This is a genomic window from Caballeronia arationis (genome assembly GCF_001544975.2).
Lineage (GTDB): Bacteria > Pseudomonadota > Gammaproteobacteria > Burkholderiales > Burkholderiaceae > Caballeronia > Caballeronia arationis.
The window spans coordinates 1-41,977 of record NZ_FCOG02000056.1 but is presented as its reverse complement, the minus strand read 5'-3'; the positions used below and the strand labels follow the sequence as shown (position 1 = coordinate 41,977).

40 protein-coding genes and 2 pseudogenes are annotated in these 41,977 nt (G+C 64.7%); 13 read left to right on the top strand and 29 right to left on the bottom strand.

Going from position 1 to position 41,977, the window contains the following annotated elements; translation table 11 throughout:
• Positions 1–77: 4Fe-4S dicluster domain-containing protein (locus tag AWB81_RS48835; RefSeq protein WP_133168007.1), on the top strand; the 77-nt coding region annotated here is incomplete at its 5' end.
• Between the two features lie 22 nt (positions 78–99).
• Here AWB81_RS48835 and AWB81_RS26350 read toward each other — a convergent pair.
• The 7 genes from AWB81_RS26350 to AWB81_RS26320 all read right to left on the bottom strand — a co-directional run bounded on the left by AWB81_RS26350 (position 100) and on the right by AWB81_RS26320 (position 6,805).
• Positions 100–1,347 carry an enolase C-terminal domain-like protein gene (locus AWB81_RS26350; protein WP_062639476.1) on the bottom strand — a complete coding sequence of 416 codons (1,248 nt, stop codon included), beginning with the start codon at positions 1,345–1,347 and terminating at the stop codon, positions 100–102.
• Positions 1,348–1,392: 45 nt separating this feature from the next.
• The gene (locus AWB81_RS26345) at positions 1,393–2,685 is read right to left on the bottom strand and encodes an MFS transporter (protein WP_062639475.1); all 1,293 of its coding nucleotides are present in this window, start codon (positions 2,683–2,685) and stop codon (positions 1,393–1,395) included.
• An 83-nt stretch (positions 2,686–2,768) separates the two neighbouring features.
• Positions 2,769–3,536 carry an SDR family oxidoreductase gene (locus tag AWB81_RS26340; RefSeq protein WP_062639474.1) on the bottom strand — a complete coding sequence of 256 codons (768 nt, stop codon included), beginning with the start codon at positions 3,534–3,536 and terminating at the stop codon, positions 2,769–2,771.
• A 102-nt stretch (positions 3,537–3,638) separates the two neighbouring features.
• Positions 3,639–4,358 carry a FadR/GntR family transcriptional regulator gene (locus tag AWB81_RS26335; RefSeq protein WP_062639473.1) on the bottom strand — a complete coding sequence of 240 codons (720 nt, stop codon included), beginning with the start codon at positions 4,356–4,358 and terminating at the stop codon, positions 3,639–3,641.
• A gap of 213 nt (positions 4,359–4,571) precedes the next feature.
• A complete protein-coding gene (uraH, locus tag AWB81_RS26330) occupies positions 4,572–4,910 on the bottom strand; it encodes a hydroxyisourate hydrolase (RefSeq protein ID WP_062639472.1) in 339 nt (112 codons plus the stop codon).
• Between the two features lie 16 nt (positions 4,911–4,926).
• Positions 4,927–5,451, bottom strand: a complete 525-nt coding sequence (locus AWB81_RS26325) for a hydroxyisourate hydrolase (RefSeq protein WP_062639471.1) — start codon at positions 5,449–5,451, stop codon at positions 4,927–4,929.
• A 1-nt stretch (position 5,452) separates the two neighbouring features.
• Entirely contained in the window at positions 5,453–6,805 is a 1,353-nt protein-coding gene (locus AWB81_RS26320; protein WP_062639470.1) for an MFS transporter, read from the bottom strand.
• A 385-nt stretch (positions 6,806–7,190) separates the two neighbouring features.
• On the opposite strand from AWB81_RS26320, the gene AWB81_RS26315 reads away from it, so the two are divergent.
• Together AWB81_RS26315 and uraD are read left to right on the top strand one after the other, a co-directional pair.
• Positions 7,191–8,138: a LysR family transcriptional regulator gene (locus AWB81_RS26315; protein WP_062639469.1), complete on the top strand. Its 948-nt coding sequence runs from the start codon at positions 7,191–7,193 to the stop codon at positions 8,136–8,138.
• Between the two features lie 143 nt (positions 8,139–8,281).
• Positions 8,282–8,851 (top strand): 2-oxo-4-hydroxy-4-carboxy-5-ureidoimidazoline decarboxylase, encoded by a 570-nt coding sequence (gene uraD / locus AWB81_RS26310; protein WP_062639468.1) that lies wholly within the window; start codon positions 8,282–8,284, stop codon positions 8,849–8,851.
• Between the two features lie 4 nt (positions 8,852–8,855).
• Here uraD and AWB81_RS26305 read toward each other — a convergent pair whose 3' ends face one another.
• The 6 genes from AWB81_RS26305 to AWB81_RS26280 form a co-directional block, all read right to left on the bottom strand.
• A complete protein-coding gene (locus AWB81_RS26305; protein ID WP_062639467.1) occupies positions 8,856–10,238 on the bottom strand; it encodes an LLM class flavin-dependent oxidoreductase in 1,383 nt (460 codons plus the stop codon).
• 42 nt (positions 10,239–10,280) lie between these two features.
• On the bottom strand, positions 10,281–11,120 hold the full coding sequence (locus AWB81_RS26300; protein WP_087135208.1) for an ABC transporter ATP-binding protein: 840 nt from the start codon (positions 11,118–11,120) through the stop codon (positions 10,281–10,283).
• Positions 11,092–11,910 carry an ABC transporter permease gene (locus AWB81_RS26295; RefSeq protein ID WP_062639466.1) on the bottom strand — a complete coding sequence of 273 codons (819 nt, stop codon included), beginning with the start codon at positions 11,908–11,910 and terminating at the stop codon, positions 11,092–11,094. The genes AWB81_RS26300 and AWB81_RS26295 overlap by 29 nt, the downstream gene beginning before the upstream one ends.
• Before the next feature lie 10 nt (positions 11,911–11,920).
• Positions 11,921–12,685, bottom strand: a complete 765-nt coding sequence (locus AWB81_RS26290) for an ABC transporter permease (protein WP_062639479.1) — start codon at positions 12,683–12,685, stop codon at positions 11,921–11,923.
• A 101-nt stretch (positions 12,686–12,786) separates the two neighbouring features.
• Positions 12,787–13,854, bottom strand: coding sequence for an ABC transporter substrate-binding protein (locus AWB81_RS26285; RefSeq protein WP_062639465.1), 1,068 nt, complete (start codon positions 13,852–13,854; stop codon positions 12,787–12,789).
• Positions 13,855–13,906: 52 nt separating this feature from the next.
• Positions 13,907–14,842, bottom strand: a complete 936-nt coding sequence (locus AWB81_RS26280) for a TauD/TfdA dioxygenase family protein (protein ID WP_062639464.1) — start codon at positions 14,840–14,842, stop codon at positions 13,907–13,909.
• A 504-nt stretch (positions 14,843–15,346) separates the two neighbouring features.
• Here AWB81_RS26280 and AWB81_RS26275 point away from each other — a divergent pair.
• The 7 genes from AWB81_RS26275 (at position 15,347) to AWB81_RS26245 (ending at position 24,790) form a co-directional block, all read left to right on the top strand.
• Complete coding sequence (locus tag AWB81_RS26275; protein ID WP_062639463.1) at positions 15,347–18,091, top strand: ATP-binding protein; 2,745 nt, start codon at positions 15,347–15,349, stop codon at positions 18,089–18,091.
• Positions 18,088–19,908 carry a sigma-54-dependent Fis family transcriptional regulator gene (locus AWB81_RS26270; protein WP_062639462.1) on the top strand — a complete coding sequence of 607 codons (1,821 nt, stop codon included), beginning with the start codon at positions 18,088–18,090 and terminating at the stop codon, positions 19,906–19,908. Before AWB81_RS26275 ends, AWB81_RS26270 begins: the two co-directional genes overlap by 4 nt.
• Before the next feature lie 248 nt (positions 19,909–20,156).
• Entirely contained in the window at positions 20,157–20,558 is a 402-nt protein-coding gene (locus AWB81_RS26265; protein ID WP_062639461.1) for a COG4315 family predicted lipoprotein, read from the top strand.
• Between the two features lie 167 nt (positions 20,559–20,725).
• Positions 20,726–21,457, top strand: a complete 732-nt coding sequence (locus AWB81_RS26260) for an oxygen-binding di-iron domain-containing protein (protein ID WP_062639478.1) — start codon at positions 20,726–20,728, stop codon at positions 21,455–21,457.
• Positions 21,458–21,460: 3 nt separating this feature from the next.
• Positions 21,461–23,224 (top strand): MOSC and FAD-binding oxidoreductase domain-containing protein, encoded by a 1,764-nt coding sequence (locus AWB81_RS26255; protein ID WP_062639460.1) that lies wholly within the window; start codon positions 21,461–21,463, stop codon positions 23,222–23,224.
• A gap of 517 nt (positions 23,225–23,741) precedes the next feature.
• Entirely contained in the window at positions 23,742–23,879 is a 138-nt protein-coding gene (locus AWB81_RS26250; RefSeq protein WP_087135207.1) for a DUF3563 family protein, read from the top strand.
• A 101-nt stretch (positions 23,880–23,980) separates the two neighbouring features.
• Positions 23,981–24,790 carry an alpha/beta fold hydrolase gene (locus AWB81_RS26245; protein WP_062639459.1) on the top strand — a complete coding sequence of 270 codons (810 nt, stop codon included), beginning with the start codon at positions 23,981–23,983 and terminating at the stop codon, positions 24,788–24,790.
• Between the two features lie 87 nt (positions 24,791–24,877).
• On the opposite strand, the gene kdgT is transcribed toward AWB81_RS26245, so the two are convergent.
• The 16 genes and pseudogenes from kdgT to AWB81_RS26165 form a co-directional block, all read right to left on the bottom strand.
• Positions 24,878–25,894: a 2-keto-3-deoxygluconate transporter gene (gene kdgT, locus AWB81_RS26240; protein WP_062639458.1), complete on the bottom strand. Its 1,017-nt coding sequence runs from the start codon at positions 25,892–25,894 to the stop codon at positions 24,878–24,880.
• A 212-nt stretch (positions 25,895–26,106) separates the two neighbouring features.
• Positions 26,107–27,531 carry an amidohydrolase family protein gene (locus tag AWB81_RS26235; RefSeq protein WP_062639457.1) on the bottom strand — a complete coding sequence of 475 codons (1,425 nt, stop codon included), beginning with the start codon at positions 27,529–27,531 and terminating at the stop codon, positions 26,107–26,109.
• A 10-nt stretch (positions 27,532–27,541) separates the two neighbouring features.
• The gene (locus AWB81_RS26230) at positions 27,542–28,360 is read right to left on the bottom strand and encodes an ABC transporter permease (RefSeq protein ID WP_062639477.1); all 819 of its coding nucleotides are present in this window, start codon (positions 28,358–28,360) and stop codon (positions 27,542–27,544) included.
• Positions 28,361–28,389: 29 nt separating this feature from the next.
• Positions 28,390–29,202, bottom strand: coding sequence for an ABC transporter ATP-binding protein (locus AWB81_RS26225; protein WP_062639456.1), 813 nt, complete (start codon positions 29,200–29,202; stop codon positions 28,390–28,392).
• Positions 29,203–29,206: 4 nt separating this feature from the next.
• Positions 29,207–30,244 carry an aromatic ring-hydroxylating dioxygenase subunit alpha gene (locus tag AWB81_RS26220; RefSeq protein WP_062639455.1) on the bottom strand — a complete coding sequence of 346 codons (1,038 nt, stop codon included), beginning with the start codon at positions 30,242–30,244 and terminating at the stop codon, positions 29,207–29,209.
• 30 nt (positions 30,245–30,274) lie between these two features.
• Positions 30,275–31,255 carry an ABC transporter substrate-binding protein gene (locus AWB81_RS26215; RefSeq protein WP_062639454.1) on the bottom strand — a complete coding sequence of 327 codons (981 nt, stop codon included), beginning with the start codon at positions 31,253–31,255 and terminating at the stop codon, positions 30,275–30,277.
• A 468-nt stretch (positions 31,256–31,723) separates the two neighbouring features.
• Complete coding sequence (locus tag AWB81_RS26210) at positions 31,724–32,122, bottom strand: DUF3564 family protein (RefSeq protein WP_062639453.1); 399 nt, start codon at positions 32,120–32,122, stop codon at positions 31,724–31,726.
• Positions 32,123–32,216: 94 nt separating this feature from the next.
• Positions 32,217–32,876 (bottom strand): nitroreductase family protein, encoded by a 660-nt coding sequence (locus AWB81_RS26205; RefSeq protein ID WP_062639452.1) that lies wholly within the window; start codon positions 32,874–32,876, stop codon positions 32,217–32,219.
• A gap of 25 nt (positions 32,877–32,901) precedes the next feature.
• Positions 32,902–33,678, bottom strand: a complete 777-nt coding sequence (gene fnr, locus AWB81_RS26200) for a fumarate/nitrate reduction transcriptional regulator Fnr (RefSeq protein ID WP_062639451.1) — start codon at positions 33,676–33,678, stop codon at positions 32,902–32,904.
• A gap of 16 nt (positions 33,679–33,694) precedes the next feature.
• Positions 33,695–34,108: a response regulator gene (locus tag AWB81_RS26195; protein WP_062639450.1), complete on the bottom strand. Its 414-nt coding sequence runs from the start codon at positions 34,106–34,108 to the stop codon at positions 33,695–33,697.
• 107 nt (positions 34,109–34,215) lie between these two features.
• Positions 34,216–34,869: a response regulator gene (locus AWB81_RS26190; RefSeq protein WP_062639449.1), complete on the bottom strand. Its 654-nt coding sequence runs from the start codon at positions 34,867–34,869 to the stop codon at positions 34,216–34,218.
• Positions 34,866–36,071: pseudogene (locus AWB81_RS26185) on the bottom strand (PAS domain-containing sensor histidine kinase); the annotation flags it as partial. The gene AWB81_RS26190 and the pseudogene AWB81_RS26185, both read right to left, overlap by 4 nt.
• A gap of 126 nt (positions 36,072–36,197) precedes the next feature.
• Positions 36,198–37,403, bottom strand: a complete 1,206-nt coding sequence (locus AWB81_RS26180; protein ID WP_062639447.1) for an oxygen-independent coproporphyrinogen III oxidase — start codon at positions 37,401–37,403, stop codon at positions 36,198–36,200.
• 92 nt (positions 37,404–37,495) lie between these two features.
• Positions 37,496–38,323 (bottom strand): universal stress protein, encoded by an 828-nt coding sequence (locus tag AWB81_RS26175; protein WP_062639446.1) that lies wholly within the window; start codon positions 38,321–38,323, stop codon positions 37,496–37,498.
• Positions 38,320–38,826, bottom strand: coding sequence for a universal stress protein (locus AWB81_RS26170; protein WP_062639445.1), 507 nt, complete (start codon positions 38,824–38,826; stop codon positions 38,320–38,322). Before AWB81_RS26170 ends, AWB81_RS26175 begins: the two co-directional genes overlap by 4 nt.
• Positions 38,827–38,860: 34 nt before the next feature.
• Positions 38,861–39,700, bottom strand: coding sequence for a universal stress protein (locus AWB81_RS26165; RefSeq protein WP_062639444.1), 840 nt, complete (start codon positions 39,698–39,700; stop codon positions 38,861–38,863).
• 214 nt (positions 39,701–39,914) lie between these two features.
• Between AWB81_RS26165 and AWB81_RS26160 the strand changes: the two genes are divergently transcribed.
• The 3 genes and pseudogenes from AWB81_RS26160 to AWB81_RS26150 all read left to right on the top strand — a co-directional run bounded on the left by AWB81_RS26160 (position 39,915) and on the right by AWB81_RS26150 (position 41,930).
• A complete protein-coding gene (locus tag AWB81_RS26160; RefSeq protein WP_062639443.1) occupies positions 39,915–40,955 on the top strand; it encodes a zinc-dependent alcohol dehydrogenase family protein in 1,041 nt (346 codons plus the stop codon).
• A gap of 27 nt (positions 40,956–40,982) precedes the next feature.
• Positions 40,983–41,639, top strand: a pseudogene (locus AWB81_RS26155) (BON domain-containing protein).
• Positions 41,640–41,675: 36 nt separating this feature from the next.
• Positions 41,676–41,930, top strand: a complete 255-nt coding sequence (locus AWB81_RS26150) for a universal stress protein (protein WP_087135206.1) — start codon at positions 41,676–41,678, stop codon at positions 41,928–41,930.
• Positions 41,931–41,977: the final 47 nt, after the last annotated feature.

Genomic DNA, 41,977 nt, shown 5'->3' with positions numbered 1-41,977 from the left:
ATATCAAGGACCCGACGCAGAACATCGTCTGGGTCACGCCCGAAGGCGGCGGCGGGCCGAACTATCCGAACATGTGAGCCGCGCCTCCTCTCGGCGCGCTCACGGAGTCTGCAACGTACCGTCTTTCAGCCTGGTCTGCGTCCAGGTCGTGACCGTGTTCTCGCACGGATATTTTGCCGCTTCGGCTTCGTCGATATCCACGCCAAGTCCGGGTTTGTCGTTCGCATAGACGTAGCCGTTCCGGAACTCGGGCAGGCCGGGGAACACATCGAGCAACGCCGCTCGCGGCCCCTTGAGTTCCTGGATCACGAAGTTCGGCGGCTCGGTCCCCGACCATTCCTGCACGCCGAAATTGCGCGACGCGAGATCGATGTGGATGTTCGCGGCATGCGCGAGCGGCGACATGTCGCCGGGTCCGTGCCACGCGGTTCTCACGCCGAACTGCTCGGCGAAGATCTGCAGCTTGCGCCCGGCCGTGATGCCTCCGATCTGGCTCAGATGCACGCGAATGAAATCGATCAGTCGCTCGGTGATCAGAAAGCGCCACTCGGATGGATTGTTGAAAAGCTCGCCCTGCGCAAGCGGCGTGGTCGTCTTCGCGCGCAACTGGCGCATCCATTCGCCTTCTTCGAGCGCGATCGCGTCTTCGAGAAAGAAGAGGTCGTAGGGTTCGAGTTCGCACGCGAACCGGATCGCCTCGACGGGCTTCAAACGCTCATGCACGTCGTGACACAGCGCGACATCGAAGTCGAGCTTGCTGCGCAGGCCGTCGAAGAGCTTGAGCGTGTCGCGCATGTACCTGCGGCTGTCCAGATAGACGCCGTCCGACGCGCCTTGCGGCGCGCTCGCAGGCGCGCGGCCGAAGCCGCCGCCGCCATAACCGCCGCTCTGGCAGCGGATATGCGTGATGCCTTGCTCGCGATATTTCTGGATGTTCTCGCACAATTCGCTCAGGTCGCGTCCATCCGCGTGCCGGTAGATCGGCACGCCATCGCGGCACTTGCCGCCGAATAACTGATAGAGCGGCATGTTCGCCAGCTTGCCCTTGATATCCCATAGCGCCATGTCGATGCCGGATATAGCGTTGTTTTCTATCGGGCCGTTGCGCCAGTACGCGTTCTGATGCATCAACTGCCAGAGCTCCTCGATCGCGTCGGCGTCGCGCCCGATCAGCAATGGCCGCAGATATTCCTCGATCAGGCACTTCACCGCGACGTGTCGGTACGCGAATGTCGCGCAGCCGAGTCCGTAGAGGCCGGGCTGATTCGTCTCCACTTTCACGACGATCAGATTGATGCCTTCCGGCGCGGTCAGGATGACCTTTACATCGGTAATGAGGGTTGCCATGTGATGCCTGCAAAATAGATGAGTAGATCCCGCAACTGGCGACGCTTACGTGCGGCCCACGGCGAGCCGTGCATCGTCCTTGGAGCGTTCGTCCGAACGCTCGGGCACGGTGATCATCAGGATGACCGACAGCAGGAGGGCGCCCGCCATGAACATGTACGAAGCGGCCGGGCTGCCCGTCGCGCCGTTCAGATAGCCGACGACCCATGAGCCGCAGAATGCACCCAGCGCACCGCACGCATTGATGAGGCCGATCGCGCCGCCGAGCACGTTGCTCGGGATCAGTTCGGGCACGAGCGCGAAGAACGGTCCGTAAGGCGCATACATCGAAGCACCGGCGATGACCAGCAGCGCGAACGAGATCCAGAAGTGCGATCCGCCGACCAGGTACGAGCCGACGAACGCGATGGTGCCGACGAGCAGCAGCGGCCACACGAAGAGCTTGCGGTTGCGTGTCTTGTCGGAGAGCCACGAGGCGAGCAGCATCAGGATGATCGCGCCAAGGTAGGGGACGGCCGCGAGCCAGCCGATCGAAACGATGTCGATCGTGGACGCCTGCTTGAGGATCGACGGCAACCACATGATGAAGCCGTACACGCCGATGCTCCAGAGCGCATGGATCGCGCAGCACTTGATCACGATCGACGAGCGGAACGCCGACTTGTAGTCGCGCACAGGCGCGATGTGCGCTTGCTCGGCCTTCAGGCGCGCGTCGAGTTCGACTTTTTCGGCTTCGCTCATCCAGGGTGCGTCGGCGGGGCGATCCTTCACCGTGAACCACCACACGATCGCCCATGCGATCGCCGGCAGACCTTCGATCACGAACATCTCGCGCCAGCCGAAGCTGTGCACCAGATAGCCCGACACGACCGACATCCACAGCACCGTCACCGGATTGCCGAGAATCAGGAACGTGTTGGCACGCGAGCGTTCGCTGCGTGTGAACCAGCGGCTGATGTACATCAGCATCGACGGCATCACGGCTGCTTCCACCACGCCGAGCACGAAGCGCAGCACCATCAGCATCGGAATGTTGCTGACCATGCCGGTTGCAGCCGCGCACAGTCCCCAAAGGATCAGGCTGAAGAAAATCAGCTTCTTCACGCTGTTGCGCTGAGCGTAGATCGCGCCGGGCACCTGAAAGAGGCAGTAGCCGAGAAAGAACAGCGAGCCGATCAGCGACGACATGCCGTGCGTGATGCCGAGATCCTTGTCGATGCCGGCGGCAGCGGCGAAGCCATAGTTCGCGCGATCGAGATAGGCGAGGCTGTAGGTGATGAAGATGATCGGCATCAGATACCACCATCTCTGGGGTGCTACGGGTTTGACGCTTTCCATGATGTCTCCGGATCGTTGCTGCGGTTGCTGCGCACAAAGGGTTGGGCGCGGGGTGTTGTTCTTGTGCCCGCGAAGTCTTGAGTTCAGAGCACGGCGAGCCAGCCGCCGTCCACGTAGATGATCTGGCCGTTCACATAGCTCGATGCCTGCGACGACAGGTACACCGCCGTGCCTACGAGTTCTTCCGGCTTGCCCCAGCGTTGCGAGGGATTGCTGCTCTTGACCCACGCATCGAAGGCGGCGTTGTCGACGAGCGCCTGGTTCATGTCGGTGAGGATGTAGCCCGGGCCGATCGCGTTCGCCTGAATGTTCGACGACGCCCATTCGGCGCTCATCGCGCGGGTGAGCATCTTGATGCCGCCCTTGGCCGCCGTATATGCGCCAACGGTGGCGCGGGCGGACTCGCTCGTGAGCGAACCGATGTTGACGATCTTGCCGCCCGTGCCGCGCGCGATCATGCGCCGTGCGGCCTCTTTCGCGACGATGAACGCGCTCGTCAGGTTGGTGTCGATCACGCGCTGCCAGTCAGCGAGTTCGAGTTCGATAAGCGGCTTGCGGAACTGGATGCCCGCGTTGTTGACGACGATGTCGACCTGCACGCCGTCCTTGTCCCATTGCGCGAACGCGTCGGCGACGGCGTGTTCGTCGGTGACGTCGAACGCGCGGCCTTGCGACTTCAGGCCGCGACTCTCCAGACGGCCGGCCGCTTCGGCGACGGTGTCGGCGCGCGTGCCGTTCAGGATCACGCTCGCGCCTGCGGTGGCGAGACCTTCGGCCAGTGCGAAACCGATGCCTCTTGCCGAACCGGTGACGAGTGCCGTACGGCCGCTCAGATCGAATAACTGTGTCATGTGTCGTTCCTTTGCCGTGTTCTTCTGAATCCGGGCGCGAATGCGCCCCTCGCGGCCGCGGGAGCGGTCGCGATGTCGTGATGCGGGTTACGCGCTATGCGCTCAGACTGGCTTTTCGTTGACGGTTCGATCGACCGCGGCGCGGTCCTCGAAGTCCTTCTCGGCGCGCCGGATCAGCGTGAGGACCGCTTCCTCGGCCGCGACCGGATCGCCTTGCTCGATCGCGACGCACAGCGCCTCGTGCATCGGCAGCGAGCGCGCCGGACCGCCTTCGATCTCGGAGCTGAGTTCGAAACTCGTGCGCAGGATCGCGGAGAGCGCGTTCTGCATCTGCTGCACGAACTGGTTGTGACACGCGGTGAGGATCGCGCCATGGAAGGCGAGGTCGGCGGGAACGTATTCGCCGTGGCCCGCGACGGCGCGCTCCATCGCCTTGAACGCGCGCCGCACGGCGATGCGGTCTTCGTCGGTCGCGCGCTTCGCCGCGAGCCGCGCCGCGCTCGGCTCGATGATCAGGCGCAGCTCCATCAGGTCTTCGATGAGGCCCGGGTCCAGCGTGCCGGCCCGCGCCCGCCAGGTGATCACGTCCGGATCGAAGAGTTGCCACTGCGAGCGCGGCAGCACGACCGTGCCGTAGCGGCGCCGGACTTCGAGCATGCCCTTCGCCGACAGCGATTTCATCGTCTCGCGGATCGTGATGCGGCTGACCTGCATTTGCTCGGCGAGCACAGGCTCGGCCGGAAGAATGTCGCCCGGCGCGAATTTTCCCGAGCAAATCTGCTCGCCCATCTGGTTGAGAACCTGTCGATGCAATGTGGCCACGGTTTTTCTCTCTAGGTCATACGTATGATGTAGAAAGATAAACGTGCACTTCGAGCCACGCAATACGGGATGACCCGCATGTGCGTCAGGGAAGGGCGAGGAAGTCAAGCTGAGGAATAAAATGAAACGGGCCCGATTGGGCCCGTGACGTCAGCGCGCGGTAAGAGAAGGGCGTCAGCTGTGTGCGTCCGGGAATGACGCCCGGTCGAAGGTTCAGCTTCCCCGATAGGTCCCGAAGCTCCAGGGCGAGCACAACAGCGGCACGTGGTAGTGCTGTGCCGCATCCGCGACCGTGAAGCGGACCGGTACGACATCGGCGAAAACGTCCGGCGTGCGAAAGTAGTCCGCCACCCAGAACCGCAGTTCAAAGTCGCCTGCGCGAGCCTGCGCGGCGGGCAGGATGGGGGTGTCGGTACGTCCGTCGCGATTGGCCCGGGTGCGCGTGATGAGCGTCGGGGGCTGGGTGCTCATGTCGAACAGTTCGATCTGCATGCCGGCAGCGGGCTTGCCGAGCGATACGTCGAGCACATGGGTGGTGATGCCTGCGGCCATCGTGTGTCTCCTGTTTTCAGCTACCGCGGTAGTAGTTATAACTCCAGGGCCCGAACAACACGGGCAGGTGGATGCGCTGGGTGACGTCGGTTACGCGAAAGCGCAGCGGAATCTTCGACAGGAACAACGGCTGGGGCAGTTCGGCCTTGCGTGCGGCGAAGTATTCGTCGACGTGCAGCAGCAGTTCATAGGTGCCGGCACGGTAGGCGTCGCCGATCAGGAGCGGCGGCTCGCTGCGGCCGCTCGCGGCCAGCTTCACGGTCTGCATGTGCTTCGCCTGCCCATCTTCGATACGGAACATGTCCACACGCATGCCGGCTGCGGGGGTGCCGTGCCAGGTATCGAGCGCGTGCATGGTCAGGCGCGGGTCGAGGCCGTCCTGCTGCACCGGGCCCGAAGTCTGGTTCGGGGCGGGTGCGGCTTCCGTTCCGGCCGCCCGCGCAGTACCGGCGAGCAGGACGCTGCCTCCCAGCGCCACGGATTGCAGCGCAAAGCGGCGACGGCGGGCGTCGAAAACGGGGAGAGTCTGGTTGTCGCTCATGTCAGGCCTCCTGCTTATTGCCGAGCTTGCGGATGCCGGCGAGCACCAGCACGGCGGCCAGCACCTCGATGATCGCCACCAGGTACAGGCCGGTCGTGACCTTGCCGGTGGTGTTCTTGATCAGCCCCATCACGTACGGCGCGCCGAAGCCTGCGAGGTTGGAGACGGAATTGATCAGGGCCACGCCCACCGCGGCGGCACTGCCGGCCAGGTAGCGGTTCGGCAACTGCCAGAACACGGGGATGGCGCTCATCGTGCCCACCAGCGCCACGGTCATCGCGACGAGCGAAACGACGGACGGCAGCCCCTGCACGCCCATCACCACAGCCAGCGCGGCCATCGATATGCCGCCTGCGATCGCCGGCCCGCTGAAGTGCCAGCGGACTTCGTTGCGGCGGTCTGAGCGCGCGCCGTTGACGATCATGCCGATGGCGCCGCAGAGATAGGCGACCGCCGCGATCCAGCCTACGGACATCGGCGTGGTGAAGCCCACGTCCTTGATGATGGTCGGGATCCAGAAGGTCAGCGTGGAATTGGCGCACAGCAGGCAGAAGAAAATGGCGATCAGGAGCCATACCTTGCGGCTGGTGAGAAGCGAGCGCCAGTCGTGACCGCGCTCGCCCATCGCGGCGTTGTCGCGTTGCAGGGCGTCGAGCACCACGCGCTTTTCATCGGCGGTGAGCCAGCGGGCCTGCTCCGGCTTGTCGGTCATGTAGAACCACGCGAAGATGCCGGCCAGCACGGACGGAATGCCTTCCAGGATGAACAGCCACTGCCAGCCGTGCATGCCGTGAAAGCCGCCCATGGAGGTCATGATCCAGCCCGCGAGCGGCCCGCCGAGCACGCCGGCGATCGCTGATGCCGACATGAAGGTGCCGAAGGCCTTGGCGCGCCGCTGCGTCGGATACCAGTAGGTGAGGTAGAGGATCACGCCGGGGTAGAAACCCGCCTCGAAGGCGCCGAGCAGGAAGCGCAGGAGGTAGAACTGCGTCGGCGTGGAGACGGTGGTCTGCAGCATGCAGATCACGCCCCAGCAGATGGTGATGCGCATGATGGTCTTCTTGGCGCCGATCTTCTGCAGCAGCATGTTCGACGGCACTTCGAAGAAGAAGTAGCCGAGAAAGAAGATGCCGGCGCCGAGGCCGTAGACCGCCTCGGAGAAGTGCAGCGAGTCCAGCATTTGCAGCTTGGCGAAGCCGATGTTCACGCGGTCCAGCCAGGCCAGTACCCACAGCACGCCAAGGAACGGCAGCAGGCGCCAGGAGACCTTGCGATAGGCGCTTGCCTCTGCGCTGGCTTGCCCGCCGTTCGCCACGTCGGCGAACGCCGGCATGGCCTGTTTGATGATCGACATGGTGTGTCCTCTACGGTCGGTTGACGGCGCCTGGCCGGGGCGCCGGGAAGAGTGCGGCGGCGGCCGTGCGTTCGATTGGAGGCAAGTATAGAAATGCAAAAACAATTGGGAACGGTGGGGGGTTGAATAGGGCCGATAGCAACCTGCATATGGGTTGCAAAGCCTTGTGCCGTGTGGCTTTGCGGACATGCGTCGAGCGCGTTTTCCGACTTATGGATTACCCTTGGGCGATCCGTTCAGGTCGTGGCTGCACCGTCGCCGTGCAGAAATCCGCAAGCCCGGTCCGGATTCGACCCGTTGCCCTGCTGTCTCCAACACGTTACAACGTCAAAATTGGCAGGCGGCGCCGGCTACGCTGGCGCTCCATACGTACCGGGGACCCACCATGAATCGCGCCGACGATCCATTCGATACCTACCTCTTGCGCGTGCTGTGCACGCTGATCGCCGAGCGCAGCGTGTCGCGCACGGCGATTCGCATGAACCAGTCGCAGCCGGCCATCAGCAGCGCGCTCAAGCGTCTGCGAGACATCTTCAACGACCCGCTGCTCACCCGCGAAAAGAACGTGATGGTGCCGACCGAGCGCGCGCTGCAACTGGCGCAGAGCGCACAGGCCGCGCTCGGTGCGCTGGACAACCTGCTGGTCTCGGACGACCGTTTCGATCCCGCCAACACCGAGCAGACCTTCACGGTGGGAATGCCCGACTATCTGGCGCCGCCGTTCTTCGCTCATGTGGTGCGCGAGTTCCGCCGCGCGGCGCCGCGCGCTCGGCTGGTCGCCGTGCCGCTGTCCGCAAGCTTCAACTACGAACAGGCGCTGTCGGAAGGGTCGCCCGATATTGTCATCGGCAACTGGCCAAACCCGCCGGAGCATTTGCATCTGTCGGTGCTGCTGGAGGACGACGTGGTCTGCGTCGTGGCGGAGGACAGCGTTCACGCGCAGCCGGGCAAGCTCACCGCGGAAGCCTATCTGAGCGCGTCGCACATCGTGCCGACGCCCTATTCGCGGGACCAGCGCGGCGTCGTGGATACCGGGCTCAGCACCATGCGCGTGCATCGCGACAACCGCGTGAGCTGCCCGTACTTCAACCTCGCGCCGAGCCTGATCCCGGGTACGGACCTGATCCTCACGACCGGCCGCCACTTTGCCAACTACCACGCGCGATATCTGCCGGTGGCGGTGCTCGATCCGCCCATCGACTTCCCGTTCATGCGCTTCTACCAGTTGTGGCATCCGTCGCGCCACCGCTCGGCCTCGCACGTCTGGCTGCGCGGCATGCTGACGGCGGCGGCGCAGGAGTTGCGCGACCTGCGCGACATGAAAGGGAAATAGCCCTCGGCGGATGGCGGTATCGGGTTCTGCTATGCGGCTTATAAGATCGGGGTCCTCGCCTCCGCCGCACGTGCTTCCTATACTCGGCCCGTAATCGTCATCCATGCCTTGCCCGATGCGGCAGGCCTTACGGGGAGCACTCCATGTCACAGTCGATCGATCTTGCGCCGGTCAATGCGCTCGACCATGCAACGTTTCTCGGCACGTTCGAAAGCGTGTTCGAGCACTTTCCGCAAGCGGCCCGCGGCGCGTGGGAACAGCGTCCGTTTGCGTCGGCGCTCGCCTTGCATGACGCGATGATGGATGTGATTCGCGGTCTCGATGCAAAGGGACAGTGCGATTTCCTGAACCTGCACCCGCTGCTTTCCGGCTCCAACATCCGCGCGGGCACGATGACAGCAGATTCGGATGCGGAGCAAAAGAGCGCCGGACTGGACGCAATGACGGCCCAGCAGGAAGCCGCGCTCGACCGCTTGAACACGGCCTATCTCGCGCGGCATGGCTTCCCGTTCATCATCTGCGTGCGGCACTACACGCGCGAAGGGATCTTCGCGGCGCTTGAGCGGCGCATCGGGCGCGGCACGCAGCAGGAGATGGATGAAGCGTTGGCGCAGATCGCGGCGATCACGCGCGGTCGGCTCGACGAGCGCCTGAAAGCGATGGGCCGGTCGGCGGTCGGTGAGCGGGACCGCGCGCCCGCTCGATCGGCATGAGGCTTCAGCGCCCGGCGACCGCGCGCGCCTGACTCGCGACAGCGTGACGATTCACGGGTCGCGGCAGGCCGAGATTCTCGCGCAGCGTGGAGCCTTCGTATTCGGTGCGGAACAGTCCGCGCCGCTGAAGTTCCGGCACGACGAGACTGGCGAACTCGGTCAGTCCTCCGGGAAGCCACGGCGACATGATGTTGAAGCCGTCGGCCCCTTCTTCCTCGAACCACTGCTGCAACTGGTCGGCGATGCTCTCTGGCGTGCCGACCACCTGCTGATGACCGCGCGCCCCCGCAATGCGCAGATACAAGTCGCGTATGGTCAGGTTCTCGCGCCGCGCGAGGTCGAAGAGAAGCCGCTGCCGGCTCTTGCCGCCGTTGGTTTCCGGCAAGTCGGGCAACGGCCCGTCGACGGGATACTGCGAGAGATCCACGCCGCCCGACATGTTCGACAGCAGCGACAAGCCCACTGTCGGATGGATCAGGTCCTGCAACGCATCGAACTTCGCGCGCGCCTCGGCCTCGGTCCTGCCGATCACCGGAAAGATGCCCGGCATGATCTTCAGATGCTCCGGCTGCCTTCCATAGCGCGCGAGCCTGCCTTTCAGATCGCGATAGAACGCCTGCGCTTCGTCGAGCGTCTGGTGCGCGACGAACACGACCTCGGCGGTTTGCGCCGCGAGCTCCTTCCCGGCCTCCGACGCGCCCGCCTGCACGACGACCGGCCAGCCTTGCGGCGAGCGCGCGACGTTGAGCGGACCGCGCACCTTGAAATGCTTGCCGCGATGATCGAGCACATGCAGCTTGTCCGGATCGAAATAGACGCCGCTCTGCTTGTCGCGCAGGAAGGCATCGTCTTCCCAGCTGTCCCACAGGCCCGCGACCACGTCGTAGAACTCGCGCGCGCGTTCATAGCGCACGGCGTGGTCCGGATGCTGTTCGAAGCTGAAGTTCTGCGCTTCGGATTCCGTGCTCGACGTCACGAGGTTCCAGCCCGAGCGGCCGCCGCTCAGATGATCGAGCGACGCGAACTTGCGCGCGAGATTGTACGGCTCGTTGAAAGTGGTCGAGACGGTTGCGATCAGCCCGATGTTGCGCGTGACGACCGAAAGCGCCGACAGCAGCGTCAGCGGCTCGAAGTGATCGGCACGCGCGGTGCGAGAGAGTGAGGGGAGATGGCTATCGCGAACACTGACGCTGTCGGCGAAGAAGATGGCGTCGAACTTCGCCTGCTCCGCGATTTGCGCGAGCTTCGCGTAATGCGGGAAGTCGAGTCCGCCGCCCGCTTCTGCATCGGGATGGCGCCACGCGGCGATGTGGTGTCCCGTCTCCATCAAAAACGCGCCCAAATGCATTTGCCGCTTTTTCTTCTGTTGCTGCTGGTTCTGGCTCATCGTATCTTCAAGTCCGGTGGAAGCGTTTCGTTGATCGTTGATTCAGCGGTCGTCTCTTGAGACAGCATCGCTCTGCAACTGCCCCAGTTCCCCGAGGATCTCGTCGCGTAAGGCGACGAACCGCGCATCGCTGCGATCACGCGGGCGCGCCAGCCCGACGTCGATCACCTTGCCGATCCGCCCCGGCCGCGCCCGCATCACGACGACGCGGTCGGCAAGAAACACGGCCTCGTCGACATCGTGCGTGACGAGCACCATCGTGATCCGCTCGTGTTCCCAGATGCGTTGCAACTCGCGCTGGAGCCGCGCGCGCGTGAGCGCATCGAGCGCGCCGAACGGTTCGTCGAGCAGCAGGAGGCGAGGCCGGTTCACGAGCCCGCGCGCAATCGCGACGCGTTGCGCCATCCCGCCCGACAACTGGTGCGGGAAGTGATGCTCGAAGCCGCTCAGGCCGACGAGCGCGACATGCTCGTCCACCGCGCGCCGCTTCTCGTCGCGTGAAAGCGGCGCGTTCTTCAGCGCGATCGCGATGTTCTGCTCGACGTCGAGCCACGGAAAGAGCCGATGGTCCTGAAACACGATGCCGCGCGCGAGATCCGTCGTGCGCACCGGTTCGCCGGCGAAATCGATCGCGCCGTCGAACTCACTGTCGAGTCCGGCGATGAGGCGCAGGAGCGTGGACTTGCCGCAGCCGCTCGCGCCGACGATGCTCACGAACTCGCCGCTCGCAATCGACAGGTCGATGCCGTCGAGCACGGGACGCGCGGCGGCGTCCCCCGCGAAGCGCTTCGCTACTTGCCGCAGGTCGAGCCTGCTGTCGGAATCATGGATGACGGTCGACACGATGAAACTCCTAGTGCGTTTGACGCGCGTTGCGCGCATGAGTGAACCAGCGCCGCTGGATGGCGCGCGCGAGCGCGTTGAGCGCCCAGCCCGTCACACCGATCACGATGACACCGAACACGACGAGATCCATGCGGAACTGCTCGCTGCCATCGACGAGCGTATTGCCGATCCCGCTGCCGGCCACGAGCAGATACTCGGCGCCGAGCGTCGCGAGCCATGAATAGATCAGCGCGAGATAGATGCCGGTGAATACCGAAGGCAACGCCGCAGGCAATACGACATGGGCGACCGTCTGCCACTTGTTGTAGCGGAACACGCGGGCGACCTCGAGCAACGCGGGCGAGACCGCGCGGATGCCATCGCTCGTATGCACCACGACCGGCACGAGCGCCGCGAGCGAGAGGAACACGACCTTCGCGACATCGCCGAGACCGAACCATACGGAGATCAGCGGGATCCACGCGAACAGCGACACCTGCTTGAACGTGTTGAAGCTCGGGCCGATGGCGCGGCTCGCGAGTTTCGAAACGCCGAGCAGCGCGCCGAGCGCAAGACCTGCCGTCGTGCCGATCGCGAAGCCGGTCAGCTCGCGTGCGAGCGACGCGGACAACGCGCGCCATAGCGCGCCGCTCGCAGCCTGGTCGATCGCGGTGTGCCACACGTGCGCGGGCGACACCAGGATGCCGTGGGTGCCGCCCGCATTGCGCGCGACGTACCACCACGCGACGAGTGCCGCGACGGGGAGTACCCAGCCGCGCCATCGGCCGGAAGGTTGATCGGTGCCGACGTTGCGTCCGGCTTCGAGTTCGAGTGAGGTGTCGGCCATCGCATCCTCCTTAGTGCGCGTTGCCGCGTTGCAGCCGTGCTTCGACGACGGTCAGGAAGCGGTCGGCCAGATATCCGATCGCGCCGACCACGAGCACCGACGCCAGCACGAGATCGAGCTGGAACAACTGCCGCCCGTAGACGATCAGGTAGCCAAGCCCCTCCGACGATGCGACGAGTTCCACTACGACGAGCGTGAGCCACGCCTTCGTGAACGCGAGCCGCACGCTGGTGCCGATCACCGGCACGGCGGCGGGAAGGATCACCGAGCGAATCGTCTGCGCGCGCGTGAAGCGGAACACGCGTGCGACTTCCCGGTACGCGTCCGGTGTCTGGCGAAAGCCCTGCAGCGTGCCGAGCGTGACGGGAACGAGCGCGGCATGCGCGATGAGGATGTACTTGAGCGGCTCGCCGATCCCGGCCACGATCATCAGGAACGGCAGCCAGCCGAGCACAGGCACCTGCACGATCGCGTTGAATGCGGGAAGGACATACGCTTCCGCCGTGCGTGAAAGCCCGAGCACGCCGCCAAGCAGCAGGCCGAGCAGCACGCCCGCGCCGAAGCCCACGGCGACCCGCGACAGGCTCGCACCGACGTGCATCCACAATTCGCCGCTGCGGATCATGGCGGCGAGCGTATCGAAGACGAGCGCGGGCGGCGGCAGCACTTGCGCCGAAATCCAGCCGTAGTGGGAGCCGAGCATCCAGAGGGCGGCGCATAGCGCGGGCAGCAGCCAGGGCAGGGCGATCCAGCCGGCCGTGCGCCCCGCGTTCATCAATGAACCGCGCGCCGGCGTTCGTGCGCCACGCACGCCCACGTTGACCGCGGGATCGAAACTACGTGCGAAAACGTTCGCCATGGTCGAACCTCCGTGGGTCAGGATGCGATCGGCTTGCCCGATGCATCGAAGCGCGGCCAGTAGGCCTGAAGCTTCAGGGTCTTGAGCGCTTCGTCCAGGTACTTCGGCTCGAACCAGCCGTTCACGCTAACCGGCTGGCGAATCAGGTTCAGGCGCAGCGCATCGTCGGCGACGGCCTGATAACGCGCGACCAGAAACGGATCGATCAACGGCGAACTGCGGTCCTTCAACTGCTGGTTCGCATACTCCGATTGCCACGATTCCGCCGGCACGCCGCTCTTCGACCACAGTTCGAACAGCGCACTGCGATTGGTTTCATCGGAGGACCACTGCGACGCCTGCACGACCGATGTCACCACCTTCTGCACGATCTCCGGGTGCGCCCGTTCGAAATCCTCCAGCACGAGAAGGTGCGCCTGCCGCGTGAGTTGCAGGCCTCCGTCGCGCGACGCATAGACGATCTTCGCGAGCCCTTGCCGCTGGAGCTTGAAGAGGTTGTAGTCGAGGAAGACGGCATCCACGCCCTTCGATGCCAGCGCCGCCTGCGCTGCTGCCGAATCGAGATTGATCACGCGCAGGTCGCGCTCGGTGAGACCGTTTTCCTTGAGCACGTTGTCGGCGACGAGTTGCAGGTTGGTGCCCCGGAAAATGCCGACGCGCTTGCCCTTGAGGTCTTTCACGCCCTTGATGTCGGAGTCGGGCGGCACCGCGAGATACACGCCCGCGCGCACGTTCGACGCCACCAGCAAATGCGTCTTGAGCCCGTTTGCGCGTCCGAGCACGGCGGGCAGATCGCCCTGATAGGCAAAGTCGATCTGCTTGTTGGCGAGCGCTTCGTTCACGGCCGGCCCTGCGCCCTTGAAGAAGATCCACTCGACTTTGGTGCCATCGGTCTTGAGCGCGTCCTCGACGCGATGTTGCAGTTGCGCGGTTGCGGCAGGCGATCCGCCGAACACGGGCGGGTCGCCCGTGCCCTGTTGCGCCACGCCGATCTTGACGACGTCCGGCCCGGCGGCGAATGCTGTTGCGCTCGCGATGACGCCAAGCGTCATCGTCAGCGTCTTGAGTAGAAGTCGCAGTTTCATCGTGTATGCAGGGAAGAGCGAGAAGGCCCGGACGAGCGTCCGGGCAGGCGAATCAGGAACGGACCGTGCGCGAGACAGTGCGGCTCGTGCGGCCGTCGATGCTCACCGGCACATCGCCGTGAACGGTCGCGCGGCGCACGACCCGATGCGCGTCGGCGTAATCGGCGACGGCGTAGTGCTGCGTTGCGCGGTTGTCCCAGATCGCGACGTCGCCTTGTGTCCAGCGCCAGCGTACGGTGTTCTCAAGACGCGTGATGTGGTCCTGGAAGAGTTCGAGCAGGCGATCCGAATCGCGCTGCGACAAGCCGACGAAGCGTTGCACGAAGTGTCCGAGCACGAGGCTGCGCTCGCCCGTTTCCGGATGCACCCGCACGACCGGATGCTCGGTCTCGTAGAGCGTCGAGGTGAACTGGTCGCGATACGCGAGTTCCGCGTCGGTGGCGGGCGTCGAGCGGGTCGCCGCGTAGTCGTAGGCATTGGAATGCACGGCCCACAGCGTGTCGGCGAGTTCGCGCAACGGCTGCGGCAGATGTTTGTATGCGGCGACGGTATTGGCCCACACGGTGTCGCCGCCCGCGGGCGGGATCACGACGCCGCGCAGGATCGATATCTTCGGATAGGCGTCGACGAAGGTGACGTCCGTGTGCCACGAGTTCGCGCGCGTGCCGTGCTTCGAGTCCAGTTCGAGCAGGCGGCTGCCGCTCTTGACGGACGCCACAGTCGGATGCGCGACGGTTTCGCCGAAGCGCGCGGCGAAGGCTTCCTGAGCGGCGTCGTCCAGATGCGACTGGCCGCGAAAGAACAGCACCTTGTGCTCCAGCAGCGCAGCGTTGATGGCGTCGATGGTGGCGCTTTCGAGTTCGGCGCCGAGTGCGACGCCGCGTACCTCGGCTCCAACGCGACCGCCGATCGGACGGACATGCAACTGCGCTTCCTCGGACACCGGTTGCTCTGTTGACGGATGCGAAAGGGTAGCTGTGCCGGTCATGCGGATCTCCGTGTGGGTCGGTTGCTCTGGATCGATTGTTCGCGGACGACTATCCCGCGATCGATCCATTGAAGCATCGTCTGCTATGCGGACCAACGAAGAGATTCGACTTTGCTTTTCATGCCGGGAGTCGATCGCATATGAGGCGGTGGGGCGCCAACCTGACGGGCTGTCCGACCGTCAGGCCGTTTCGATCGCTCGCGTTGGGTTCTCGCCTGTCGGTTCGCCGAACGGCGTTGTCGGTTGTGGCGGCGGGCAGCGCAGCCTCCATCGAGCGTCTCATCGATACATGTAGTAGGTGCTTGCTACGCTGCGCCCCGCAGCCAAGGCTTTCGATACGTTGACATCACATGTCAAACGGTTATCGGCGGTGTAGAGTAGCTTCGGCACCGCGATGACAGCATCGTGCGCCGCTTGGCGCAGTTCCGGCGCGTACCGCCTCAAGCGTCGGCACAGCGAGCCCGTCGTGCATGGTGCCTTGTCCAGAGCCTCAGAGGAACGACGGTGACGACTCCAGGGCCACTCTCCACGCAGCGTCCGAAACGCGAGCGTCTGCTCGAACGGCAGGCTGCGCTCGCCGCGCTCACCCGCATCGACGTCTACCAGAACGAGAATCTCGAACAGACGATCCGGTACATCATGGAGACGGCCGCGCAGTTGATGTGTGTCGAGCGCGTCAGCCTCTGGCGCTACACGCAGACGCGTTCGGCGATCCTCTGCCTCGATCTTTACGAAGCAAGCGTCGACCGACACAGTGGCGGTGCGCAATTGCAGGCCGAGCTATATCCGGCTTACTTTGAAGCACTTGCGACAAGCGATGCCATCGTCGCCGACGACGCGCATGCCGATCCGCGAACGCGTGAATTCTCGAGCAGCTATCTCACGCCGCTTGGCGTGACCGCGATGCTCGATACGCCGGTCTATCTGAACGGCCGGATCGACGGCGTGTTGTGCCATGAGCAGGTCGGGCCGCCCACGCCGTGGACGCCGGAAGACCGCCTGTTCGGTATCGCGCTCGCCAACCTGATTGCGCTGGCCGTCGAGCGCGACGATCGAAGACGCGCCGAGGAGGCGCTGCGCGAGAGTGAGCAACGGCTCGCGACACTCGTCGCTTACGCGCCGGATGCCATTCTCGTCTTCGATGCCGACGCCGATCGCTACGTGCAGGCCAACGAACAGGCCGCCCGCCTTTTCGGCCGCGATTGCGACGCGCTGCTCCTGGTCGATCCGGTGGAACTCAGCCCGGAGCGTCAGCCCGACGGGCGTATTTCGAGCGAAGCGCGGCTCGAGATGATCGGCCGGGCGCTCGACGGCGGCACGCCCGTCTTCGAGTGGATGCACCTCAACGCATCGGGCGCCCTCGTGCCCTGCGAAATCCGCCTCGTGCGCCTGCCGCACGCGACCCGCAGGCTGGTCCGCGGCAGTGTCATCGACATCGGCGAACGCATGCGCACCGAGCAGGCGCTGCGCGCGAGCGAGCAGCGCCTTTCCACGATGCTCGCCTATTCGCCCGACGCGATCACATTGCTCGACGTCGATACGCTGCGCTTCGTGGAGGCGAACGAGCAGGCCGCGCGGCTCTATGGCCGCGATCGGGAAGCGCTGCTGCGCATCGGTCCCGTCGAGTTGAGTCCGGAGCGGCAACCCGATGGACGCCTGTCGGGCGAGGCCGCGCGAGAGAAAGTGGAGGAAGCGCTCGACGGCGGCGTGCCGGTATTCGAATGGTGGCACGTCGACGCGGCAGGCTCGCTCTTTCCCTGTGAGGTCAGGCTCGTGCGCCTCCCCGATGCGGCGCGCCGGCTGGTGCGTGGAAGTGTCATCGACATCAGCGAGAGGAAGCGCGCGCAGTCCGAGTTGAACTGCGCGAAGGAGGCGGCGGAGACGGCGAACCGCGCGAAGTCCGAATTCCTCGCCAACATGAGTCATGAGTTGCGCACGCCGCTCAACAGCGTGCTCGGTTATGCGCAACTCCTGCGGCGCGAAGCCGAACTGAACGAGCGGCAGTGCAAGGCGCTCACGATCGTCCAGCAGTCGGGCGAGCATCTGCTGGGACTCATCGACGAAATCCTCGACATGGCCAAGATCGAGGCCGGCACGCTGGATGTCGTGGCGGACAACTTCGATCTGCACCGCCTGCTCGCGAGCATTGCCGGGATGATGAAAAGCCGCGCGCAAGGAAAGGGGCTCTCGTTCACCACGGCGCAGTGGTCGGACATTCCGCGCGTGATCCGCGGCGACGAGCGCCGTTTGCGGCAGGTGCTCATGAATCTCCTCGACAATGCGATCAAGTACACACAGCAGGGCGGCATCGTTTTGAAGACGGGGCTGAACGAAGGGCGCCTGTGCTTTCTCGTCGAGGACACGGGGATCGGCATTCAGCCGGAGCATCTGTCTGAAATATTCGACGTGTTTCATCAGGTGCGCGACCCGGCAACGGTGATCGACGGAACCGGGCTGGGGCTCGCGATCAGCAAGCGGCTCGTGCATCTGATGGGCGGCGCGCTTCAGGTGGCGAGCACGCCCCAAGTTGGCAGCCGCTTCTGGTTCGAACTGGACGTGCCGCCGGTCGAGGCGCAGCCGCCGATGGCCGCGACGCGGATCGCGACGGGCATCGCGGGCGAGCGCCGGCGCGTTCTCGTGGTCGACGACGAAGCGGAAGGACGGGGCCTGCTTCGCGACCTGCTCGCGCCGCTAGGCTTCGACGTGCGCGAGGCTGCCGACGGCGAAGCCGCCATCGACGAGGCCATGCACCTCATGCCCGATGCGATCCTGATGGACATGCGCATGCCCCGCCTCGACGGACTGGCGGCGACCCGCCGCATCCGCGCGCTGCCGGAACTCTCCGGCATGGTCATCTTCGCCATTTCCGCAAGCGCGTTCGAGCATAACCGTGCGCGCTGCATCGAGTCCGGCGCTGACGAATTCGTCCCCAAGCCGTTTCGGCAGGACAAGCTGATCGAGTTGCTGTGCGCACGTCTCGGGCTCACCGTGCTTTACGCCGCCAGCGACAGCGCAGACCCCGAGCCGGAGCGTGCGGAGCTAGTCGCCGCACCGCCGTCCGCGGACCTGCAACGGCTGCTCGATCTCGCGTCACGCGGTGACGTCAGGCAGTTGCTGCACGAAACGAACGAGCTGGCCCGGCGCGATCATGCGCATGAGCCGTTCGCCGCTCAGCTCCGCGAACTCGGCGAAGCTTATCGAATGAAAGAGCTGCGCCGGTGGCTTAAGCGTCTCGCGGGCGAGCCATGAAGCGAACCACGTCCACCGCAGCGGACCAACGGCCGCTGGTCCTCGTGGTCGAGGACATTCCGGCCAATCTGTCGATCCTGCTCGATCTGCTGAGCGCCAACGGCTTTTCGGTATCGGTCGCGGAGGATGGCGAGAGCGCGCTGGAAGCGATCGAGTACGCCACGCCCGATCTGATCCTGCTCGACGTGATGATGCCCGGACTCGACGGCTTCTCTACCTGCGCGCGTCTCAAGGCGAACCCCGCGACCCGCGACATTCCGGTGATTTTCATGAGCGCCCTGACCGACACCGTCGACAAGGTGAGGGGCCTCGAACTCGGCGCCGTCGACTACATCACGAAGCCCTTCCAGCACGAGGAAGTGCTTGCGCGCGTCGGCACGCATCTAGAACTCAGGCGGCTTGCGGCACGGCTCAAGGAAAGCGAGCACCGGCTCTCGCGCATCATTGAATCGGCGATGGACGCCATCATCGCGCTCGACGAAGCCGGCCGCGTCACGCTATTCAACCGTGCGGCCGAACGCGTGTTCCGCTGCGCTGCAGACGAAGCGCTCGGCAAGCCGTGCAACCGGTTCCTCTCGGAGCCGCTCTGCCGGCTGCTGGGCGACTACATGCTCGGACAACGCCCGCAAGCACCCGTGTGGGTGCCCGAGGGATCCAGCGCCGTGCGCGCCGATGGCGCGGCATTCGCGATCGAAGCGACGCTTTCATGGGCCGAAGCCACGGGGCAGGCCATCTACACGCTGATCCTGCGAGACATCGAGGAGCGCAGGAGAGCGGAGGCGGAAGTCGGGCAGTTGCGCGGACTGAACCGATGCCTTCGGGAAGAGTTGCGAGAAGCACAGGCTGCCGAGGAACTCATCGGCCCCGATGGACTGCGTCAGGTCATGGAGCAGGTGCGCCAGGTGGCCTGTACGGATGCATCGGTGCTCGTGACCGGGGAGACGGGCACGGGCAAGGAACTCATCGCTCACGCGATTCATCGTATGAGTCCGCGTGCGAGCCGGCAGTTTGTGAAGCTGAATTGCGCCGCATTGCCGGCGAGTCTCATCGAGAGCGAACTGTTCGGACATGAAAAGGGTGCGTTTACTGGCGCGCTGGCGCGCAAGGCCGGGCGCTTCGAACTCGCCGACGGCGGGACGCTGTTCCTCGACGAGATCGGCGAACTCGCGCTCGACCTCCAGGCGAAACTGCTGCGCGTGTTGCAGGACGGCGAATTCGAGCGTCTCGGTGGCACGCGCACGCAGAAGGCGGATGTGCGCATCGTCGCGGCGACCAACCGGAGTCTCGCCGACGAAGCCGCGGCCGGCCGTTTTCGCGCTGACCTTTTTTACCGCCTGAACGTCTTTCCGGTTGCGCTGCCGCCGTTGCGCGAGCGCCGTGCGGACATCGCGGCGCTCGCCGCGCATTTCGTGCGACGCTTCGCGGCAAAGTACGGCAAGCACATCGACGCGATGTCGAAGGAGCAACTGGCCGTGCTCGAAAGCTACCGGTGGCCCGGCAACGTACGCGAACTTCAGCACGTGATCGAGCGCGCTGTGATCCTGACTCAGGGCGCGCAACTGGCCCTGGGCGACTGGTTCCGGGACACGGCCCCCGCCGCCGCGCCCATGCAGAGCGCAACGGAAGCGGAAGCGGGACGTGCCGGCACCCGCGCGGTGACGCTGGAAGAAGCGGAGCGGCTTCACATCCTCAAAGTGCTGGAGGAAACGGGCTGGCGCGTGAGCGGCAAGTCCGGTGCCGCCGAGCGACTCGGACTCAAGCCCACGACACTCGAATCGCGCATGAAGCGCCTTGCCATCAATCGCAAGACGAGTTGAACGTTCCCGGTATTTCGGGAATCTCCCGAAGCCCGGCGTGAACGCACGGCCCGGCGTGAGCTTGCCTGCCGCAACGGCGCGGCACCTGACTTCGACGCAATCCCTTGTGCCGCAAGGCTGACGGTGATGCATGCCGCTCTCGCGCGTCACATGGCACGTCTCTCGCATGAGGGAGCGCTCGCAAAACGCGCTGTTCGGTTTCGGTCGCCGCTTGCGTCCATCGTGAATCCGATTCGAGAGAGAGTGTGATGAGCAAATCGATGTGTGTCGGCGCGGCAGTCGCGGGACTGACTCTGATCGGCGCTGTTCCGGGCCCCGACGTGTTGTCGGCGATCAATGGCATGACCGTCTACGTCTACGACGATGACGCGCCCGCAAGCCGCACCGGCCCGTGCCGCAGTTCCTGCAATGCAGTCTGGCCGCGAGTCCCCGCCCGTGCAATGCCGATGGACGAGGGCATTGGCGCGATCGTCCACGAGGACGGGGTGGCGCAGGCGACCTACGATGGCCGCCCGGTCCACTTCTACGCGGGCGACCGCAAACCTGGCGACGTGAATGGCGATGACGTCGGCAGCATCTGGCACGCGATCCGGCCGGCGGCACACGCGAATCCGGGTGCTGCGTATGCGCAGGTGACCGACGACTTCTGAGCGCGAAGCGCACCGGACATCAGAGTTATCTGCGGAAGGACCACCTCGCGCGCCGCCCGGCAACACACCGTCGCTTGCTGACGTGAGTCATGCGGTACTCGCGCGTTTGCAAGACTAGAATACGCTCGTGTCGTCATGACGTTGTGATGTGGACCGAGGAGGAGCGCATGGTCATCACGAATTCGCAGTCGGGTACGAACGTCGAGGAAATTGCCGATGGCTTGTATCGCATCAACACGCCGGTCACGCTCCCCGGTGACTCAGGGGGCTTTTCGTTCAATCAGTACTTGATCGTCGATGATGAGCCGCTGCTGTTTCATACCGGGCCCCGAAAGATGTTTGCCTTGGTGCGCGAAGCGCTGGCTAGCGTGATTGCTCCGGAGCGATTGCGGCACATTGCTTTTTCCCACGTCGAGGCGGACGAATGCGGGTCGCTTAACGAGTGGCTGGCAACGGCACCCCAAGCCTCCCCGTTGTGCGGTACCGTTGCCGCGATGGTTTCCATCAGTGATCTGGCCGATAGGCCGCCTGTCGCGCTGGCGGACGGGCAGGGCGTCAGCCTCGGAAGGCATACCGTAAGGTGGATCGACACGCCGCATTTGCCGCATGCTTGGGAATGCGGCTTCCTGATGGAAGAGCGAACCGGAACGTTGCTTTGCGGCGACCTGTTCACTCAGGGCGGCGCCGATCTTCCGCCGCTCACTAGCTCTGACATCCTGGGGCCGAGCGAAGCGTTTCGGCGCAGCATGGACTACTTTTCCCATACTCGAAACGCTGACGCCATGTTCGAGAAACTGGCTCAACTCGAACCAACAACCCTGGCCTGCATGCATGGCAGCGCCTGGAGCGGCGACGGCGCGGGATTGCTGCGCTCGTTGGCCCAGAGTGTGCGCGAATAAGACATGGCTCGACTGCTCTCGGTGAATGTCGGACTTCCGCGCGATATCGAATGGAAGGGCCGCACGGTGCACACCGGCATCTGGAAGAATCCGGTACAGGGCCGCTGCTGGGCCGGTCGGCTGAACCTGCACGGCGATGGCCAGGGCGATCTGGCCGGGCACGGAGGAGAGCAGCGTGCTGTCTTCGTCTACCAGATCGAGTCGACTCGCTACTGGTGCGAACAGCTAGGACGGACCGACTTCATCTACGGACAATTCGGCGAGAACTTCACGATCGAAGGCATGCCCGATGCCGATGTCTGCATTGGCGACCGGTACCGGATCGGCGGCGCGCTGTTCGAGGTCACGCAACCTCGTGTCACTTGCTATCGTGTCGGCATCCGCACCAACGAGCCGCGCATGCCTGCTTTGCTGACGTCGAGCGGGCGGCCGGGATTCTACCTTCGTGTCCTGCAGGAAGGCGAAGTCGGCGCAGGCGACGAAATCGTGAAGGTAGGAGAAGCGAACGAGCGCATGACGGTCGCGGAGATCAATGCACTGCTGTATTCGCCCGATCATCCCCGCGACCGATTGGAGCGCGCGCTGCGAATCGATGCGCTCTCGCCCGGATGGCGCTGGTCGTTCGAGGCGTTATTGCGCAGTCGCGCGGCAGGCGGGGCAAGCGGCAATGCCGGGCTCGCGCCCGCTTCGGCGGCACATCCGGTCGCACCGGGATTTCGGCCGCTCACGGTCGCGGCGATCGTGCCGGAATCGGCCGACGTTGTCTCGTTCTCGCTGCAGAGTGCCGACGCCCAGCCGCTGCAACCGGCGCAGCCCGGCCAGTATGTCGTGCTGCGCCTGCAACCGAACGCCGGCGGTCCGCCGCTTTTTCGCAGCTATTCGCTCTCGAGCGATCTGTCGGAACAGAGCTATCGCATCAGCGTGAAGATCGAGCCGGATGGCAGGGCCGGGACGTATCTGCATCGAGATGTGCGGGTGGGACATACGATCGATGTCAGTTCGCCTCGAGGAGGCTTCGTTCTGTTGCCAGGCGACGGGCCGGTGGTACTGCTCAGCGCAGGTATCGGCGCAACGCCTGTGCTGGCGATGCTGCACGCGCTGTCGGCGGCGCGCTCGACAAGGGAGATCTGGTGGCTCCACGCTGCGCGTGATCGGCAGCACCATCCATTCGACGCCGAAGCGCGGCGCGTCATGCTTGCACTCATTCATGGCCGCCGCCATGTCCTTTACAGCAAGCCTGGCGAGTGCGATCGCCTCGGCGAGGATTACGACGCCAGCGGCCATCTCTCGCAAGCCGTGCTGGAGGAAATCGGTATCCCTCGCGATGCGGATGTCTATCTTTGCGGACCAGCCCGCTTCATGGCCGACATGAAATCGGCGCTCGCGAGCCTTGGCTTCGCGCCGGAACGCATTCATGCGGAGACATTCAACGGCGGAGAGTCGTTGAACCCCGGGATCGTCAGAGGGGCGTTGCGCGCGCCACATCTGCCAGAAGGCGACGCGAAGACAGGGCCGCTCGTATCGTTCGCGCGGAGCGGAGTGGCCGCACACTGGAATGCATCGGTCTACGAGAGCATCCTGGAACTGGCGGAAGCATGCGACGTTCCGGTCCGTTGGTCGTGCCGCACGGGTGTCTGCCACAACTGCGAGAGCGGACTGGTTTCCGGGGCCGTTGTCTACCGGCCCGATCCTCTCGCACCGCCTGCAGACGGAAATCTTCTGATTTGCTGCGCCATGCCACAGGACGATGTGGTGATCGACATCTGAGCAGCGGTGCGTATCTGGCGGTCCGGAAGGCCGTCGCTGCGTGCAAGTGAGCTTCTGTTTTTCTAATGTCGGGCCTGCGCTGCACCAGCTCCGACGGAAACCCTACCCGTTCAGCAAGTGCCGGAACATCGAGCGGTTCCGCTTTCGATCAACTCCGCCTGTGCGGAAGCGTTGGCGCGTCGAGGCTCCGGACTGCCCGCTGCGATCGGCGCGCAACTGGCGCGACCAGAATCTTGAACGCGTCGGGACACATGTTTGCCGCGGCCCGACTTTCATTCGAAAATCCGTTGGCCGCGCGACGACACTTCCCCCGATTCGCATTGCGTCAAAACCTCCGAAATCCCGCCACACAACGCTCGCCGCGATCTGGCATGGACTCTGCATAAATAGGCGTCCAGTCGTGGCACGGAGCGCCAGCCATCGAACCCGGACGACCTTCCCGGATGCACGCCTGGAACCCACGTGTCGCGCCGCTCGTGCCGACACGCAATCGACCAGGCCGCAGTCGGAGGACATCATGTTCATCTACCTTTTTTTGTTGCTCAAGAAGGCGCTGGAACGCGCTGAACACAGCCGTCGTGACGCGTACCTCGGGGCCGCCGTCGACATAGGCGAGCTCGAACGCCGCATGCGTTCGATGGAGATGAATCACTGAGTTGCAAGTCGACTATCGGCGCGGCTCGGGCGTCCGGCGATGAATGAAGACCTCCGCCGCCCGGCATCCGTGCGTACAACCTTCCGAGTTCCATGAGTGACATGAACAACGTTATCGCATCGCAAGCCCTCCCATCCCCGACCACCGTGATCGCCCTGCATTGCTCCGGCTCGGGAGCATCGCAATGGCGCAAGCTCGGCGAGGCGCTCGGCTCGCGCCACGCGTTCGTCGCGCCCGAGCACTACGGCTGCGACAGCACAGGCCCATGGAGCGGCGAGCGTGCATTCACGCTCGCCGACGAAGCCGCGAGGACCATCGGTATCATCGACGCCTCGCGCGGCAAGGTGCATCTCGTCGGACACTCGTATGGCGGCGGCGTGGCTTTGCGCGCAGCCGTCGAGCGCCCTGAGCGCATCGCAAGCCTGACCCTCTATGAGCCGTCGGCGTTTCATCTGCTGAAGACGATGGGCGCGCACGGAGCGCACGCGCTTGCAGAAATCATCGCGATCTCGAAGTGCACCGCCGATGGCGTGAACTGCGGCGACTATCGAGGCGCGGCGGCGTCGTTCGTCGATTACTGGGGCGGCCGGGGGGCGTGGGAAGCGCTGCGGCCGTCGGTGCAGGCCGCGCTTACGCGCTGGGCGCCGAAGGCACCGCTCGATTTCCGCGCGCTGCTCGACGAACGCACGCCCGCAAGCGCGTACGCCGGTCTGCGCGTGCCCGCGCTCATCATGCGCGGCCAGCACGCGCCCGTCCCTACGCGCGCGATCGCCGAGCGGCTGCCCATGCTGCTGCCGGCGGCACGTCTTGCAATCGTCGAGGGCGCGGGGCATATGGGGCCCGTAACACACGCCGAAGTAGTCAACGCGACGATCGCGCAGCATATCGTCGAGTCGGAGGCAGCGGCTTGAGATGTCGGTGAAGTTGGCGTTCGACAACGTCAGCTTCACCGATGCCGCAGGCAAACCGCTCGTCCTTCTAGCGGTTCGCTCGATGAATCAAGCGTGCACGTCCCGCTCGGCGAGCGGTCGCACGGCTTCTTCCCCGTGTGAATCCTCCAGACCGTGGCGAGAACGATATCGACGAACCCACAGCGCGGTCAGAATCGGCACGAGGATGGCCGTCACCAGACACGCAGTCGCGACCATTGCCGTCGCCGCCGGCACGAGCGGCTTGAAGCGCGGAATCATTTCACCGATGATCGCCGGATTCGCCACCGCCGCCCCCGCCGTCGACGATGCCGCCAGCCCCGCCGCGCCGTTGCCGCCGGCGATCCAGCGGTCCGCCAGGATCAACGGAATGCCCGTCACGACGATGACCACGAGTCCGAGGATGACGCCCGGCAATCCGCTCGTCGCGATCACGTGCAGGTCGATGCCGTTGCCAAGCGCGAAGCCGAAGAACGGAATCAGCGGATGGACGCAGCGGCCGAATAGTTCGCGCAGGTCGCCGTCGAGATTGCCAAGCGCGAAGCCGATCAGGAACGGCAGCACTGCACCGACAAAAAGCCGTGGCTCGAAGATCGCAACGCCAGTCGCGCCGAGAATGAGCATGCTGACGAGTGGCCCGGATTCCACCGACATCAGCACGAACGCGCCTGCCTCTTCGCGACTGCCGTATTGCTGCATGACGGCGGCGTAAAGACCGCCGTTGGTCATGTCCATCGACGTCGTGATAGCCAGTACGGACAGCCCCGCGAAGAGACCGGTCTTGATGCCATCGATCGGGATAAAACGCGCCGCGATGATCGTCGCGACCCATGCGACGACCATCTTCGTCACGAGCAAGGTGCCCGATTTGCGCAACACGGTTCCGGTCGCACGAAGATCGATGGTCGCGCCCATGCAGAAGAACCAGACCGCGAGGATCGGCACGGTGCCGCTGATCAGTCCATTGGTGAACGAGCCGAAGTACTTGCCCGCGCCCGGCGCAAACGTATGAACACAGGCGCCGAGCAGCAAGGGCACCAGCATGAGGCCGCCTGGAATGCGGTCAATCGCTTTCTTGATCTTCACGTCTCCTCCGTGGTTTGAGCGTACGGATGGCGGGCTGTCTGCCCTGAGCGGCCGCCCGTTGTGCTAACGTGCGTACCGGTCTGGCGCAATATAGCATCGCTGTTTTCTGTTCGCTCGAAGCACGTGCAGTGACGAGTTAATCGTTTACCCGAAAACGCGTATTTTTTCGAACTTCGTTTGTTGTGCGCTGTTCCCCGGATGTGAAGCGCCCGTCACGCCACTTCTGCCAGCATCCCTCTGACTTCGGCGAGCGCCTGGCGCCGTAGGTCGCCGAGATCGACATTCGCAACGGCGTCGTCCTGCACCACGCAGCGTCCGGCCGAGAACAGTGCCGCGACCGTCGGCCGTCCGCCCGACGCGACCGGTCCGATCGCCGGATCGTGGAGGCCGAAGTAGCGCGGATCGTCAAGCCGGTACACGGCGATATCGGCCGAGCAGCCCGGCGCAATCCGTCCGACGCCTTCGAGCCCGAGCACGCGAGCTCCGCCCGCCGTCCCCCAGTGCACGACTTCTTCCACCGAAGCGACATCGGCGCCGCCTTCGAAGGTGCCGCCGCGATAGACAGGTTGCGCCGCCATGCCGCGCCGCGCGCGTTGCGCGAGCCACGCCATGTGGACTTCGGAGATCATGTCGGCGGCCTCGTTGGATGCCGCACCATCGACCCCGATCGACACCGGCACGCCCGCGTCCGCCATCTCGCGCACCGGCGCAATGCCGCTGCCGAGCCGTCCGTTCGATTGGGGACAATGCGCGACGCCGGTTCCGGTTTCAGCGAGCATCGCGATCTCGCGCGCGTCGAGCTTGACGAGATGCGCGTACCAGACATCGTCGCCGAGCCAGTCGTATTCGCCGCAGAACTCGACGGGCGTCGTGCCATGCATCGACTTCGCGCTGTCCTGATACCCGACCGTCTCCGACAGATGACTGTGCATGCGCAAGCCAAGCCTGCGCGCGACGCGGGCCGTCTCACGCATCTCCTGCGGCGAGATCGAATAGAGCACGGTGGTCGGCGCCATCACCACACGACGCGTCGCGCGGGGCGAGGCGTCGTGATACTTTGATGCGAGACGTTCGATATCGGCGACATAGGCATCGAGCGATTCGGGCCGAAGCGCGCTCGGCAACTCGGCTTCGAGCTGGCGCGTGCGCGTCGCGCCGCCGCGCAGCAGCACGAAGCGCAGGCCGAGCTTCTCGGCCTCGTCGAAGAGAATCGCTGAACTGTCGAACGGCATGCCCGGGTAGTAGAGGTAGTTGTGATCCGCGACTGTCGTGCATCCCGAGCGCATGAGTTCGATCAGGCCGATGCGGGCGGCCAGACGGAAACGCTTCTCGTCGAAGAGCGCGCGAAAGCGATACGGCGTGGCGGCGAGCCATGGCGTAAGCGACGCGTTCAGCCCCGCCGGATCGCCCTTGAGCAGCGACTGGAAGAGATGATGATGCGTGTTGACCCACGCGGGATAAACGACACAATCGGTGGCGTCGACGATCGTCTCGCCCTCACGCGGCGCGAGCTTGCCGACCGCTTCGATCGTTTCGCCCTCGATGCGAATGTCCGGGCCCTCGATGCGCCCGGGTTCATTGGCGCTGCCGTTGCCGCCAGTCATGATGGCCGCTGCGTTGCGAATCAGTATGCTCATGTGTCTCGCCTCAAAGTTCGCTATCGTGCCAGCCGCGCAGGCCGATGCGCGCGACCCACACGGTGATGCCGAACAGCACGACGCCAGTCAGCGTGATCAAGAAGAGCGCCGCGAACAGACGCGGAATGTTCAGCTGGAATCCCGCTTGCAGAATCTGATAAGCCAGACCCGAACCGCTGCCGCCGGTTCCCGCGACGAACTCCGCGACTACCGCGCCGATCAGCGACAGTCCGCTCGAAATCCGAAGCCCGCCGAAGAAATACGGCAGCGCGCTCGGGATGCGTAACCGCACGAGCGTCTGCCAGCGGGTCGCGCGATTGATGCGAAACAGGCTGACGAGGCCCGGATTCACGCTGCGCAAGCCGAGCGCCGTGTTCGAGATGATCGGGAACAACGCGACGAGCGTCGCGCAGATCACGAGCGCGAACGTCGTGTCCTTCACCCAGATGATGATGAGCGGCGCGATCGCGACTACCGGCGTGACCTGCAGCAGGATCGCGTACGGAAAGAAGCTCGCCTCGATCAACGGACTCTGCGCGAACAGGAGCGCGATCATCACGCCCAGAACCGTCGCGAGCGCGAAGGCCAGCAGCGTGATCTTGAGCGTTGCGAGAAGGCTCATGAAGAGCATCGGACCATCGGTGACCAGTTGGAGCGCGATGTCATGCGGCGCGGGCACGAGATACACCGGCACCCTGAAAAGCGCACATGAACCTTCCCAAAGCAACAGCATCATCGCACCGACGATCCATGGCGCCAGCGCCTTCGCTGCACCTGGTCGCTGCAACAGCGGACGGCGCCGTTCGCGCGCGGTCTTGTTCGACTGCATGGCGGGCTTGGTTGCAAGCGTCTGACTGCTCATGATTGTGCTCCCTGCATGTCGTGACTCGATGCGAGATGCGCGTCGCTGATGAGGTCGGACAGCGTCTTGCAATGCTGCATGAACGGCGCGGACACGCGATACACGTCGTCACGCTCGGCCGGACCGTCGATCGGAACGTCGGCGATGATACGCCCCGGCCGCGCCTGCATGACGACTACGCGTGTAGACAGATACACCGCCTCGTAGATGCTGTGCGTGACGAACACGACTGTCATGCCGCGCTTCTTCCACAGCGCTCGAAGATCAGCATCGAGCTTGTTGCGCGTGAATTCGTCGAGCGCGCCGAACGGTTCGTCGAGCAGCAGCAGGTCGGGTTCCGTGACGAGCGAGCGCGCCAGCGACGCACGCATTTGCATGCCGCCCGACAACTCGCGCGGACGCACCTTTCCAAAGCTGCCAAGACCGACGTTCGCCAGCGCATCGGCAACGCGCTCGTCGGCTTCGCGGCGCGGCACGTGCGCAAGATCGAGTGGCAGGCGCACGTTCTCGGCGATCGTCGCCCAGGGCATCAGCGTGGCTTCCTGGAACACCATCGACATGCGCCGGCCGGCCGATCCGACAACACTAAACGGCTGGCCCCACCAGCGCATGTGACCGTGCGTGGGCGTCTCGATGCCCGCGAACATCTTGAGCAGCGTGCTCTTGCCGCAACCCGACGGTCCGAGCAGCGAGACGAATTCGCCCGCACCGATCGTGAGCCGCACGTCGTCGAGTGCGATGGTGCCGTTCGGATAGACCTTGTCGACACGTTGTACGGCGAGTGCCGTATCCTTGCTGTCGTCGCTCATGGCTTCATGCCTCCTCGTTCTCGATACGGAACACTTCGCGCTCGCCGTGCTCTTCGAGCAGCTTGAGCAGCATGCGGCGCATCAGCAGTCCCGGCTGATCGGATGCCATGTGGCATTCCTGCTGTCGCCGCACGTCGATGCACGCGTCGTAGTCGGTGGCTTCCAGAATCTCGCGGTCTTCGTCGGTGATCGGCCGGTCCCAGTCGATCAGTTCCTGCGTCGAGCATTGCGTCTCGGCGTCGTTGCGATAGAGCCATTGCACGAGCATCATCGTCTTGTCGTCGATGGGCGTCGCGCAGTTGTAGATGATGTGATGCACGCCGCTTGCCGGATACATGCAGCCGAAGCGCCGCGCGAACGGCATGTACCAGCGGTTCATCAGATGGCGCTCGGTGATGTCGTCGGTGGTGCCCGTGATGCGAAAGCTCGCCTGCGGATTGCGGATCGGCACGCGCGTCTCCGCTTCGAAGCCCCAGTCGTTGGGACGGAACTCGTACTTCGACGGCTTCGGACTGTCGAAGAGACCGAAGTTCGACTTGTGCACGAAGCTGAAGTGCGAGTTGTCGAACGAGTTCTCCATCATGCGCAACGGACTCGTGTTCCATTGCTCGTAGAATTGCAGGATGCGCCGATAGCCCGGGGCGGATTCCTCAGGGAAATCGGGGATCGGCTGCAGCGGATCGTCGAGCGCGACCCACGCGTAACCGTATCGTTCCTCGCAACGATACGACTGCACGATCGCGCGCGACGGAATCTCGCCGCCCGTGTTCTGCGGAATGTGCACGCACTTGCCGCTGCAGTCGTAGGTCCAGCCGTGGTATCCGCAGGCGATGTTGCCATCGGCATCGACGAATCCCTTCGACAGCTTCGCCGTGCGATGGCAGCAGCGGTCGCGCAACGCGTGCGTCTTGCCTCCTGCGCCTTTCCACAGCACGATCGGTTCGCCCAGCAGGGTGAACGGCTGCGGACCTTCGTCCAGTTGCGACACCGGCATGATTGCGTACCAGAAGCGGCGCAGGACTTTCTGACGTGTGACCAGCATGATCGGACTCCTTGATCCCGTGACGCCCGCTCAGGGCATGACATTCGCGTTCTGGATGTACTGCAGCGTGTAGGCGCTCTTGTAATCGGTGCTCGCCTTGAGCAGCTTCGCGCTCACCATGTAGTCGTAGGTCTTCTTCCAGCGCGTATCGGTCATCGCGCCGATGCCGAGCGTCGATGCGTCGCCGCCCGTCACGAGCCTGAGTTTTTTCAGTTGCGCGACGCCGAACGCGAGCTGCGCATCGGTCATCTCCGGGTTGTCCTTCTTGATGAGTGCGTTGCCCGGCGCAGGATCGGCGAGATAGCTCTTCCAGCCTTCCATCGATGCCTTCACGAAGCGCGCGACGACCTCGGGCTTCTCGGCAAGCGTCTTCTTCATGCCGACGATGGTCGTGTTGTAGGGCGGATAGCCCGCGTCGGCGAAGAGGAAGAAGTGCGTCTTCACGTTTGCGCGATCGGCCTGAAACGTTTCCGACGACGGGTACGCCTGCATCGCGACGTTCGCATCAGCGAAGAACGGCTGCAGGTTGAACGTATAGGGACGCGTCTGGCCATCGCTATAGCCGAACTTTTCCTTAAGCCACGGCCACCAGGATGTGCGGCCCGAACCCGCCACGAGGATCGTCTTGCCCTTGAGGTCCGCGAGGCTCTTGACGTCGTCGTGCGTGAGCATGCCTTGCGGGTCGAACTGGAATGAGGCTGCTACAGTCGTCACCGGAATGCCAGCTTCGACGCTCGACAGCACCTGAAAGTCATAGCCGAGAATGAAGTCAGCCTGGCCGCCGACGAGCAACTGCATGCCGTTGACTTGCGGCCCGCCCATCTTGATCGTGACGTCGAGGCGGGCTTTCTTGTAGAGGCCCGTCGCCTGTGCCTGATAGAAGCCGCCGTGCTCGGCCTGCGCGTACCAGCTCGTCAGGATGGTGATGTGATCGTCGGCATTCGCCGACGGGGTCGAACAGATACTCGCGGCCAGAACGATGCTGCTCAGGATGCGATGCAATACACGCATGAGGGGGCTCCCTGTGAGAACGTAGGAAGACCATGCTGACGTCGGAACGTGTCGGACCGGATGACCATCGAGGAAGATTCGGGGCGATTCACGCAACGCTTCCTGTCGGCGGAATCCGGACGATTCCGTTCGAACGTCGACGCTGGTCGACGTGGGCGCGCGATGCGCCCCAAGAGCAATGCCCCACGCCGGTCAGATACGCCGACGCTAGCCGCTTATACTCTGCGCTTCAATAAGCGATATCCATGCCAGGGGCACGGATGCCTGACCGGCGTGGCTTGGTGCCGTTGCAAGCCTGTCCAAGCCGGCGATGTACGAGCGCCGACGCCCAAGCATGGGGCATCGACGCACTGTCGAGGAACGCGCTAGGCGACGTCGAACCGCCACCGGCAGGGCATGCGGCGGTGAGACGTCGAGCCTTTCGTCGCACGGGCGCGTGGCTCGTACGCAATCGGCAAAAATCGCGGTTCAGGCGCCAGCGATCTCTCCCGAGATATCGTCGAAGGTGCAAAAGCTGTCGTGCTCCGCCTGGATCGGCTCGCGCTCAACGCACTGCACGTGCCAGTGTCCGGTGTCGGCCGCGTTGCCTTCGGTCGGAAAGTACTCGGCTGGTCCTCGCGCTTCCTGAACATCTTGCGGTGCACATGCTTCGAACGCGAGCGCTTGAAGCATCATGAGGGTTCTGCCTCTGGTCGCATCGCAGATGGCAAGTCCCTGTGGCAACTCCCGCAATATGCCCCAGGTCGGCAAGTCGAGCGCTTCGTGACCCTCGCGCGACCAGCGTTGTGTTTCGCGATCAAGCCATAGCACGGCGAACGCATCCGAGTCGGCATGATCGAACGCATCCAGCTTGATGGTGACTCTCATCGGCTTCCTCCAGTTCAGAATTAATGGCTCGGTATCTACTGCACGAGCGCGTGGGCGTCGTCGGCCGGGAGCGGGGCGCCGCGCTCGCTCTGACTCATTGCAGCATCTCGGCGCGGAAATGTCCGACGGTCTGCGCGAGCACAGGAACGCATTCGCGCCCAAGCCCCATGTGCTTGGCGAGCGCGCTGCGGTTGAGCCAGCCGCGCGCCCCGACCGCAAGTCCCGCGGATGCGCAGAACAGGTAGACATTCTGGGCGATCGCTCCGGCGCTCGCGGCAGCGAATGATTCGCGATGCGACGCCGGGATGTCGCCCATGCGCGCATGGTTCGCGACGTACACCAGATCGAGCGGCGCTTCGTCGACGAAGTCCTGATAGCCTGTGACGGCGCGCAGGTCCTGCGCGATGACGAGATCGAGATGGTGCGTCTGCGGGACATAGCGATAGAGTCCGCGGGCGAGCGCCGCATAGACGTCGATCTCGTGCACGCCGAGCGCTGATGGCGCGGTCCGCCCGTCTTCGGCTTCACGGTTGACGCCGTTGGCGGCCCACAGTAGATCGCCGAGCAGCACGCTGCTCAATTCGCGCGGTGCGAACTCGCGCGTCGTCCGGCGCAGCGACAGCGTCTCCATCAGCGGCCGGCCGCCGTAGCGCCCAGGTTCGGGAAGATCGATTCGCGCGCATGTGTCGCCCGTGGAAGGCCGGGGCCGTGGCCCGTCGAAGAGCGCATGGCCGAGTGGGAAGAGAGGTTTCATGACTTCTCGCGTTGTAGGTGAGACGCTATAGCCGCGCCAGTTTCTCGTGGTCGAGGATGCGGATTTCCTTGCCGCGCGCATCGACGATGCCCGCTTTCTGGAGCTTCGAGAACATGCGGCTCACTGTCTCGATCTTGAGTCCGAGGTAGCTGCCGATCTCCTCGCGGCTCATGCGCAGCACGAAGCTCGCGGGCGAGTAACCGCGCGCCTTCAGCCGCGCGGAAAGATTGAGCAGGAATGCCGCGACCCGCTGCTCGGCGGTCATCGTGCCGAGGAGCATCATGAGTCCCGACTCGCGCACGATCTCCCCGCTCATTAGCCGGTGGACGTGATGCTGCATCGCCTTGACCTCACGGCACAGAAGTTCGAGGAGATCGAACGGAATGATGCATACGGTGCTGTCTTCCAGCGCAATGGCATCGCTGCCGTAACGATTGTCGAAAACGCCGTCGAGCCCGAGCGCGTCGCCCTGCAGATGAAAACCCGTCACCTGTTCCTGGCCGTCGCGATGCGTGAGCACAGTCTTGAAGCAGCCGGTGCGCACCGCGTAGATGCTCTGAAAGCGATCGCCCGCGCGGTACAGCGCCTCGCCGCGCCTGACGAGCCGCGTCGCGCAGACGATGGAGTCGAGCCGCGCGAACTCGGCGCCGGACAGGTCCGGCGGCAGGCAGACCCGCTGCATCGAACAGGTCGAGCAGCGTCCGCCGGCAACGCAATCACGCGTGTCGGCCGTGGCCGAGGCGGTCCGCGACGCGCAAACGTCCGCCGACGGGGACGCAGTATTCTCGATCGCGGATTGCATGTCGTGCTCCTCGGGATCAGTGGATGTTCGCAGCGGCAAGACGGCTTCGCGCGAGACGTTCGACGGTGGCGCGCGCGGCGTCGTATTCGGTCGTCTTGTCGAAGAAGTAGCTGGCGCCCGCCGCAAGGGACGCGCTGCGGAACTGCGTGCCCGAATGATTGGTGAAGACGATCGTCACCACGGGCAGCGCGCGCTGCGAAATTGCTGCGAGGACGTCGAGCCCGCTGCCGACCGCGAGCCGCAGGTCGACGAAAGCCACGTCGGCGCCGCAGACCGCGATGCCTTCGATCGCCGCCAGCGACTCCGCCGCCGCGCCGACAATGTCGACCCCCCGAATGCCACCGAGCATCGCGACGATGCTTCGACGCACGAGCGGCGATTCCTCGACGAGGAAAACCTTCAGCGGAGCCGGATGAGCGAGCGTGTCCATGCGCCCATTATTGGACGCGCTATCTCAAAATTAAATCGGGGATGGACGAAGCTGGCGTAGGGATTCGGGAAGACGTGTAGGGCGTTCCTTACACGACATGAGACGCGTCACAGTTCGTCGTCGCTGTCGTCGAAGAGCTTGTGGCGCACCGCGTAGCGCACTAGCGCGGCTTCGTGCGGCATCTGCATTTTTTCGAGGATGCGCGCCTTGTAAGTACTGACCGTCTTGCCGCTCAGACACAGTGCTTCGCCGATCTCGGTGATCGTCTCGCCGGCGCAGATACGCCGGAACACGTCGAACTCGCGGTCCGACAGCCGTTGATGCGGCAGCGTATCGGCGGGTTCGTTCAGACTTTGCGCGAATCGTTCGGCCATCGCGAGGCTCACGTACACCCCGCCCGCTGCGACCTTGGTGACCGCTGCAACCAGTTCGGCGCTCGCGCTCTCCTTGGTCAGGTAACCCGCAGCGCCGGCCTTGAACGCGCGGGCCGCATACTGCTGCTCGGCATGCATCGTAAGCACGAGGATACGCAGTGCGGGCTTCTCGTCCCGGATCTGTCTGATGAGTTCGATGCCGTTTCGCCCCGGCATCGAGAGATCGAGCACGAGCACTTGCGCCGCCGTCGAGCGCACGAGGGCGAGGGTGCCGGCACCATCGCTCGCCTCGCCGGCAACCTCGAAGCCGGACGCATTGGCCAGGATGTGCCGCAAGCCGTCGCGCACCAGCGCGTGATCGTCGGCGATGAGGACTCGGGTCGTCATGGTTGCGTTTCCTCATGCTGCACGCCTTCCAGCGGCAATGTCACGATAAGCGTGAAGCCTTCGCCCTCGGCCGTGCGGACGGACACCGAACCGCCCAGCATGCGCGCTCGCTCGCGCATGCCGATGAGGCCGAACGACTTGCCGCGCGGACCGTGCGGCGGCGGACTGCCCCGCCCGTCGTCGGTGATGGTGAGCACGCAATCTCCGGCGTCGATGCACATGTCGAGCGTGACGCGCGTGGCATCGGCGTGGCGGGCGACGTTGGTTAGCGCCTCCTGCACGATGCGAAACAGGGCGGTCGCGGCGGGCGGGCTGAACGCGATATCGCCCACGTCGATGCGGCGCTCGACTTCGACCCCATAGCGGTTCGTGAAGTCGTCGGCCAGCCAGTCGATGGCGGGCAGGAGACCGAGGTCATCGAGCATCACGGGACGCTGGTCCGCTGCGATGCGGCGCACCGAGGCCACCGTCCGGTCGACCAGCTGGCGCATGCCGCGCAACTGCCCGACGATCCCGGAAATCGGCGGTGCCTCGCCACCCAGCGCCGCCTCGACCGACGACAGGTCCATCTTCAGCGCGGTCAGTTGCTGGCCGAGATCGTCGTGCAACTCCCGCGCGATACGGCTCTTCTCCTCCTCGCGCACGTTCTGCAGATTCGCCGACAGTTCTCGCAGTTCCTCGCGCGAGCGCCTGAGCGCTTCGTCCGCTTTGACGCGTTCGGTGACGTCGCGCAGCATGACCGTATAGAGCTTGCCGTTGCCGTCATCGATCTGCGATATCGATGCTTCGATCGGAAACTCCTCCCCGTCGGCGCGCAGGCCGAACAGCACGAGCTGCCGCCCCATTTGCCGGTCCGAGACCCCGGTGACGCCAAATTGCGTGACGTGGCGGGCGTGCGCTTCGCGAAAGCGTTGGGGGATGAAGCGCGAGAGCGGTGCGCCGAGCGCGTCCTCGGCCGCGCAACGAAACAGCTTCTGGGCCGTCGGATTGAAGATGATGATGCGCTGCGTTTCATCGATCGTAATGATCGCCTCCATCGACGAGCGCACGATTGCCTGCATGCGCGCCTCGTTACGCGTGGATTGCGCACGCGCCTCACCGCTGCGTTGCCGGGCGAGCGCATACGCGGCGCCGCCTGCGAGCAGTGCGGCAAGTCCGCTCGAAAGGAGCGCGGTGCGCGAGCGCTGTTTGCCGTGAACGCTCATGAGATCCTCGTTGGGAAGCGGTGCCCGGTTCGTCGGGAAATTCGCGCATGCGTTTGGCATGCTGCACACGCCGTACGCTTGGCGTCGATTTTCGCCGATTGATGCTGTTCGCACCAGCACCGTTCAGAGCAGACGAGGGCGCGTGCAGGCTTCGGTGAGCATGCGGGTCCGCCGGTCGAAGATCCGGCAGACATCGTCGCAGACGAGGCGCCCCGCCGGCGTGAGTGCGAGATGGGCAGCATCGGCTACCAGTGCGCCCGCGCGCTCGAAATCGCGCAGCGCGTTCCATTCGGCGTTGAAGTAGCGGTGGAAGTCGATGCCACAGGTAGCCTCGAACATCGCAACGTCGACGAAGAAATCCGCCGACAGGCACGCGATCACCTCGCCGCGCACGATGTCGTCCTGCGTCAGCAGCAATCCGCGTTCGATGGGCAAAGTCCGCTCTTCGAGCGCGGAGGAATACGCGCGCGGCACACGGTGATTCTGATAGGACAGCGGCCCGATCCGGCCGATCGAGCGCTGGCCGAGTGCTATCACGGAACCTGCCGAGCGCATCGAGTACCCGAAAGGCTGGCTGCTGGCGAAGCCCGGGCGACGAGGCCCGGCGCTTTGGCCCGGCGCCGGTGCGAACGTATTGCGCGCGACGCAGGAATAGCCGGAGCCGATAAGCCGTTGTGCGACGTCGCCCATATATGCCGACGGGAGCACGATGCGATCGGGCTCGGCAACGATCAGCCGCTCGATCAGGCGGTCGGCTTCGCGCTGACAGCCACGGCGGGCGGGCGCGGCAGATACGCTGGCCTCGATCCGTGCGAATCCGAGCCGTCGCGCTGCCGTGATGACAGCAGCGGCCGCGAGACCGTCCCCATGCGACAGGACGCGCCACGTGGTCGAGCCGAGCGCATGCAGCGTCGCGAGGGAGGCTTCGGTAATGTCGGACGGATCGATGACGGCCACGCGGTTCGCATTGGCCGTGAGCCTGAAATGCCGTTCGACGGCATCGCGCAGGCCGGTAAGCGCGGCCGGCGAGCGCGACGTCACGCCCGACGACCATTCCATTTCGAGCACATCCGCGGGCTCTCTTCGCGCTGCACGATAGAGCGCCATCTCCGCTTCGAGCTGCGACAGGCACGGGCTCGGGGCGGAGCATTCGACCGTGCGCGGTGCCGGCAGGCCGATGCTCAGGGCAACGGGCTGCCACCAGCCTGGCGCAGCATGGTTTTCGATCCAGGCGCTGACGGCTTTCGCTCCAAAGGCTTCGACGAACCATTCAGCGGCGGGATAGATGCCGGGAGACGTCTCTGCCCGGCTGCGAATGGACGAATGCATGGCGCCCCGATGCGATCGGTTGTCGGAACATTCCAGAGCCCGAAGGCGGCGAGCCTCCCGCCAGATGTGTCGTAGGGCGTCGCGCCGCGCGCTCAATGAGACATCAGCACCGGCAGCGTGGCCGATTCGAGCATCGTGCGCGTGACGCCGCCCAGTACCCGCTCGAAACCGCGCGAGTGCGCGTAAGCGCCCATTACCAGCAGGTCGGCGTGCACGTCGTTTGCCTTCGCGAGCATGGTCGCGCCCGTGCCGAGGCCCGAGCCGCGCGGCATCGAAGAGAAGCTCGCGCGCACCTTGTGCCGTTCGAGATAGGCGGCGACGTCTATACCGGCAGGCGCCTGGTCGTCGTGGTGACGCTCGACGCTCACGACTTCGACAAAGCGCGCTCGTTCAAGGAGAGGCAACGCATCGGCGAGGGCGCGGGCCGCTTCGCGGCTGTCGTCCCACGCGACTAGCACGTTCTCGCCGAAGGTCCTGATCTGCCCCGAGCGCGGCACGATCACAGCCGGGCGGCCGCTCGCCGTCACGACATCCTCGACGAAATGCTTCGCGACGAACGCCGCGGGATCGTCATGATCTTCCTGCCCGAGCACCAGCACGTCCGCGTGACGCGCAAGCAGGATCGCGGTGTCGATTGCTGCACCTGCGGGCGCGCGCCATTCCGCGCTGCTGCCCGCGCGCCGTGCCGCCGCCTCGAACGCTTGCTGCGCTCGCTCGCGCCATGCGGCGTGCTGCTTCTCGTTCGTCGCCAGATGGACGCTTTCGCCGGGATTGAACAGCGGGTGCAACAGGTCCTGACACACGACATACAGGCCGATCACATGCGCATCGAAGCGGCGCGCGAGATCGAAGGCAAATTCGACGCGCACATCACTGCGGCGGCCGTCGTCGATATGGACCAACACGGTTTTCCAGCTCATGACGGCTCCTTTTGCGGGTTGGACCGATCCTGCGCGGCGTCGGCGTGCGTCTCGACCGTGCGGGCCGGGACCAGCAAAACCGGGCAGCGAGAGAGGCGCAGGAAATGTTCAGCCACGCTGCCGAGCACGAGCCGCCGCCAGCCGCGCCGTCCATGCGTGCCCAGCACCACAAGATCGGCGCCATATTCCTCTGCTGTCTTGAGAATGCGGTGTGCGATGTCGTCGCCGGTCAGTTCGACCTCGGCCACGCGCGGCGCGCCCGGCACGCCCGCCTGCTTCAGGCGCGCGGCCGCCTCGGCGGCGACCGCGGCGCCTTCCTTCGCGAACGCGTCGCGGATATCGACATAGAAGGCGGCGCTCGCCTCGCCGCTGACAGGCGGCGTGTCGATTACGAAGAGCGGCTGCACTTCGGAGCCGTTCGCGCGTGCGATCTTCAGTGCCTCGTCGAGCGCATGGCTCGCGATTGCGCTGCCGTCGATGGGAACAAGGATTCGGCTGTACATGGATGGCCTCGTTGGTCCGGAAGACAAAGTGCGTTCAATGCGACATCAGGACAGGCACGGTCATCGAAGCAACTACGGTGCGGGTCGCTCCGCCGAGCACGAGTTCCTGCCAGCGCGAGTGGCCGTAGCAGCCCATGACGATCAGATCCGCACTCAGGTCGGCGGCGCGCGACAACAAGCGTTCGCCCGCGGAACTGCCCGACGACTCTTCCATCGCGCAGACCTCCACCTTCACGCCGTGGCGCGCGATGCTCGTGGCGATGTCCGCGCCCGGGATGCGTGCGCCCGGCGCATCGTCCCTTGCTGAATCGATGGTGACGAGGGTGACGTGCTTCGCCTTCTTGATGAGCGGCAGCGCGTCGTGCACGGCACGGGTGGCTTCGCGGCTGCCATCCCAGGCGATCATTACCCGTTCGCCCACTGACGGGAAAAAGCCCGTGTACGGCACGAGCAATACGGGCCTGCCGGCGGACATCACGAGCGTTTCGGGGAAGCGGTTGCCGATGTACGACTCGGGGTCGTTCGGATCGTCCTGTCCCGCGACGATCAGATCCGCGCAGCGGCCCGCGCGGGGCACCGCGAGATTCGTGTCACCCTGCGCATCGACCCATTCTCCCTTGATGCAGGCGCGGGCGACTTCCGCATGGAAGAGGCGTTCGAGGGCGCCACGCCGCTCGCGGCGCGACGCGTCGTGCGCTTCGAAGTAGGCGGCCGAGCCCGCCATCACATAGAACGAGCGCGTCTCGGGCGTGAAGACGGCATAGAGCCCGGTCAGATGCGCATCAAAGCGCTTCGCGAGGCGCAACGCGAGTTCCAGGCGCGCATGGGCGCGCTCACTGGCGTCGAGGTGGACAACGATACTTTTGTAGCTCATCGCACATCTCCGGTCGATACGGTTGGGGTGCGGACATCCGCACTCGGCTTGAATCGACTCTACGAGCGCACTGCGTGGCGCACTTGATCCAGATCAATCGGCGCCGGTTCCGTATTCGCGGCCCCGTGCGCTTGATGTAGATCAACCGCCAGCGTGGGCGCGGAGCCTAGATTGGTGGCGTCCCGGAACGTTCCCCAACCTGGTGGAGATCGAGATGAAGGCACTCGTTTACCACGGGCCCGGCCGCAAATCGCTCGACGAGCGGCCCATGCCGCAACTCGCCGCCCCTACGGACGCGATCGTAAAGATCACCCGCACGACGATCTGCGGCACCGACCTGCACATCCTCAAAGGCGATGTGCCGAGCTGCGAGCCGGGCCGGATACTCGCGCACGAAGGTGTCGGCGTGATCGAGCAGGCGGGATCGGCGGTCGCCGCGTTCAAGGCGGGCGATCAGGTGCTGATCTCGTGCATCTCCTCGTGCGGAAAGTGTGACTTTTGCCGCCGCGGCATGTATTCCCATTGCGCGACGGGCGGCTGGATTCTCGGCAACCGTATCGACGGCACGCAAGCCGAGTACGTGCGCATCCCGCACGCCGATACGAGTCTTTATCCTGTGCCACCGGGCGTCGAGGAAGAGGCGCTCGTGATGCTCTCCGACATCCTCCCGACCGGTTTCGAATGCGGCGTGCTCAACGGCAAGGTGCAGCCGGGGAGCACCGTCGCAATCGTCGGGGCGGGACCGATCGGGCTTGCGGCGCTGCTCACGGCGCAGTTCTACGCGCCCGCGCTGATCGTCATGATCGACCGCGATGCGAACCGGCTCGAGGTGGCGCACACGTTCGGCGCCGACGCGTGCATCGACATCGCGCGGACCGACCCGGTCGCCGAAATCATGAAGCTCACCGACGGCGCGGGCGTCGATTGCGCGATCGAGGCGGTCGGCGTGCCGGCGACCTTCGAGCTGTGCCAGGCGATCATCGCCGCGGGTGGCACGATCGCCAATGTCGGCGTGCACGGCACGAAGGCGGACTTGCATCTTGACACGCTGTGGGACCGCAACATCACGATCACGACACGGCTGGTCGACACCGTCAGCACGCCGATGCTGCTCAAGACTGTGCGCGCGGGCCGTCTTGCGCCGAACAAGCTCATCACGCACCGCTTCCCGCTGGAGGACATCCTGAATGCCTACGACACCTTCCAGCGTGCAGCGGAAACGGGAGCGCTGAAAGTCATCATCGAAGCGGCGTGAACCGACGAAATAAGCAGGAGGCGTGCAATGAAAACCGACATGAAACTGAAGCAGGACGTGGAAGAAGAACTGGACTGGACACCAGACGTCGACGCGACGCATATCGGTGTCGAGGTTCGCGATGGCGTCGTCACGCTCTCCGGTCATCCGGCGAGTTACGCCGAAAAGCTTGCCGCCGAGGTGGCGGCGCAGCGCGTCTCGGGAGTGAAGGCCGTGGTCGTCGAGATGGACGTGCGCCTGCCCAATGCAGAGGTACGCGACGACGAAGAGATCGCTCATGCAGCGCAGTCGGTACTGCGCTGGACGGTGGGATTGCGCGCTGACGCAGTGAAGCTTCAGGTCGAATAGGGCGGGGTCACGCTGCGCGGGGAGGTGGATTCCGCCTTCCAGAGCGACATGGCGTCGCGTCATATCGCTCACCTGCGTGGCGTCACCGCAGTGGACAACCTCATTTGCGTGCGGCCAGGCTTCGCTGCGGGCGATGTGGGCGACCAAATCGTGCGTGCGCTCAAGCGGCACGCCGAGCGCGAAGCGCATCACATTGCCGTCGACGTACGCGATGGCACCGTCACGCTCTCGGGGACAGTCGGTACCTGCGCCGAACGCGATGCGGCGCGCGGCGCTGCATGGTCCACGCGTGGTGTACACGCGGTGATCGACAACCTTGAAGTCGCTGTCCGGTGACCGTCATGGCGCCGTTATGCGACGGAGACTGACGCCATGTACCGAAGAATCATGGTTGCTTTCAATGGCGGCGAAGCGTCGGAACGGGCGCTGCTGGAAGCGATCGGAATTGCCAAGCATTCGCAGGCGCACGTGTGGGTCACGTTCGTGCTCGATGAATCCAAGGTCTATTCGTTTCCCGTCGCCCATCGCAACGAGCTGATAGCAGCGGGCGGCCGCATGCTGGAACACGCGCAGTTACGTCTTCAACAGGCAGGCGTAGAGTTATGGTCGGAACTGGTGTTCGGGTGAGGCAGGGATTTGAAGGCGGTGGCGGTTTAGCTGAGAATGTTGCTTGT

Excerpts from the sequence above, each read along its gene's own strand:
- AWB81_RS26150 (WP_087135206.1), top strand. The coding sequence starts at position 41,676 with ATGTACCGAAGAATCATGGTTGCTTTCAATGGCGGCGAAGCGTCGGAA.
- AWB81_RS26220 (WP_062639455.1), bottom strand. The coding sequence starts at position 30,244 with ATGCTGGTCACACGTCAGAAAGTCCTGCGCCGCTTCTGGTACGCAATC.
- AWB81_RS26205 (WP_062639452.1), bottom strand. The coding sequence starts at position 32,876 with ATGAAACCTCTCTTCCCACTCGGCCATGCGCTCTTCGACGGGCCACGG.
- AWB81_RS26305 (WP_062639467.1), bottom strand. The coding sequence starts at position 10,238 with ATGAGCCAGAACCAGCAGCAACAGAAGAAAAAGCGGCAAATGCATTTG.
- uraH (WP_062639472.1), bottom strand. The coding sequence starts at position 4,910 with ATGGCCGCAGGCATCACCACCCATGTGCTCGACGTATCGCTCGGCAAG.
- AWB81_RS26325 (WP_062639471.1), bottom strand. The coding sequence starts at position 5,451 with ATGAGCGACAACCAGACTCTCCCCGTTTTCGACGCCCGCCGTCGCCGC.
- AWB81_RS26295 (WP_062639466.1), bottom strand. The coding sequence starts at position 11,910 with ATGGCCGACACCTCACTCGAACTCGAAGCCGGACGCAACGTCGGCACC.
- AWB81_RS26315 (WP_062639469.1), top strand. The coding sequence starts at position 7,191 with ATGAATCGCGCCGACGATCCATTCGATACCTACCTCTTGCGCGTGCTG.
- AWB81_RS26170 (WP_062639445.1), bottom strand. The coding sequence starts at position 38,826 with ATGTACAGCCGAATCCTTGTTCCCATCGACGGCAGCGCAATCGCGAGC.
- AWB81_RS26235 (WP_062639457.1), bottom strand. The coding sequence starts at position 27,531 with ATGAGCATACTGATTCGCAACGCAGCGGCCATCATGACTGGCGGCAAC.
- AWB81_RS26190 (WP_062639449.1), bottom strand. The coding sequence starts at position 34,869 with ATGACGACCCGAGTCCTCATCGCCGACGATCACGCGCTGGTGCGCGAC.
- AWB81_RS26340 (WP_062639474.1), bottom strand. The coding sequence starts at position 3,536 with ATGACACAGTTATTCGATCTGAGCGGCCGTACGGCACTCGTCACCGGT.
- AWB81_RS26290 (WP_062639479.1), bottom strand. The coding sequence starts at position 12,685 with ATGAACGCGGGGCGCACGGCCGGCTGGATCGCCCTGCCCTGGCTGCTG.
- AWB81_RS26160 (WP_062639443.1), top strand. The coding sequence starts at position 39,915 with ATGAAGGCACTCGTTTACCACGGGCCCGGCCGCAAATCGCTCGACGAG.
- AWB81_RS26210 (WP_062639453.1), bottom strand. The coding sequence starts at position 32,122 with ATGAGAGTCACCATCAAGCTGGATGCGTTCGATCATGCCGACTCGGAT.
- AWB81_RS26250 (WP_087135207.1), top strand. The coding sequence starts at position 23,742 with ATGTTCATCTACCTTTTTTTGTTGCTCAAGAAGGCGCTGGAACGCGCT.
- fnr (WP_062639451.1), bottom strand. The coding sequence starts at position 33,678 with ATGCAATCCGCGATCGAGAATACTGCGTCCCCGTCGGCGGACGTTTGC.
- AWB81_RS26225 (WP_062639456.1), bottom strand. The coding sequence starts at position 29,202 with ATGAGCGACGACAGCAAGGATACGGCACTCGCCGTACAACGTGTCGAC.
- AWB81_RS26350 (WP_062639476.1), bottom strand. The coding sequence starts at position 1,347 with ATGGCAACCCTCATTACCGATGTAAAGGTCATCCTGACCGCGCCGGAA.
- AWB81_RS26265 (WP_062639461.1), top strand. The coding sequence starts at position 20,157 with ATGAGCAAATCGATGTGTGTCGGCGCGGCAGTCGCGGGACTGACTCTG.
- AWB81_RS26230 (WP_062639477.1), bottom strand. The coding sequence starts at position 28,360 with ATGCAGTCGAACAAGACCGCGCGCGAACGGCGCCGTCCGCTGTTGCAG.
- AWB81_RS26245 (WP_062639459.1), top strand. The coding sequence starts at position 23,981 with ATGAACAACGTTATCGCATCGCAAGCCCTCCCATCCCCGACCACCGTG.
- AWB81_RS26280 (WP_062639464.1), bottom strand. The coding sequence starts at position 14,842 with ATGACCGGCACAGCTACCCTTTCGCATCCGTCAACAGAGCAACCGGTG.
- AWB81_RS26260 (WP_062639478.1), top strand. The coding sequence starts at position 20,726 with ATGGTCATCACGAATTCGCAGTCGGGTACGAACGTCGAGGAAATTGCC.
- AWB81_RS26180 (WP_062639447.1), bottom strand. The coding sequence starts at position 37,403 with ATGCATTCGTCCATTCGCAGCCGGGCAGAGACGTCTCCCGGCATCTAT.
- AWB81_RS26345 (WP_062639475.1), bottom strand. The coding sequence starts at position 2,685 with ATGGAAAGCGTCAAACCCGTAGCACCCCAGAGATGGTGGTATCTGATG.
- uraD (WP_062639468.1), top strand. The coding sequence starts at position 8,282 with ATGTCACAGTCGATCGATCTTGCGCCGGTCAATGCGCTCGACCATGCA.
- AWB81_RS26320 (WP_062639470.1), bottom strand. The coding sequence starts at position 6,805 with ATGTCGATCATCAAACAGGCCATGCCGGCGTTCGCCGACGTGGCGAAC.
- AWB81_RS26175 (WP_062639446.1), bottom strand. The coding sequence starts at position 38,323 with ATGAGCTGGAAAACCGTGTTGGTCCATATCGACGACGGCCGCCGCAGT.
- AWB81_RS26195 (WP_062639450.1), bottom strand. The coding sequence starts at position 34,108 with ATGGACACGCTCGCTCATCCGGCTCCGCTGAAGGTTTTCCTCGTCGAG.
- AWB81_RS26270 (WP_062639462.1), top strand. The coding sequence starts at position 18,088 with ATGAAGCGAACCACGTCCACCGCAGCGGACCAACGGCCGCTGGTCCTC.
- AWB81_RS26300 (WP_087135208.1), bottom strand. The coding sequence starts at position 11,120 with ATGCGCGCAACGCGCGTCAAACGCACTAGGAGTTTCATCGTGTCGACC.
- AWB81_RS26255 (WP_062639460.1), top strand. The coding sequence starts at position 21,461 with ATGGCTCGACTGCTCTCGGTGAATGTCGGACTTCCGCGCGATATCGAA.
- AWB81_RS26165 (WP_062639444.1), bottom strand. The coding sequence starts at position 39,700 with ATGAGCTACAAAAGTATCGTTGTCCACCTCGACGCCAGTGAGCGCGCC.
- AWB81_RS26215 (WP_062639454.1), bottom strand. The coding sequence starts at position 31,255 with ATGCGTGTATTGCATCGCATCCTGAGCAGCATCGTTCTGGCCGCGAGT.
- AWB81_RS26285 (WP_062639465.1), bottom strand. The coding sequence starts at position 13,854 with ATGAAACTGCGACTTCTACTCAAGACGCTGACGATGACGCTTGGCGTC.